53 protein-coding genes and 1 riboswitch are annotated in these 56,057 nt (G+C 38.2%); of the genes, 23 read left to right on the plus strand and 30 right to left on the minus strand.

What is annotated here, in order from left to right; genetic code table 11:
- The coding region (locus tag VGE44_RS15795; RefSeq protein ID WP_331080918.1) for a TonB-dependent receptor plug domain-containing protein at positions 1–1,644 on the minus strand (1,644 nt) is incomplete at its 3' end.
- Between the two features lie 103 nt (positions 1,645–1,747).
- A riboswitch (cobalamin riboswitch) is annotated at positions 1,748–1,940 on the minus strand.
- Positions 1,941–2,176: 236 nt separating this feature from the next.
- On the opposite strand from VGE44_RS15795, the gene VGE44_RS15800 reads away from it, so the two are divergent.
- The gene (locus tag VGE44_RS15800) at positions 2,177–3,289 is read left to right on the plus strand and encodes an AI-2E family transporter (RefSeq protein ID WP_331080920.1); all 1,113 of its coding nucleotides are present in this window, start codon (positions 2,177–2,179) and stop codon (positions 3,287–3,289) included.
- A gap of 19 nt (positions 3,290–3,308) precedes the next feature.
- On the opposite strand, the gene VGE44_RS15805 is transcribed toward VGE44_RS15800, so the two are convergent.
- From VGE44_RS15805 to proS, 4 genes are all read right to left on the minus strand, one after another.
- Complete coding sequence (locus VGE44_RS15805) at positions 3,309–4,220, minus strand: TIGR02757 family protein (protein WP_331080922.1); 912 nt, start codon at positions 4,218–4,220, stop codon at positions 3,309–3,311.
- Positions 4,221–4,248: 28 nt separating this feature from the next.
- Positions 4,249–5,388: a cystathionine gamma-synthase gene (locus VGE44_RS15810; protein ID WP_331080924.1), complete on the minus strand. Its 1,140-nt coding sequence runs from the start codon at positions 5,386–5,388 to the stop codon at positions 4,249–4,251.
- A 74-nt stretch (positions 5,389–5,462) separates the two neighbouring features.
- On the minus strand, positions 5,463–6,176 hold the full coding sequence (locus VGE44_RS15815) for a hypothetical protein (RefSeq protein WP_331080926.1): 714 nt from the start codon (positions 6,174–6,176) through the stop codon (positions 5,463–5,465).
- A gap of 8 nt (positions 6,177–6,184) precedes the next feature.
- The gene (gene proS / locus VGE44_RS15820) at positions 6,185–7,657 is read right to left on the minus strand and encodes a proline--tRNA ligase (RefSeq protein WP_331080928.1); all 1,473 of its coding nucleotides are present in this window, start codon (positions 7,655–7,657) and stop codon (positions 6,185–6,187) included.
- A 153-nt stretch (positions 7,658–7,810) separates the two neighbouring features.
- Between proS and VGE44_RS15825 the strand changes: the two genes are divergently transcribed.
- Together VGE44_RS15825 and VGE44_RS15830 are read left to right on the plus strand one after the other, a co-directional pair.
- On the plus strand, positions 7,811–8,746 hold the full coding sequence (locus tag VGE44_RS15825; RefSeq protein WP_331080930.1) for a hypothetical protein: 936 nt from the start codon (positions 7,811–7,813) through the stop codon (positions 8,744–8,746).
- A 12-nt stretch (positions 8,747–8,758) separates the two neighbouring features.
- Complete coding sequence (locus VGE44_RS15830; protein ID WP_331080932.1) at positions 8,759–10,246, plus strand: outer membrane protein transport protein; 1,488 nt, start codon at positions 8,759–8,761, stop codon at positions 10,244–10,246.
- A gap of 35 nt (positions 10,247–10,281) precedes the next feature.
- On the opposite strand, the gene VGE44_RS15835 is transcribed toward VGE44_RS15830, so the two are convergent.
- Positions 10,282–10,761, minus strand: coding sequence for a DNA starvation/stationary phase protection protein (locus tag VGE44_RS15835; RefSeq protein ID WP_331080935.1), 480 nt, complete (start codon positions 10,759–10,761; stop codon positions 10,282–10,284).
- A 116-nt stretch (positions 10,762–10,877) separates the two neighbouring features.
- Between VGE44_RS15835 and VGE44_RS15840 the strand changes: the two genes are divergently transcribed.
- From VGE44_RS15840 to VGE44_RS15850, 3 genes are read left to right on the plus strand one after another with little or no spacing between them, the layout of a single operon-like run.
- The gene (locus tag VGE44_RS15840) at positions 10,878–11,642 is read left to right on the plus strand and encodes a DUF4905 domain-containing protein (RefSeq protein ID WP_331080937.1); all 765 of its coding nucleotides are present in this window, start codon (positions 10,878–10,880) and stop codon (positions 11,640–11,642) included.
- 24 nt (positions 11,643–11,666) lie between these two features.
- Positions 11,667–12,536, plus strand: a complete 870-nt coding sequence (locus tag VGE44_RS15845; protein WP_331080939.1) for a septal ring lytic transglycosylase RlpA family protein — start codon at positions 11,667–11,669, stop codon at positions 12,534–12,536.
- Positions 12,529–13,179: a uridine kinase family protein gene (locus VGE44_RS15850; RefSeq protein ID WP_331080941.1), complete on the plus strand. Its 651-nt coding sequence runs from the start codon at positions 12,529–12,531 to the stop codon at positions 13,177–13,179. Before VGE44_RS15845 ends, VGE44_RS15850 begins: the two co-directional genes overlap by 8 nt.
- On the opposite strand, the gene VGE44_RS15855 is transcribed toward VGE44_RS15850, so the two are convergent.
- The 6 genes from VGE44_RS15855 to VGE44_RS15880 are packed head-to-tail and all read right to left on the minus strand — an operon-like array spanning position 13,176 to position 18,903.
- Positions 13,176–13,832 carry a CoA transferase subunit B gene (locus VGE44_RS15855; protein WP_331080943.1) on the minus strand — a complete coding sequence of 219 codons (657 nt, stop codon included), beginning with the start codon at positions 13,830–13,832 and terminating at the stop codon, positions 13,176–13,178. The two genes, VGE44_RS15850 and VGE44_RS15855, sit on opposite strands and share 4 nt — an antisense overlap.
- A gap of 51 nt (positions 13,833–13,883) precedes the next feature.
- The gene (locus VGE44_RS15860) at positions 13,884–14,234 is read right to left on the minus strand and encodes a four helix bundle protein (RefSeq protein WP_331080945.1); all 351 of its coding nucleotides are present in this window, start codon (positions 14,232–14,234) and stop codon (positions 13,884–13,886) included.
- A gap of 30 nt (positions 14,235–14,264) precedes the next feature.
- Positions 14,265–14,963, minus strand: a complete 699-nt coding sequence (locus VGE44_RS15865; protein WP_331080947.1) for a CoA transferase subunit A — start codon at positions 14,961–14,963, stop codon at positions 14,265–14,267.
- A 53-nt stretch (positions 14,964–15,016) separates the two neighbouring features.
- The gene (locus tag VGE44_RS15870; RefSeq protein WP_331080949.1) at positions 15,017–16,126 is read right to left on the minus strand and encodes a PQQ-dependent sugar dehydrogenase; all 1,110 of its coding nucleotides are present in this window, start codon (positions 16,124–16,126) and stop codon (positions 15,017–15,019) included.
- Positions 16,127–16,168: 42 nt separating this feature from the next.
- Entirely contained in the window at positions 16,169–18,532 is a 2,364-nt protein-coding gene (locus VGE44_RS15875) for an endonuclease MutS2 (RefSeq protein WP_331080951.1), read from the minus strand.
- A complete protein-coding gene (locus tag VGE44_RS15880) occupies positions 18,529–18,903 on the minus strand; it encodes a DUF4296 domain-containing protein (protein WP_331080953.1) in 375 nt (124 codons plus the stop codon). The genes VGE44_RS15875 and VGE44_RS15880 overlap by 4 nt, the downstream gene beginning before the upstream one ends.
- Before the next feature lie 111 nt (positions 18,904–19,014).
- Between VGE44_RS15880 and VGE44_RS15885 the strand changes: the two genes are divergently transcribed.
- The 4 genes from VGE44_RS15885 to VGE44_RS15900 are packed head-to-tail and all read left to right on the plus strand — an operon-like array spanning position 19,015 to position 22,634.
- On the plus strand, positions 19,015–19,695 hold the full coding sequence (locus VGE44_RS15885; protein ID WP_331080955.1) for a YggS family pyridoxal phosphate-dependent enzyme: 681 nt from the start codon (positions 19,015–19,017) through the stop codon (positions 19,693–19,695).
- A gap of 3 nt (positions 19,696–19,698) precedes the next feature.
- Positions 19,699–20,166, plus strand: a complete 468-nt coding sequence (locus VGE44_RS15890) for a GNAT family N-acetyltransferase (RefSeq protein ID WP_331080957.1) — start codon at positions 19,699–19,701, stop codon at positions 20,164–20,166.
- Positions 20,167–20,195: 29 nt separating this feature from the next.
- Positions 20,196–21,452 carry an aspartate kinase gene (locus VGE44_RS15895; protein ID WP_331080959.1) on the plus strand — a complete coding sequence of 419 codons (1,257 nt, stop codon included), beginning with the start codon at positions 20,196–20,198 and terminating at the stop codon, positions 21,450–21,452.
- A gap of 3 nt (positions 21,453–21,455) precedes the next feature.
- Complete coding sequence (locus tag VGE44_RS15900) at positions 21,456–22,634, plus strand: THUMP-like domain-containing protein (RefSeq protein WP_331080961.1); 1,179 nt, start codon at positions 21,456–21,458, stop codon at positions 22,632–22,634.
- Positions 22,635–23,015: 381 nt separating this feature from the next.
- Here VGE44_RS15900 and VGE44_RS15905 read toward each other — a convergent pair whose 3' ends face one another.
- The 6 genes from VGE44_RS15905 to VGE44_RS15930 all read right to left on the minus strand — a co-directional run bounded on the left by VGE44_RS15905 (position 23,016) and on the right by VGE44_RS15930 (position 27,412).
- Positions 23,016–23,213 carry a cold-shock protein gene (locus VGE44_RS15905; RefSeq protein WP_331080963.1) on the minus strand — a complete coding sequence of 66 codons (198 nt, stop codon included), beginning with the start codon at positions 23,211–23,213 and terminating at the stop codon, positions 23,016–23,018.
- Positions 23,214–23,285: 72 nt separating this feature from the next.
- Positions 23,286–23,921, minus strand: coding sequence for a peroxiredoxin (locus VGE44_RS15910; RefSeq protein WP_331080965.1), 636 nt, complete (start codon positions 23,919–23,921; stop codon positions 23,286–23,288).
- A gap of 140 nt (positions 23,922–24,061) precedes the next feature.
- Positions 24,062–25,555 (minus strand): S41 family peptidase, encoded by a 1,494-nt coding sequence (locus tag VGE44_RS15915; RefSeq protein WP_331080967.1) that lies wholly within the window; start codon positions 25,553–25,555, stop codon positions 24,062–24,064.
- Positions 25,556–25,657: 102 nt separating this feature from the next.
- Positions 25,658–26,272, minus strand: a complete 615-nt coding sequence (locus tag VGE44_RS15920; protein ID WP_331080969.1) for an HAD family hydrolase — start codon at positions 26,270–26,272, stop codon at positions 25,658–25,660.
- A gap of 173 nt (positions 26,273–26,445) precedes the next feature.
- On the minus strand, positions 26,446–26,754 hold the full coding sequence (locus VGE44_RS15925) for a hypothetical protein (RefSeq protein ID WP_331080971.1): 309 nt from the start codon (positions 26,752–26,754) through the stop codon (positions 26,446–26,448).
- A 1-nt stretch (position 26,755) separates the two neighbouring features.
- Positions 26,756–27,412, minus strand: coding sequence for an ABC transporter ATP-binding protein (locus tag VGE44_RS15930; protein ID WP_331080973.1), 657 nt, complete (start codon positions 27,410–27,412; stop codon positions 26,756–26,758).
- 148 nt (positions 27,413–27,560) lie between these two features.
- Between VGE44_RS15930 and sucC the strand changes: the two genes are divergently transcribed.
- Positions 27,561–28,754, plus strand: coding sequence for an ADP-forming succinate--CoA ligase subunit beta (gene sucC / locus VGE44_RS15935; protein ID WP_331080975.1), 1,194 nt, complete (start codon positions 27,561–27,563; stop codon positions 28,752–28,754).
- A gap of 88 nt (positions 28,755–28,842) precedes the next feature.
- On the opposite strand, the gene VGE44_RS15940 is transcribed toward sucC, so the two are convergent.
- The 6 genes from VGE44_RS15940 to thrS all read right to left on the minus strand — a co-directional run bounded on the left by VGE44_RS15940 (position 28,843) and on the right by thrS (position 33,945).
- Positions 28,843–29,757, minus strand: a complete 915-nt coding sequence (locus VGE44_RS15940; protein WP_331080977.1) for a DUF72 domain-containing protein — start codon at positions 29,755–29,757, stop codon at positions 28,843–28,845.
- A 59-nt stretch (positions 29,758–29,816) separates the two neighbouring features.
- A complete protein-coding gene (locus VGE44_RS15945; RefSeq protein ID WP_331080979.1) occupies positions 29,817–30,455 on the minus strand; it encodes a DUF6266 family protein in 639 nt (212 codons plus the stop codon).
- 217 nt (positions 30,456–30,672) lie between these two features.
- Positions 30,673–31,017: a 50S ribosomal protein L20 gene (gene rplT / locus VGE44_RS15950; RefSeq protein ID WP_324487025.1), complete on the minus strand. Its 345-nt coding sequence runs from the start codon at positions 31,015–31,017 to the stop codon at positions 30,673–30,675.
- Between the two features lie 77 nt (positions 31,018–31,094).
- Positions 31,095–31,295, minus strand: coding sequence for a 50S ribosomal protein L35 (rpmI, locus tag VGE44_RS15955; RefSeq protein WP_305364589.1), 201 nt, complete (start codon positions 31,293–31,295; stop codon positions 31,095–31,097).
- A 140-nt stretch (positions 31,296–31,435) separates the two neighbouring features.
- A complete protein-coding gene (gene infC / locus VGE44_RS15960) occupies positions 31,436–32,008 on the minus strand; it encodes a translation initiation factor IF-3 (RefSeq protein ID WP_305364590.1) in 573 nt (190 codons plus the stop codon).
- A gap of 11 nt (positions 32,009–32,019) precedes the next feature.
- Positions 32,020–33,945, minus strand: coding sequence for a threonine--tRNA ligase (thrS, locus tag VGE44_RS15965; RefSeq protein WP_331080982.1), 1,926 nt, complete (start codon positions 33,943–33,945; stop codon positions 32,020–32,022).
- 241 nt (positions 33,946–34,186) lie between these two features.
- Between thrS and VGE44_RS15970 the strand changes: the two genes are divergently transcribed.
- The 11 genes from VGE44_RS15970 (at position 34,187) to VGE44_RS16020 (ending at position 43,060) form a co-directional block, all read left to right on the plus strand.
- The gene (locus VGE44_RS15970; RefSeq protein ID WP_331080984.1) at positions 34,187–34,699 is read left to right on the plus strand and encodes an Rrf2 family transcriptional regulator; all 513 of its coding nucleotides are present in this window, start codon (positions 34,187–34,189) and stop codon (positions 34,697–34,699) included.
- Between the two features lie 48 nt (positions 34,700–34,747).
- Positions 34,748–36,496 (plus strand): cbb3-type cytochrome c oxidase subunit I, encoded by a 1,749-nt coding sequence (locus tag VGE44_RS15975; RefSeq protein WP_331080986.1) that lies wholly within the window; start codon positions 34,748–34,750, stop codon positions 36,494–36,496.
- Between the two features lie 11 nt (positions 36,497–36,507).
- On the plus strand, positions 36,508–37,515 hold the full coding sequence (locus tag VGE44_RS15980; RefSeq protein WP_331080988.1) for a cbb3-type cytochrome c oxidase subunit II: 1,008 nt from the start codon (positions 36,508–36,510) through the stop codon (positions 37,513–37,515).
- Between the two features lie 63 nt (positions 37,516–37,578).
- Positions 37,579–37,866: a hypothetical protein gene (locus VGE44_RS15985; RefSeq protein ID WP_331080990.1), complete on the plus strand. Its 288-nt coding sequence runs from the start codon at positions 37,579–37,581 to the stop codon at positions 37,864–37,866.
- A complete protein-coding gene (locus VGE44_RS15990; protein ID WP_331080992.1) occupies positions 37,853–38,257 on the plus strand; it encodes a cytochrome C in 405 nt (134 codons plus the stop codon). Before VGE44_RS15985 ends, VGE44_RS15990 begins: the two co-directional genes overlap by 14 nt.
- A 422-nt stretch (positions 38,258–38,679) precedes the next feature.
- Positions 38,680–39,621, plus strand: coding sequence for an iron-sulfur cluster repair di-iron protein (gene ric, locus VGE44_RS15995; RefSeq protein ID WP_331080994.1), 942 nt, complete (start codon positions 38,680–38,682; stop codon positions 39,619–39,621).
- Between the two features lie 126 nt (positions 39,622–39,747).
- Positions 39,748–40,212, plus strand: coding sequence for a hypothetical protein (locus VGE44_RS16000; RefSeq protein WP_331080997.1), 465 nt, complete (start codon positions 39,748–39,750; stop codon positions 40,210–40,212).
- Positions 40,209–41,021 carry a DUF2249 domain-containing protein gene (locus VGE44_RS16005; protein WP_331080999.1) on the plus strand — a complete coding sequence of 271 codons (813 nt, stop codon included), beginning with the start codon at positions 40,209–40,211 and terminating at the stop codon, positions 41,019–41,021. The genes VGE44_RS16000 and VGE44_RS16005 overlap by 4 nt, the downstream gene beginning before the upstream one ends.
- A gap of 1 nt (position 41,022) precedes the next feature.
- Positions 41,023–42,303 carry a cytochrome C oxidase subunit I gene (locus tag VGE44_RS16010; protein WP_331081001.1) on the plus strand — a complete coding sequence of 427 codons (1,281 nt, stop codon included), beginning with the start codon at positions 41,023–41,025 and terminating at the stop codon, positions 42,301–42,303.
- On the plus strand, positions 42,303–42,626 hold the full coding sequence (locus VGE44_RS16015) for a metal-sulfur cluster assembly factor (protein WP_331081003.1): 324 nt from the start codon (positions 42,303–42,305) through the stop codon (positions 42,624–42,626). The genes VGE44_RS16010 and VGE44_RS16015 overlap by 1 nt, the downstream gene beginning before the upstream one ends.
- A gap of 2 nt (positions 42,627–42,628) precedes the next feature.
- Positions 42,629–43,060, plus strand: a complete 432-nt coding sequence (locus tag VGE44_RS16020) for an Rrf2 family transcriptional regulator (RefSeq protein ID WP_331081005.1) — start codon at positions 42,629–42,631, stop codon at positions 43,058–43,060.
- A gap of 404 nt (positions 43,061–43,464) precedes the next feature.
- On the opposite strand, the gene VGE44_RS16025 is transcribed toward VGE44_RS16020, so the two are convergent.
- From VGE44_RS16025 to VGE44_RS16040, 4 genes are all read right to left on the minus strand, one after another.
- Positions 43,465–44,193, minus strand: a complete 729-nt coding sequence (locus VGE44_RS16025; protein WP_331081007.1) for a (Fe-S)-binding protein — start codon at positions 44,191–44,193, stop codon at positions 43,465–43,467.
- Positions 44,194–44,250: 57 nt separating this feature from the next.
- Positions 44,251–45,561, minus strand: coding sequence for an MFS transporter (locus VGE44_RS16030; protein WP_414649344.1), 1,311 nt, complete (start codon positions 45,559–45,561; stop codon positions 44,251–44,253).
- 123 nt (positions 45,562–45,684) lie between these two features.
- Positions 45,685–46,407 carry a head GIN domain-containing protein gene (locus tag VGE44_RS16035; RefSeq protein WP_331081009.1) on the minus strand — a complete coding sequence of 241 codons (723 nt, stop codon included), beginning with the start codon at positions 46,405–46,407 and terminating at the stop codon, positions 45,685–45,687.
- A gap of 248 nt (positions 46,408–46,655) precedes the next feature.
- A complete protein-coding gene (locus tag VGE44_RS16040; protein ID WP_331081011.1) occupies positions 46,656–48,554 on the minus strand; it encodes an ATP-dependent DNA helicase RecQ in 1,899 nt (632 codons plus the stop codon).
- Between the two features lie 117 nt (positions 48,555–48,671).
- Between VGE44_RS16040 and VGE44_RS16045 the strand changes: the two genes are divergently transcribed.
- A complete protein-coding gene (locus VGE44_RS16045; RefSeq protein ID WP_331081013.1) occupies positions 48,672–51,908 on the plus strand; it encodes an amidohydrolase family protein in 3,237 nt (1,078 codons plus the stop codon).
- A 45-nt stretch (positions 51,909–51,953) separates the two neighbouring features.
- On the opposite strand, the gene VGE44_RS16050 is transcribed toward VGE44_RS16045, so the two are convergent.
- Entirely contained in the window at positions 51,954–53,153 is a 1,200-nt protein-coding gene (locus VGE44_RS16050) for an NAD(P)/FAD-dependent oxidoreductase (RefSeq protein WP_331081015.1), read from the minus strand.
- A gap of 33 nt (positions 53,154–53,186) precedes the next feature.
- Positions 53,187–55,463 carry a Tex family protein gene (locus VGE44_RS16055; protein WP_331081017.1) on the minus strand — a complete coding sequence of 759 codons (2,277 nt, stop codon included), beginning with the start codon at positions 55,461–55,463 and terminating at the stop codon, positions 53,187–53,189.
- Positions 55,464–56,057: the final 594 nt, after the last annotated feature.

The raw sequence follows: 56,057 nt of genomic DNA on the forward strand, positions 1-56,057 counted from the left end.
GGATTTACTTAAATCAAGACCGGCATTCAGTCCGAAAGAGTTCTTTGGCCTTCTGAAAAGATTAAATGATGAACCTGCCGGAGTGGTCACTTCTCCATCAACATAAGCGTAAAAAGCATTCAGATTAAGTACACCGGTCGGTTTGTAGCTTAGTTCAACTTCATACCCCTTATCATTCTGCTTATTTTGATTTATATAACCAAATTTACCAGCAGAAACCTGACCAAAATCAATTACGTTTTCAATATCCCTCTTAAAATAAGAAAGAGAGAGATTGATCTGGGACGTAAAATTCAGATCAAATCCTGCCTCATAAGTACGGGATGTTTCAGGACTTAGTGATAAGTTACCATATTCTGAAAACAACTGGTACAAGGATGGCACTCTATAAGCCGATGAAAGGTTTGCATAGAGTTTATATCGCCCTGCAATAAGATATGATGGGTTTAAAGTATAGGTAAAATTACTGCCGTAAGTGCTGTGGTCATTAAATCGACCGCCTATTTCAGCCTGAAATCCCATTTTAGATTTAACAAAAACAGAAGTAAATAAGCTCTTTATATTATTATCAGCAAACAATCTGCTACTATATGGGTTTCTCTGATCGGTACTCAGATTTCTGTATGATATACCACTAGCCACATCAATAAAATCAGTGAAAGCATAGTTAAGATTGCTCTCCAGATGGGTAATATTACCTGCATTATTGGTAAGTGAACCCTGATTATTATATTTATTTTTGAGATTATTCTGACTTAGATTGAAATTTAGTACAGCTTTGTTTAGATCCAGTTTGCCACCAATTCCGGCCAGAAATGAAGATTTGCTATAGGTATAGTCCTTTGCATCAGCAAATGCACCATTATCGAGGTCGGCAGCATTATTATTAGCCTGAAAGTTTCCTCTTAGCAGAAAGTTTTTACTAACCTGTTGTCCGATATTAAACATCATGGATTTCTGATGGAATCCATCCTTGTCAAAACCGGATTCAGCATTAGCAGGCAGTGCAGAAGAGAAATTCTCTGAATCCAGATTAGAGGCATTGAAGGTCAGAGAAGTATTTTCGATTTGTCCGCTCAAACCTAAAACCTGCTTATAAGTTCCGTAGCTTCCACCGGTGGCCAGAAGATTTGCCGCTAATTTCCCGCTGCCTTTTCTGGTGATCACATTAATAACACCTGCTACTGCGTCAGAACCATATAAAGTAGAATTCCCTCCCTTTAAGATTTCAATGCGCTCAATATTTTCAATTGGAATGGATGAAATATTGTATTCACCTGATATTTCTGACGCATCATTAACAGGAATACCATCAATCAGTATCAGGGTATTAGCAGCACTTGCTCCACGGAGATATACAGCCTTAATATCAGCAGGATTGCCTCCATTTCCTCCTATAGTCAAACCTGCCACATTGTTTAACAGTTCGGGCAAAGTTCTGCCCTGGCTTTTTGCAATGGTTTCTGCAGTAATTACCCTTACTACTTTACCAATTTCCGACAATTTTTTAGGCGAACGGCTGGCAACTACCACTACTTCATCGAGATTTGACGCAGGTCTTTCCTGTGCCAGGGCACTGCTGTTTAGCAATACCAGTTGTGCAAGTCCCAGACTTACCCCAACGTAAAGTTTTTTTGTTTTCATTTTGTTGTGAGTTTTTGTCCCACAGCAAACAGATAATGAAGGAATACCAGAAATGGATCCATTCTTGCGAATAGTCCTCTCCAAGCTTCAATCCCCGAAAGCTATGAATTATTGTGCTGAGGCAGGTCTTCTGACTTACTCCCGGTTTATCCAGCCTTCCCATCCGCCTATGGCGAAAAGTGGCTTTATTTTGGATACCGTTATGGAGAACACAGCAGCGGGACTGTCCGGGATTCTAACCCGGTTCCCTTTTAATTCCGAATATGATTTCGGAAACCTAAAGCATCGCAAATTTAGCATAAGCTTTAACAAATTCAAATGAATTTGAGAATAGGTTGTTCTGATTTTAGGCTTAATAATTATCTTTAGAAAGAAAGGTAAGATGTATTGTATTGAGTACCAAAGACTGACGAGTAGACATATCAATAAAATCTATAGCCTGAGAAGTTCCAAAAGTTGATTTGAGTATTTATTAATAGTTAATGGTTTTACTGGCCTTAAAATTGTAAGAAAAAAGATTAACAAGAAATTTATGAAGGAATTACCACTAACCGTTAAACGATCAATAGAATTAATGGGCCTTTGCCTAATTGGGGTAATATTTGCCTATGGTCAGCAAATCATCATGCCAGTTATTTTGGCTTTTTTTTTAAGTATAGTCCTGCTTCCGGTTTACCGATTCCTGAGGTCGAAGAAAGTACCCGAATTTCTGGCGATATTTTTGCCCATTTTACTGGGTGCCGTTTTAATTGCACTTGTAATCTGGTTCTTTACCGGACAGATCAACAGTCTCCTGGCTGAATTTCCAATGATTAAGAAGAATATATCTATGCATTTGGCTGAACTGAGTGGATGGATTAACCAAAAAACTAATTTTTCAACTGAGGAACAGCTAAAATTTATAAATGAGCAAAGTAATAAAATGCTATCAAATGCCGGAGCAATACTCGGGGGGGCTGCAAACTCAATCACTTCTATTCTCATTTACATAGGACTTGTACCAATTTATATTTATCTGTTTCTGTCTTATAAAGGTTTACTGATACGCTTTGTATTTGTTTGGTTTGATAAATCAGAGCATAAAAAAGTTGAGGAGGTAATGAAAGAGACCGAGGGTATCATAAAGGGTTACCTGATCGGACTTATGATACAAATCAGTTATATCATTGTCCTCTTAGGCGGATTGTTACTTCTTTTTGGCATAAAGCACGCACTTTTAATAGGTGTGATCTTTGCAATATTAAACCTGATTCCCTACATAGGTGCTTTGATCGGAAATATCATAGGCGTTCTTCTCACACTAACCAATTCGCAGGAAATATTACCGGTATTTATAGTATTAGGAGTTATTGCAGCAGTTCAGTTTCTTGATAATAACATCTTAATGCCAAGAATTGTAGGCTCAAAAGTCAGAATAAATGCTTTTGCAGCGATATTAGGTGTATTTATTTCAGGAAGCCTTGCAGGTTTTACCGGTATGTTCCTTGCTCTGCCAATGATTGCTATTTTGAAAGTAATTTTTGACCGTTCTGAAATGTTCAAGCCCTGGGGAATTCTTCTTGGAGATGAGGTAATCCTAAAAAAACCACTCAAATTTCCCAAATTAATTGTTCGAAAAAAGAAAACAAATAAGGAAGAAGTTTAGACTAAATAAAACAAGCCTTTCAGATAATTCTGTTTTGGAAGTGTTCCTCGATACCCAGACCAAATAAAGCAAAATCATACTTGACTGGATCGAGAGGATCAAATTTGCGAAGATTTTCAGTTAGCTCAGTTGCTGTTTGCCAATCAACCTGCTTTCGGCTGATGAGTTTTAATTTTCTGGCTACACGTTCAACATGCAGATCTGTCGGACAAATCAGATCTGAAGGTTTAATGCTGTTCCATAGTCCGAAATCCACACCACGATCATCCTTGCGAACCATCCAGCGCAGAAACATATTCAGTCTTTTACATGTTGATTTTTGAGAAGGAGAACTGATATGCTTTTTTGTACGCGTCGGAAAATCCGGCAGAGAGAAAAAATAGGTTCTGAACGAATTTAAAGCATTTTCTGTAACAGATTCCGGATTTCTGTTTTTCAATTCGCCCAGGTAACATGGTGCGGAAGCAGTCTCAGTATGCTCCAAAGATTGCGTTCCTTCTTCAAGAAATTCTTCACGGAAAATATTCGGTCTTAAAGTATTAAAGGCTGTTTCAAATGTATCAGACCTTAAATAATGCTGTCTGAAAAATTCAATGAAATATAAAGTATCTGTATCGTTAAAGGTACGGTGCTTAAAATTGGCAAATCGTTTCAAGTCAGTATCCCTATGATTTTTAATAAAATCATAGGGAGCACCATCCATCATAGTAATGAGTTCCCTACACTTATTTATTATCGTTTTCCTTTGACCCCAGGCCAAAATTGATGCCCAGAAACCCATGATTTCGATATCCTGTTTCTTAGTAAACAGATGAGGAATACAGATCGGATCATTTTCTATAAAACCTGGCCGATTATACTGATCGAATTTAATATCAAGAAATTCTTTCAGGTCCTGAAAAGTGTTAAAGGAAGACGGGTAATCTGCCATTTGAAGTATTCCTTAAAGGATAAGCGTATCAGGAAAGTGCTTGTTTCAAATCATCAAGCAAATCCTCTATATCCTCTACTCCCACACTTAAACGTAAAAGGTTATCTGTAACTCCAACTTTATCACGTTCAGCTTTTGGAATAGAGCCATGAGTCATCGAAACAGGGTGATTAATCAGAGATTCAACACCACCAAGTGATTCGGCTAATGAAAACACTTTAAAAGAGGAAGCCACTCTGAAAGTCTCCTGCAAGTCAGCACCCTTCAATGTAATAGAAATCATCCCACCAAAATCACGCATCTGCTTTTTTGCGATATTATGGTTTGGGTGATCTGTAAATCCTGGCCAGTATATTTTATCAACTTTAGGATGTGTTTTCAAATATGCGGCGATCTGCCGGCCATTCTCACAATGCGCTTTCATCCGAAGGTGAAGGGTTTTTAGTCCTCTTAAAACAAGGAAACTATCCATCGGGCCAGGTGTTGCACCACAGGCATTGTAAATAAACCAAAGACGTTTATACAGATCATCATCATTTAACATTAATGCGCCCATAACAACATCCGAGTGGCCACCAAGGTATTTAGTAACCGAATGCATGACGATATCAGCTCCCAGATCAATCGGATTCTGAAGGTACGGGGATGCAAAGGTGTTATCGACAGCCAGTAAAATATTATTTGCCTTTGCAATCGCAGAAACAGCCTCAATATCAACAATTTGCATAGTTGGATTTGTAGGCGTTTCAATCCAGATTAATTTGGTATTCTGGTTTACATATTGCTTCACATTCTGAGCATCATTCATATTTATAAAATGAAATTTGATGCCATAATTGGAAAATATCTTTGTGAAAATACGGTAAGAACCTCCATAAAGATCATCGCCAGTAATCACCTCATCTCCAGGACTTAAAAGTTTCATGACAGCATCTGTAGCTCCCATCCCACTTGAAAAAGCCAGTCCGTGTTTTGCGTTCTCAAGCGCTGCGAGACATGATTCCAATGCTTTTCGTGTTGGGTTTGTTCCCCTGGAATATTCAAATCCCTTATTGTCGCCCGGCGACTTCTGCCAGTAGGTTGAGGTTTGATAGATTGGGGTCATTATTGCCCCGGTGCTTGGATCTGGTTCCTGACCAGCATGTATTGCTTTGGTTCCGAATTTCATAGAGATTTTATTAAAAATTGCAGCGTATTACAAAGCTATGGATATAGTTCTGAATAAATTGAGTTTAGGATAGGCTATTTCCTCTTATTTACCGGTGTTAACTGAGTATCGAGTTCCTGTTTAAACTTATATCCCATACGCTTGCCAGTAGGATATCCGGAATTTGAGCCCATGTATTGTTTTTCCTCAAGTGATATTTGCCTGACTGTTTCAAAAGGTGGCGTAAGCAGGTCAAAATCCATACAATATATAATTGCAAGTTCGAGAATCTTCCTTATTTGGTCTTTTTTAAGTTTCCCTTTCCAGAATGAGTTAAAAAGAAAACCAAGCTGGCTCTGACCGTCTACAAAGAAATGTTCTTCTTTGTTTATGAATATCCTGCCTATCAGATAACCTATATCTGAACTTCTGTTATATTTTAAAGAGTCGGCAAGGAAATTATGAAGGTGAATAATCCCGCAGTACTTTCTGGAAGGATCCTCCTGCACGTACTTTAGTTTATTAATCTCATGTTCAGGAGGAAAACTGAACACATTGCTGTGCATGGATAAAACAAGCACATCACCAGAAAATTTAAGCTGTGCTTCAAAATCACCTCTGTCTGAATAGCTGATCTCAACATTCTGATCTATTTTGGAAAAGTCGCTCTGCATATCCTGACAAATCTCCTGAAGCACGACTTTAAACTGATTAAAAACAGTAGAGGTGGTATTAAAAATTTGCTGTTTTACTGAAGCTTTGTTCTCCAGCAGCCTTAAAACATGTTCATAGGATTCTGCTTCTTCCATTTCTTTTCTTAATATGCTCTGGCAAATAATACCCTTTGAGTTGAAGGTTTTCCGGTCACTATACAAGTTCCGTCTTCGGGTTTATTATTCAAAGGAATACAACGTATGGTTGCCTTAGTTTCGTCTTTTATTCGCTTTTCCGTTTCTGAGGTACCATCCCAATGAGCAGAGATAAATCCTGCTTTAGTATCCAGAAGTTCTTTAAATTCCTCGTATGAGTTGGCCTCTCTGGTATTCTCCTCCCTGAATTTAAGTGCTTTATTATAAATGCTCTGCTGAATATCAGTTAATAAATTTTCTATATGTTCAAGAATGCCTTCCCTTGAAATAGTTTGTTTCTCTTTAGTATCTCTTCTTGCGATCTCTATGGTTCCATTTTCAAGATCACGACCTCCAATTGCCAAACGAACCGGAACACCTTTCATTTCATACTCTGCAAATTTAAAACCAGGACGTAATGTATCACGGTCGTCGTATTTAACTGATATGTTTTTTTGCTTGAGTTCTTTTGAAAGCGCTTTAGCAAGCTCAGATATTTTTTCTAGCTCTTCATCTGAACGATAGATTGGAACGATAACTACCTGTATTGGCGCTAGTTTTGGAGGTAAAACCAATCCTGAATCATCAGAATGAGCCATAATCAAAGCCCCGATCAGACGGGTTGAAACACCCCATGAGGTAGCCCATACATAATCGAGTTTTCCTTCTTTACTTGTAAACTTCACATCAAAAGCTTTGGCAAAATTCTGACCCAAAAAATGAGAAGTACCTGCCTGCAGTGCTTTTCCATCCTGCATCAATGCTTCAATGCAATAAGTATCCAATGCTCCGGCGAAACGTTCATTCGCTGTTTTTTTACCCCTGATTACAGGAACAGCCATCCAGTTTTCTGCAAAATCTGCATAAACATCCAGCATGCGCTCTGTTTCTTCGATAGCTTCCTGCGATGTAGCATGGGCGGTATGGCCTTCCTGCCACAGGAATTCAGCTGTACGTAGAAATAGCCTGGTACGCATTTCCCATCGAACAACATTAGCCCACTGATTTACCAGAATAGGTAAATCCCTGTAGGACTGTATCCATCCTTTATAGGTATTCCATATTATAGTCTCGGAAGTTGGTCTGACGATCAGTTCTTCTTCCAGTTTTGCATCCTCATCAACAATAATGTTTCCATTACCATCATTTTTCAAGCGGTAATGAGTAACTACGGCACATTCAGTCGCAAACCCTTCAACATGTGAGGCTTCTTTCGAAAAAAATGACTTTGGGATGAACAATGGAAAATAGGCATTGCTGTGGCCTGTATCCTTAAACATTTTGTCCAGAGCAGCCTGCATATTTTCCCAAATCGCATAGCCATAGGGTTTTATGACCATACAACCCCGCACTGCAGAATGTTCGGCCATGTCTGCCTTCCCCACTAACTCATTATACCACTGTGAATAATCCTCTTCTCTACTGGTTAAACCCTTACTCATCTTATTTAGCTGTCAAAAAATTTCGTATATTTATATAATTTAAACTTTAGGCAAAGTTATAAAACTAGACGATGTATTATAATATTTTGAAATGCAACCATTAGGGATATAATCTCGTCTATATATCAAGCGTTAACATTAAATACTACGGTCATGATAAAGAAAATCATCTATTTTTCAGCACTGCATGCTTTTATTGGTATTGCGGTAGGTCTTTCTTCATGTATGAGCACCAAGACTGCTCAAACTACAGTTCCTGAAGATGACGTTTACTACTCTAATGCTAAAGCTAAGGAGATAGTTGTTGCTGAACGGGTTATACGTGAAGAGAAGCCGGCCTCTGATTATGTTACAGAAGAAGAATTATATGGTGATACCTACAGTAATTATGGTTATACGGATTATACATCCCGCATTTACCGATTCAGGGGGTATTATCCTTCTTTAGGGTATTATAACAGCATTTATGGTTATAATTATGATCCTTTTTTCAGTCCATCCTATTTTCCATATAGTTATTATGGTTCACCGGGTATAAATATTGGTATAGGAATAAATAGCGGATTTTACAGCTATAATCCTTGGAGATATTATGGATATAACTATGGATCTAGTTTCATGGGACCATATTCCTATTATAATCCGTACAATTATTATGGATTTGGAGCTGGTAATTTTTATGGTGGCAACTACAATCGTGGGTATTACAGTGGTATTTACAGTAGTCCGGCCTTTACCAGTCCTAACTACCGGGCCCGTCCAAGCCGTGCAGGAGATAATATCCCTATGGAGAGAGGTGCTGTTATTGGTGCGCCAGGATCAATTATCAGAGATAACAGCGGAAACATTATCCAGTCACGTGGAAGAGCGGAACGTTATGGTACAGGTAGTACTCCTACCAGAACCCAGCCTACCACACGTCCTGACCGTGTAAGCCAGAGTCCACCAGCCAGAACAACCCAGCCGGAGCGAATTTATACTGCTCCACGTCAGGACAATGGTTCAGGTTCAAGAAGTTCACAACCATCCAATAATAACGGAGGCGGAGGTGGCAGCAGCAGCGGGCCGCGTCCTTCAAGAGGAAACTAAGAAAGATACTTTATGAAATTAAGAGTTTTATTCTCTTTAGCAGTCATAGTGGCTGCTACAGGGGAGTTACATGCCCAGTATTCGGAAGATGCATTACGATTTTCAAGATCACAATGGGGAGGCACAGCAAGATTTAAAGCTATAGGGGCACAAACAGGCGTTGGGGGTGATTTAAGTTCTGTTGGAGGTAATCCTGCAGGAATAGGTTTTTTTACACGTTCTGAATTAAGTTTTACCCCGGAATTTAGTGGCTACAATAACAGTTCCAACTACCTTGGCCAGCAAACGATTGCAAGAGGAGATAAACTTGGACTGGCAAATGCTGCTGTTGTTTTTCATACCCGTGCTGCAAAGCCTAAAGGTGCAAAGCTGGATCAGGGATGGCTAAGTTTTAATTTCGGTTTGGCATATAATCAAACTCAGGGATTTGACAATAGTATAGGCTACTCAGGTACAAATCCTAAAAATTCAATAGCTGATTATTTTGCAGAATCTGCAAGCAATATTTACGGAGCACCAAATACTCTGACTTCAGGCTCATTGGAAAGAATGGCTTATGATAATTATTTGATAGGATATGACAATCCAGGTGGATATTATTTCCCTGAAACAGAAGTTAATAATGTCCAGACAAAAAATGATCTGAGATTCGGTCGTCAGTCTGAAGTGAATTTCAGTTTCGGAGCAAACTACAGTAACCAGTTCTATATCGGCGCGAGTATTGGAATTGCAAATATAAATTACAATACCAGTGATACATATAAAGAAAAAGGATTTAATGTGACCGAAAACAATGATTATGAACTTTCCTACCGTCAATCACAATTAACTCAAGGATCAGGAATTAATGGCAAGATCGGTGCAATTTACAGACCTATACCAAATATCCGTTTAGGTGCTACAATAGAAAGTCCAACCTGGTATACCATCGATGATAGCTATTCTGAAGGACTGGATACAAAATATGGCAAAAACAGAGTTGATTCTCAATTTGTTAATGATGATGAGTTCTATGATTTTACCTATAAATTACGAACTCCGCTAAAAGTCAGCACGGGTATTGCGTACTTCTTTGAGGATAAGGGATTTATCTCGGCTGACCTTGATTATGTAGATTATTCAACTATCAATTTTGCACAAGCAAACTCTGGTGACATTCAGGTTATTTCTGACAATAATAAAGCAGTGATATCAAAATATACTGATGCGATTAACTTCAGGATAGGCGCTGAATACAAAATTGATAAACTGATGCTCAGAGCGGGATATGGCTCGCAGGGTGATCCTTATATTCCTACTGACAGTAAAAGCTTTAAGATAAGTACCTATAGCGGCGGACTAGGGTATCGAATTAATAATTATTATATTGATTTGACCTACCAAAAAGTAAGCTCTAATTCTGAGAGGTGGCCATATGCTTTAAATAATATTCCCACTTCAATTGCAAATGTTAAAAATACCAGGAATAATGTATTCCTAACTATAGGGAGTAGATTCTAACAAAAAGAGCCGCCAGCAGGCGGCTCTTTTTGTTATTAGTTCTTTCCGACAAATGAACGGAGCATCCAGTTGTTCTTTTCTTTGAACTGCATGAACTTATTGATGAGATCACTTGTTCCCTCATCCCCCGCTTTGGAAGCCAGAGTCATAATCTCCCGCTCCATTTCAATCAACTTGCTGAAATCATCCATAATCGCCAATACCATATCCGTATCCTTCATTCCTATGGTATCGACCTCTTTAAGTTTAGAGATTTTTATATAATCTGTAAAGGTACTGTAGGGCGATTTACCGATTGTTAATATACGCTCTGCAAGTTCATCAATGGTTAGCTGAGCGTTAGTATAGAGCTCTTCAAACTTTACATGAAGCGTGAAGAAATGCGATCCCTTTACGTTCCAGTGACAGCCTCTTAACTTTTGGTAGTGAATATGATAATTTGCAAGTAGATCATTTAAATGATCTACAATAGGCTTTAATTCCTTTTCTTCCAGACTTATTTCTTTTGCGTTCATATGATATTGTTTTAATGGTTAATACTAAAAACTTTACAATTTTCATGCCTGAATGTTTTAGCGTACTTTAGGACCTTCTTTACCACTCTGGTTCAGAATAAATAATTTTATTTGCCTTGACCCTGAATAAAAACATATTAAGTCCTATTTTTTCAATAAAGTTCGGTGGTATTATCTGGAAAATTGAGGTTAACGATAAATATGGCCTGATTGCGATTGAAAGCCGGTCATTAGAATCAAAAAAAACATCATTTAGTGTAATAAATTACAAAACCGGTGATATTCTGATCAAAGAAAAGATCTTTAAGGAAACATGGAACCTCAATCTTGCCTATATTGCTGAGAAAAACCTGATTTTAACAGCCTATGGCCAACCAGGAAGTCCGGAGAGTAAAGGTATAATATCAGTAAACAACAAGGATGCTGAAGTATTATGGGAACATTATAATTTGTCATTGAACAAGGCCACCGATGAGGGTTTGCAAGTGTTTGATCCCAGAATAAATCCACGAAGGCTCTCATGGATAAACCATATCAAAGGTGAGGATATGGCAGAAAGTGGTAAAATAGAGCATAACAATAAAACTTTAATACACCCGGAATTTAGAACTCAATTTTCAATTCCTGATTTTATTTTAAGGGGGGAAATAACTGGAGATCTATCTGTATTATGTGTTCGGGACCTTACAATCATTAGTTTTCATGAAAAAATTCAAAATTATATTCAACAGAGACTACTTGTTTATCAGGATGATACCATTTTACTTGATGAAATATTGATCAGTGGTATACAAAAACTGCAACCTGAATCGTTCTTTATGCAAAAAAACCACTTGTTCTACATCCGGAACAAGAATGAAATAGTTTCATATTTAGTATAATTGCACAATTTTAAATTTTGATTAATGCTGAGACGATTAGTTTTGTCAATTTCTATCGCCATTATGTCATTCACTGCGAGCGCATCAATAGATTCAATCAATGTTGAAGAATTAAATGGCTACAAGAATATTGTACATAAAGTAGAGGCAAAAGAGAGCTATTATTCCATTGCCAGAAAATATAATGTAAGTCCGCAAACCGTTATCCAATTTAACAGTAACCGGTCTTTACAGATAGGAACGATTATACGGGTACCTACTGAAAGACCATTTAATGAGGTAAATTCAACCAAACCCAGGGTTGCATCTCAATCTAAACTTGCGGTAATTGATTATAAAGTTGGTCCCCGCGAATATTTGGGGTTGATAGCCCGGAAATTTAATACAACAATAGAAGATCTGAAGACTTTAAATAATTTAACCAGTAACACTTTAGCAATTGGTCAGATTATTAAAGTCCCGTATGGTACCGCTACTCAGGAACAGCTAGCCCCTCCTCCACCCGCTCCCATTGATACTCCGGTTGCTAATTCAGGGAGCCATCCAACCCAGATCGATAGCAGCAGGAATGCCAGTGATCGCCTTAAACTCCCACCTTCCAGGTATGGCTTAAGAGAAGTGAACGAACGCGGGCCTGCAATCTGGATAGCCGATGAAAACCTTGATGGAACCAAAATGCTGGCATTGCATCAAACTGCACCGATTGGGACCGTAGTAAAAATTACAAATCCAATGACAGGCAAAAGCACTTTTGCAAAGATTGTTGGAAAATTTACACAGAATGAATCAACCAAAGATGCTATTATTGTAATTACAAAAGCAGCCGCTGATTTAATCGGGGTAATGGACAAACGATTCCAGGCAATCTTAGTATACGGTGTTCCTAATGAGTAAGAAACCATTTGTAATTGGTGTAGCAGGTGGCAGCGGTTCAGGGAAAACATTTTTTTTAAAATGTTTCTTAAAGCATTTTAAAGAGAATGAGGTCTGCTTGCTGTCGCAGGATGATTATTATTTCAGAATCGCACATACCATGACGGCGGAAGAAAATAAATTCTATAATTTCGACCTGCCCTCAACTATTGATAATCAGCATTTTATAAGTGACATCAAAAAATTAATTAATGGAGAAACAGTACATCAAAAGGAGTATACCTTCAACAATCCGGATGCTGAGCCAAAACTACTTGAAATAAAACCTGCTCCAATCATCATGGTTGAAGGATTATTTATTTTACATTTTAAAGAAATAGCTGACCTCCTTGACCTCAAAATATTTATTGATACCCATGAAGAAATTGCCTTACAACGGCGTTTAAAAAGAGATCTTATTGAGCGGGGTTATCCTGAGAGCGATGTACTTTATAAATGGAAAAATCATGTTGTACCGGCATTTAAGGATTATCTATTGCCTCACAAGGAACTTTGCGATATCATCATAACAAATAATTCACATGTAGCTGATGACATCGTCAACATTACCAGTGAAATATCGGATAAATTAAGAAAGAGCGTACTGGCAGAACAATTAAGCTAGATCTGCATTTCAGGGATTTCACCCTCTATAATTAACTTTCCGGCTGTTGCATTGCGAATATCTTCGATGCTTACTCCCGGTGCACGTTCCAACAATCTGAATCCACCTTCTGCTGCCACTTCAAGAACTGCAAGTTCGGTAACGATCTTTTTAACACATTTTACCCCTGTTAGAGGTAATGAGCATTCAGGCAATAATTTACTCTCCCCTGCTTTATTAACATGCTGCATGGCAACAATAATGTTCTTGGCAGATGCCACCAGATCCATTGCCCCTCCCATTCCCTTTACCATTTTACCCGGAATTTTCCAATTGGCTATATCGCCATTCTCAGAAACTTCCATGGCACCCAGTATAGTAAGATCAACTTTCTGTGATCTGATCATACCAAAACTCATAGCCGAATCGAAAATAGCAGATCCAGGTAAGGTAGTTATAGTCTGTTTTCCTGCATTAATCAAATCCGGATCCTCTTCTCCATCATATGGAAAAGGACCCATACCTAATAAACCATTTTCAGACTGCAATACAACATTTATCCCTTCTGGGATATAGTTAGCCACAAGGGTAGGAATCCCGATACCAAGATTCACATAATAACCATCTTTAATTTCCTTAGCGATACGCTTTGCTATTCCGGTTTTATCTAACATGTTTGATTTGATGATTTGAAGAGTTGGAGATTTGAAGATGATAGGTATTCATTAATTTGATTTTGAAGATGAAATAATCTTGGATATTATTTTGATTATGGATTGAATTTGGGCTAATGGTAAATCTATCGTAGGTAAATCTTCTGAATGCTGTATTAAACTTAGGTAATATTCCACTTCATCTGCCTCTTTGGCTGCGATTTTCATTTTATGTATAAAGTCAGCCTTGCTTTCAGCATTTTGAGCTTCTCTTACATTCGCACCTATTGAAATACCTGCACGTAAGAGTTGATTTGAAAGGGCGTAATCATGACTTTGCTGTAAGATTTTTGAACACTTTATGATTTCTATAGCAAAATCAAATGTCAGATTCACAATTAGATTGTCTTTATCACTCCTCATACATCATCAAATCTTCAAATTGCCAAATCATCAAATCGATCTCACCGTCCTCTGCTCAATCCTTTTCTCATAATCCCTGCCCTGAAATATCCTGTGCACATAAATACCAGGGGTATGAATCTGATCGGGATCGAGCTCACCAATCTCAACAAGCTGTTCTACTTCGGCAATAGTAATTTTTCCTGCCATAGCCATCACAGGGTTAAAGTTCCGGGCTGTTGAACGAAAAATCAGATTACCGGCTGTATCACCTTTCCATGCCTTAACAATTGCAAAATCAGCATCAAAAGCCATTTCCATAAGATAGTCCTTGCCATTAAAATTACGTACTTCCTTACCTGCAGCAACCTCAGTACCGACCCCCGCAGGAGTGAAAATAGCCGGCATTCCATAACCAGCTGCCATACATCGAGTCGCAAGAGTACCCTGTGGTATCAATTCCACTTCAAGTTCACCGCTGAGAAGCTGTCTTTCAAATTCAGCATTCTCTCCAACATAAGAAGATACCATTTTCTTGACCTGTCTTTTCTGTAGCATTAACCCGATTCCGAAATCATCAACACCGGCATTATTTGAAATACAGGTAAGTTGGTTTACCCCCTTCTTCACCAGTGCATTAATACAATTTTCAGGTATGCCGCAAAGTCCAAATCCACCCAGCATCAGTGTCATCCCACTTTCAATGTCTCTAATTGCCTCGTCGGCATTTGCCACTACTTTGTTGATCATATTTTAATTTTGGAAGGCTGAAATTAACAAATCAGTATTGAAATACCACAGTTTTACTTCTTTTTAAGCACAATAATTTTATCATTTGAACCATTACTTGTAGCTACAAATACCCTGCCATCCAGAGCTACACAAACATCCCTTAAACGACCATAGGTATTTCTGAACAACTCTTTTGTCTCTTCAATTTTATCTATCCCGGCATTAAATTTTAACTGGTAAAGGGTCTGATCCTTTAATGTAGCGAGGATCAAAGAATTCTTCCATTGAGGAATTGCATCATGATTATAGTAATCCATTCCGGATACAGCGAGCGTTGGGGTCCAGCTCTTAAGCGGGACTGCCACATTATTAGTGGTACAAAATGATTGCTCTCCACTTTCATTACAAAAACCATTGACAGCAGGCCATCCGAAATTTCTGTTCTTCAGAATCAGATTTATTTCATCATCCATATTTGGACCATGCTCTGAACTGAAAAGACTTTCTTTTACAAAAACCAGCCCTTGCGGATTACGATGACCAAAGGTCCATACAGGATTCGAATTCACAGGGTTATCTGAAGGAATAGAGCCGTCCAGATTTAAACGAAGAATCTTTCCGCTTAAATAATTAATATTCTGAGCCGAAGCCTGGTTCGAGGCATCACCGGTACTGATAAACAATTTAAGATCCGAACTTATTACTAAACGGCAGCCATTATGAATACTTGATGCAGGTATATTATCAAGAATGATTAGCGGATTTACCAATGTGGAACCGTTATATGTGTACCTGACTATTTTTTCAGTATAGGTTCCGGCTTTATCATAATTATATGCAATAAATACGTGAGGATTTAAAGAAAAGGATGGGTGCAGAACCATTCCCAATAATCCGCCCTCTCCGATTGATTTAACATCAGGTACTGTAAAAACAGTATTTACAGTTCCATTATCAGGGTTAACCCGACTAATCTTACCTCCTCGCTCAGTCATCCAGATAAAGTTATCAGGACCCCATAATAATTCCCAGGGATAAGTTAAATTCTGTGAAAGAATCTGAATATCAATATTTGCATCCTGCGTGATCTCAGGTATGATAACCGGATTTTTAGATGATTTTTTGCAGGCTGTCCCTGCAAAAATTAATGCGGAAATAAAAAAGATCAATGATGTTTTCATGCTCCTTATTTGATATATAACGCATTAATTCTAATAAATTATCTATTTCAGATAAACATAAGTTATGCCATCTCCGCCCCTGTCGGCATGTTCGTCCTCAATTCTGCTAACCTGAGAATATTTACGTAAATACTCACGAATAAGTTTGCGTAAAATTCCATCACCCTTGCCATGAATGATCTTCAAAGAGGTTAGACCAAGCATTACAGCTCTGTCGAGATACTTTTCAATCTCATAGATCGCCTCTTCCCCTCTCCTTCCGCGCAGGTCAAGTTCTGTATTAAAGGTTGAAAAACTCTCGGTAAGATCAGTCCCATGTGATCTTCTGATATCCTTGGGTACAGAACGGTTTGAGACCTTTTCGACACGGTTTAATTTTACAACCGAACGAAGATCGCCCATTGCCAGAATGACATTATCACGCGCAATTTCCAGCACCTGGCCAAGGGTTTCAGAATCAGTAAGCTTCACCCAGTCTCCTGGTTTTATTTCAACAACCTCCCTGATCTTTTGAGTTTTCTTTTCATGAACATCATGCTTCTTCAATTCCTGCTGCAGATTTTGTCTCAGATTTTGGGTTTTCACCTTTTCTGCCTTGCTTTCCCTGATTTCTGAAATCGTGTTTTCGATCAGCTTGTTTGCATTTTTAATAATATTCTGTGCCTCAATTTTGGCCTCTTTGAGAATTAATTTCTTATTTTCTTCCAGATATGCCTTTAATTGCTCGTTTTCAGCAAGCAAGGTCTTTACTCTTTCTTCTTTCTTTTCTACTGATCTTTTCGCTTCAATCAGTTCTTTTTTATCCCGTTCGAGATCAACAAGCAGGGTATCAACTTTTTTCTGGTAATTACCGACTTTTCGTTTGGCAGATTCAATTACATCGGCTCCAAGGCCAATTTTCTGAGCAATTTCAAAGGCATATGAACTTCCGGGCTTACCCAATGAAAGTATATAGAGTGGAAGCATCTTTGCATTATCAAATAACATGGATGCATTTTCAAGTCCGGGAGTAGAATTAGCAAAGGTTTTCAGGTTTGAATAATGGGTGGTGACCACCCCCCTGACATTCTTTCTGTTCAATGATTCCAAAACTGATTCAGCAATCGGTCCTCCAAATTGAGGATCTGTACCAGTACCAAATTCATCAATCAGAATCAGGGTTTTCGCATTGGCCCATTCCATGAAATATTTCATTTTAGAAAGATGGGCACTATAGGTACTCAAATCACTCTCAATAGATTGATCATCACCAATATCCGCGAAGATCTGTTTAAAAATGCCCATTTTTGAGTGCTCATCAGCAGGAATAAGCAGACCTGCCTGAATCATGATCTGAAGAAGACCAACGGTCTTCATACATACCGATTTACCTCCGGCATTTGGCCCCGATACTACAATGACCCGATCATGTTCATCAATTTTAATATTCAGAGGAACAACCGATTGATTTTCTTTTTTCAAACTGATCATTAATAGAGGGTGTCTTGCATTAATCAGATTAATTTCTGACTCCCTGACCAATACAGGCATTTCGGCCTCAATACTTATTGCAAAGAGGGCTTTGGCGCGAACAAAATCAAGTTTTGTCAGTAAGCCATGGTAAGATAACAACAAGGGTACATATGGCCTTAATTCGTTAGTCAGAGCAATGAGCAATTTAATAATCTCTCTTTTTCTCTCAAATTCAAGATCCCTAAGCAAATTGTTTAACTGAAATACCTCCTCGGGTTCCATGTATACAGTCTGGCCTGAAGCAGACTCATCGTGAATAAAACCCTTTAATTTTCGTTTATTTTCAGCAAGTACTGGAATACATAATCTACCATCCCGGATTGTCAGATTCCCATCGGCTGTCCAGCCATTATTTTGAGCATTTTTATAGATATGATCTATTTTCTTTCGGGCTTCCTGTTCAGCTTTGGAGATACCTGATGTGATTTCCATTAATGCGGCGGATGCATTTGGTTTTATCTTTCCTTTGGGATCTATAATTTTTTCAATCTTCTGAATGATCGACTTTTCAATCGGGAGATGTTCGAAAAGTGCTTCCAGATTAGGATAAAGCCCCTCACGGTCAGCAAAATACTGGATTATGGAAAATACTGTTGCAAGAGAAGCCGAAACCTTAAAAAATTCATCTTCAGAGAGATAGGTTCCTTCGATCCTGGCCTTCTCAACCATACTTTTAATATCAAAGAAATTTTGAATAGTTAAGGGAGAATCATTTTGGAGAATGTTCTTAAATTCATTGGTTTGGCGCAAAAACTTATTTATATGGTCGTAATTGTGCATTACCTGGATCTTATCGACCATTTCACGTCCCATCGGGCTTAGGCAATACAACTTAATAAGTTCCTTTATATCCTGAAAACCCAGCTTTTCACCGGCATTATTGGGGTAAATCATTTCTGTTTCTGTATCCTGTTCGGTTTTTTAATCTCGGCTCTATTGAGTTTATGTTCCTTTTCATCCAATATAGCCTGAACACTATTATACATTGTATCAAGCAGTGCCGGTTTCATACTGTAATATTTCAAACTTTTTTCATACAAAGCTGGTGTGGTATTATGAGTTTTATAGATTGTAGCATAAAGATTCTTACTATTCTTTCTGATCGTATCATTGTAGATGATGGTTGACATATATCCATCCATTGTATGGAGATCTGCCATAATAAGAATCATCTTCTTTTGATCAATAATGTCCTCAGGTATTTTTTCCTGTTGGCAGGCAAATAAAAGCGGAACAAAAAGAAACAGAAGTTTAATGACTTTCATTTTAATTCAGGTTGCAGACTAAAAATAAGATTTGAATGATAATTCTGTTGCATTTTAGTATTGTATCCCGTAGGTTTAGCAATTAAAAAAATCATTCAAAAATACAGATTAATGAGCATTGCAGATAATTTATCGGCTATAAAGAAAGAGATCGGGGATACCGGAGTGAAATTGATAGCAGTGTCTAAAACAAAACCTTTAGAAAGTATTACTGAAGCGTATAATGCCGGGCAGAGGATATTTGGAGAAAATATGGTACAGGAGCTTGTTGAGAAACATGAAAAGCTCCCTAAAGACATAGAATGGCACCTGATAGGGCATCTTCAAACGAATAAAGTTAAATATATCGCTCCATTTATCAGTCTTATTCATTCTGTTGATAGCATGAAACTATTAAAGGAAATCAACAAGCAGGCTTTGAAGAATGATCGCATCATTGATTGTCTGCTGCAGCTGGAAATTGCTGATGAAGATACAAAGTATGGTATGGATCTCGCAGAAGCAATCGAATTGCTGCGATCTGAGGAGTTTAAACAATTAAAGAATATCAGGATTTGCGGAGTCATGGGAATTGCAACCCTTACTGACAATCCTAGAATGACCAAAGAAGAATTCTATGAGCTAAGTACCTTCTTTAAAGGACTGAAGGATACATTTTTCAGAAAGGATCCGGCATTTACTGAGATCTCTATGGGTATGTCGGGAGATTATAAACTTGCCATTGAACAGGGGAGCACAATGATCCGACTGGGTAGTACAATTTTTGGCAGCAGATCAAAGAAGTCAGTTTAACATATGTCAATAACTATTCGAAAAGCAGTAAAGGCAGACTGCAGCCGATTACTCGAGCTAATAAAAGAACTTGCCGTTTACGAAAAGGCTCCGGATGAGGTCACAGTAAGTCTGGCGGAATTTGAGAATGCCGGTTTTGGAGAAAATCCGGTGTGGAAGGCTTTTGTTGCCGAAGAAAATGGGATTATTCAGGGTTTTGGCCTGTATTACATCCGCTACTCCACCTGGAAAGGATGCCGCATGTATCTTGAAGATTTGTTAGTGACTGAAAAAATGCGTGGAAAAGGCCTCGGAAAAATGATATTCGACCGCCTGATTGAGGAAGCCAAAGAAAAGAATTTTAAAGGAATGACATGGCAGGTTCTCGACTGGAATGATCCGGCGATCAATTTTTACGAGAAGTATAATGCAGAGTTTGATTCAGGATGGATCAATGTGTCTCTTTCAAAGGATCAGATTGATAAGCTTTAGATTCTGTTAACCAATATAAAACAAACTTAGTGAAGGTATTTAAATTTGGAGGGTTTGCTGTTTCTTCTGCTGCAAACATTAAAAATCTGGTCAAGATAATTAACATGAACAGTACAGATCAGCTACTGATCATTGTATCTGCGATGGGGAAAACCACTGATGCACTTGAAAAGCTTTGTGCTGCATATATCAAAAGCAGAGAAGAGGCGATTCCGCTACTTCAGGAAATTAAAGATTTCCATGAACAGATTATAGCCGGACTCTTTGAACTTAAAGAACATCCGGTTTATGACGAAGTTGCCAATACCTTCATTGAAATTGAATGGATGCTTGAGGATGAACCTCATCCTGATTATGATTTCAATTACGATCAGATCGTTTCTATCGGAGAACTGGTTTCCAGCAAAATAATTGCAGCTTATCTAACAGAATGCCACATCAGCACTAAATGGATTGATGCCAGAAGCTATATTCATACAGATAATTCATATAGGGAAGGAATAATCGACTGGGATAAAACTTCAGCTTCGATCCAGTCACTAAAAGATCAGTTCAAGAACCAAATTATTATTAGCCAGGGCTTTATTGGCGGCACAAGCGAAAACTTTACTACCACTCTTGGAAGAGAAGGTTCTGATTATTCTGCTGCTGTTTTTGCATCATGTATTCAGGCTGAATCATTAACCGTCTGGAAAGATGTGCCTGGAATTATGAATGCAGATCCTGCACTATTTAGTTCAGCACAAAAATATGAAGAACTCCCCTACTCTGAAGCTTTGGAACTGGCATATTATGGGGCTAATATTATCCACCCTAAAACAATAAAACCTTTACAAAATGTCGGTATTCCCTTATTTGTAAAGCCATTTTTAAAGCCAGAAGAAATTGGAACAAGAATTGACCAGTCTGCCAAATTAAACACTGATATTCAGGCAATTATTTTAAAAAAGAATCAGATTTTATTAACTATTTCTACCAGGGATTTCTCCTATATGGATGAGATGCACTTAAGTGGATTATTGAAATCCTTTGGTGAAGCTCATATCAAACTGAACATGTTGCAATTATCTGCACTCAGCGTTTCAGTTTGCCTTGATCAGGATGCTGGAAAATTGAAAAGAGTGACTGATATGTTTCAAGACAAATTACTGTTTTCAGCTACCGAAGGTCTTGAATTACTGACGGTGATTTATTTCAAAGAAGATGAGACTAAGAAACTAATAGAGGGGAAAACTGTCGTGATGGAGCAGTTCAGCAAAAAAACAGCGCAATTAGTGATGAAATAGGCTGTGAATAAGGATCTTTTAAATATCGAAGTTCAGAACTTTATTAAGGATAATTTAAATTCAGATATTCCTTCTCTAAGTCTTAAAAAGAGCCCTTTTCCAACGATTAGTTCCAAAGAACTGGCTGAGCAGGTTGATAGTAAAAAAAGATGTGAACACAAACTTCCATTGTGGTTTCAAACACCTGGAATCTATTATCCATCCAAATTAGCTATTGAACAGGCTTCATCAGAACTTGCCGCCATTTACAAATCGAATTTAATATCAGGAGATGATATAATAGACCTTACCGGTGGCTTTGGCGTAGATACCTGTTTTTTTGCGAAGAAAGCAAAGAATGTAACTCATTGTGAATTGAATACAGAGCTTTCTGAAATATCAAAGTACAATTCAGAGGTTCTCGGAGTAAAAATCCAATATCAGCGCATTGATGGCATCGAATATCTTCATTCCACCACTAATAAATACAATACTATTTACATTGATCCATCCAGAAGAGTAAACTCAAAAAAAGTTTTCCTGCTAAAAGATTGTGAACCTGATATTATTATTAATCTGGAGCTTTTACGAAGCCGCTCGGAATTGCTGATGATCAAAACAGCTCCTCTGCTGGATATTCATTCAACAATAAATGAATTGAAAGAAGTCAGCAGTGTACATATTGTAAGTATAAAAAATGAATGTAAAGAGCTACTTTATCTTATTGACAGTAAAAACTGTGGAAATGATCCAATGATTATCTGTGCCCTGATTGCTGTTGATGAAACCATAACTTATTCATTCAGAACAAATGAAGAAAGAAATTTCAGAATCACAGAATATTCAGACCCTTTGGATTTTATATATCTGCCGGATGTTGCCCTGCTAAAAGCCGGTTGTTTTAAACTCATTACGCGTGACTTCGGTGTACATAAAATCCATCAGCACACCCATTTATATACTTCCGACAGACTTAATAGTTCATTTCCAGGGCGTAAATTTAAATTAAAAAAGATCTGGAACTATGGCACATTCATTAAAGAACAGAGTTTTAAAAAGGCGAATATTATTTGCCGTAACTTTCCAGTAAGTCCGGAAAATCTGAAGAAAAAACTAAAAATAAATGATGGTGGAGATGAGTACCTCTTGTTCTGTACAAGTAAGAACAATGAGCTTATTGTTTTGAATTGTTGCAGGAATTAGATTAACCTTAGTTTGAGATAAGAAAGGTTAATTAACCCGGATGTAATTGATAAAACTAGGCTCTGGAGTGAATAGAATTTAATTTATGAAATCAATACCAGTGTGTTATAGGCTGGTTCAGCCTTTTATCCGGAGTATTTCCGGCAAGAAATCACGTTTTATTTCAAATTACCATCAGCCGTATGCTTGATCTGCTTCAAAAATAACAGCAAAACACGGGAAAGCACAACCGAAGAAGCACAGACCTTGCTTTCTCATGTTATATTAAAAAAAAATGGAGCCAATAACAGCTCCATTTTGTATAAAATAGTTTTAGATAATAAAAAGATTTAAGCCTTTAGGGCTTTTCAATTAATTGATTAATCCTATTGGCCTCAATCCTTAAATTTTCTTTACCCTAACTGCCTGCAATCCTTTTCTACCCTCTTCAACTTCAAATTCAACCTCATCATTATCACGGAGGGCATTAGCACCGCCTTCTATATCCTTAAAATGGACAAAAATTTCTTTACCATCTTCCTGAATGATAAATCCATAACCTTTTTGGCTGTTAAACCATTTAACTTTACCTGTTTGCATAGAAAATATATTTATTTATTTCTGAGTCTTTATAAATGAACCATCTACAAATAAATTTGAAGAAATTTAAACTTATTTATCAGGCTGAGGGGTCATTCTTAAATAAGGTTTTATCTCTGTGAATCCTTTCGGGAATTTAGCAGGAATATCAGCAGTTTTAATAGCAGGGATAACAACTACATCTTCACCTTCCTTCCAATCGGCAGGGGTAGCAACGCTATAATTAGCAGTTAACTGAAGAGAATCAATTACTCTCAGGATTTCCTGGAAATTTCTTCCTGTAGATGCAGGATAAGTAATCATCAGTTTTATTTTTTTATCAGGTCCTATAATGAAAAGTGAACGAACTGTAAAGGTCTCAGAAGCATTCGGATGCATCATACCATACATTTCTGCAATTTCCCTGTTCTCATCAGCTATAATCGGAAAGTTTACTTCCACATGCTGAGTTTCGTTGATATCATTGATCCAGCCTTTATGTGATTCAACTGAATCAACACTTAATGCAATAACCTTAACATTGCGTTTATCAAACTCATTCTTCAAGGAAGCCGTTTTTCCTAATTCCGTAGTGCAAACAGGTGTATAATCTGCAGGATGAGAAAAAAGAACGGCCCAGCTATCACCTAAATAATCGTAAAAACTAATATCTCCCTGAGAAGTTTTTGCTTTGAAATTTGGGGCTAAATCGCCCAGTTTTAGATTCATAATTGTAAAATTTAAACAGATGTGATATACAATACTAATTTAAGGGATATTTTGGATTGAATTCAAAAAAAAACACTTCATAAATGTCATGAAGTGTTTTTTTACAAGGATATGTTTAAGTGCAAATCAGCGATTCAATTTTACTGCTTTTTTAGCTTTAGTTTATCGTCGATCATCCCTTTAAACACATTTCTATCAAAGACTTCATTCAATCTTTCAGTTTCAAAAGCAGACATGCCAGATACACTTGCAATTTTAGAGGGAATATTACTGATCGAGAAGGTTCCTTTTTCGGAATAGCTTAAAGCTGCAGCCAGCAATCTTTCTGTTGGGTCACCAAAATCTTTAGTTACATCATCTGAAACACTATAATCAACAGCCATACCATTATAATAACCACCTTCATTTTTTTGGTTTTTAGTTTCAAACTGAGGTACATAGAGTTCCAGTTTATCAATCTTAATTGCGAAAAACCCAACAGGCTTGCCATAAGTTTTCTGCCCAATCAGTTTAACATCACCTGGCATCACTCCTTTCAGACTATTGATCATTAATTCCGATGCAGAAGCAGTTCCGCTTAAAACCAGGAAGTAAATCTTTTTAAACTCTGCACTACCAGTTTTGTCAAAGTTTTCTACATTTCCCGCACTCTTGGTAGGCCTGTAATCAATATCAGCATAAGTAGCATAAACCCCATTTACCCCACCTGTGAAATTTTGTAATTTGCCCTGAGCATCAAGAAGTGGCTGATGAGATAATATCTTTGCATTTCCATCCTGCATCGTTTTAGTCCAGTAAGTGGTATACATTACTTGCCCAGTATATGCTGCAGGGGCAATTAGATTTGTAAACACGTCTGCGGTAGCAACTGAACCACCGCCATTATAACGGAGATCCACAATAAGCTCAGTGACTCCAGCGGTCTGAAATTTACCTATTTCAGTAGTTAGTGCATCTCTTGAATTGGTAGTAAAACTATTGTAAACAATATATCCAACTTTTTTTGATCCTACATTGAGTATTTTAGTCAGAAATATAGGATTGTTTGAGTAAGTCGCCCGACCAATCGTTACATCTTCAGAACTACCATCCGGTTTTAATACGGTCATAGAAACTGTTGCTGCAGAACCAAATACTGCCGAACCTACAAAATCAATATTTGAACTCACTGCTGAACTCAAATCGGTTCTGCCATTTAATTTTGTAATCCGGTAACCTCTTTTTAGAGCTTTAGCTGCCGCGGGTGAATTGGGGGATACATATTTAATCCTAAGATCACTTGAGGGGGATGCATTATAAAAAACAGAAAACCCAAAATCTCCGCTCACACCGCCCAATGAAGTTGAGACTGATCCATCATCCAGAAATGAATATTTATCTGTAGGTTTATTTGTTCCCGGTAAAGCTATTATAGCATTTAATACTGCCTCATTACTTCCGAAACCCCTGGGATTAAAAACCGCATAAGTAGGCATACCTTCATTCCAGTAATAAGTTTCCTTTGCATATAGGTAAATAGAGTCCTTGGTAAGGTCTGACCTTGAAGCCACAACAACGGGTGGCGTGGTAGGTGTCGGCGCAACACTGGCTTTGGGATCTTTCTTACAGGAAGAAGCAAGTACTAATAAACTCAAAGAGAATATTAGAAGCTTATTTAGGGATCTTAAATTCATTTTATTCAACATTTATTTGGTTTGTTATAATATTATAATTGGTTGTTCAAATTTGAACTCAATTTACAGAAATTCATCAACAGCTAAATAATCAACACCAGAGGATATCGCAAATTCCTGATCAGTTTCTGTTGCTCCTATTACCATGATATCTTTTCTTGTTAACTGATGATCTTTCAATATATACGATAATACGTCAGGATTTGGTTTCAGGTTTATCTCTGATGCATAATAAACCCTCAAATATTTCTCCAGTCCATTCCACTCTATCTGTCTGATCTTGTTCAACTGTATTTCAGGTTTTCCATTCGTCACCAAAAACAAATGCTTTCTGTCTACAACAATTTCCTGCATCAGTTCCAGAATCCCTGAAAACAATAGCAATTTCAATGGCAATCTTGCAGTAAAATAGAGTCTTTCAAAATTATCACGATATTTTTCCTCTATACCAAAAGCCTCTTTTGCCCGGTCAAAAATACCTTCATCTCCATGATGAGTATAAGCCGTTTTGAAAAATTCAGTAAGATCCTGAGCAGATGGAAAGCCTTCGGTAAACTCAATAAAATTGGAAAAAAGATAATAGACCTGCAGCAGATAATCTTTCTCAGGATAAATAACATCATCCAATTCAAATACAAAAGCCTTTATGCGTTTATCGAGATCCTTATATTTAAGCATATTCAAATTTATGAAATCAAAATCGATACTTCCATAACTCATTCCCCAGGTAAAAATACCAGATTTCTCATTTTCAGGTAATCCCTACTCTCAGATAATCCATCTGCAAACAATTAACAATTCAAAAGAATACAAATATTAGACCAATCAGCATTCAAATCGTTTAATGCTGTTTACAGAATCCATTCATCTGACGGTATTATGATACTAATTCCATATTCGCTAAAGAGCTGATTTGCCTTAGATAATTCTATACTCTCTGATTTTTTTAAAGGAAATATCTTAACTATTTGATTATCAAGACATAACTTCAATAATTCACTTGTAAAGATTGGTGATGAAGCATCGGGTATGCGAATAAATTTTTTGCCTGGAATTGCAGGCATTTCAATTTGCTCGGCAAAATATACCTCAGCTTCATTGAGGAATCGCTCCAGTTTATATGCAACAGCGAAGGAAGCTGCAGTAATCAGAATTGCCATTTTAATAATTAATTATCAGACCGTCTTTCATCAACACCTTCCGATCTGCCATTTCGGCCAGATTTTCATTATGGGTAACGATGACAAAAGTCTGTTGCAAGCTATCCCGCAGGTCTAGAAACAGGCGATGTAAACTTTCTGCATTGGCAGAATCAAGATTTCCTGATGGTTCATCTGCAAGAATAATCGCCGGACTATTTACCATGGCTCTGGCAACAGCTACCCGCTGCTGCTCACCACCTGAAAGTTCATTAGGTTTATGATTTGCCCTTTCTCTCAACCCAAGAAGATCCAGAAGCTCAAATGCCCTTTTTTCAGCTTCTCTTTTGCCCTTTTTGGCAATAAATGCAGGGATGCAGATATTTTCTAATGCTGTAAACTCAGGCAGCAAATGGTGAAACTGGAAGATAAAACCAATTTGTTCGTTTCTAAAGGCACTTAACTTCTTTGAAGAAAGAGAGTTAACGTCAATATTATTTAATAGAAGAGTCCCCTGATCTGGTTTGTCGAGGGTGCCAATAATATGAAGTAAGGTACTTTTACCAGCACCTGATGCCCCAATAATAGTAACAATTTCAGCCTTTTTAATATCCAGATCAACGCCCTTTAATATCTGTAAGTTACCGTATGATTTCTGAATTCCCCTTGCCTCAAGCATGAATATAGATCTTATGAATATACAAATGTGTGAATTGTTTACTAAACTATCGCTTCCTGTAAAATAATAGCTTAATTTTTGAAAAAAACAGCCTTTACTATTTTCAGGTTAGCAATAAAAACGTAGTTTTACCGCAAATAATAAGTAAATGAATATTCACGAATATCAGGGTAAAGCAATTTTAAAAAGCTTTGGTGTCAGAGTTCAGGAAGGCATTGTTGCTGATACTGCAGAACAGGCTGTTGACGCCGCGAAGAAGCTAAAGGTAGATTATAATTCAGACTGGGTTGTTATAAAGGCTCAAATCCATGCCGGTGGCAGAGGAAAAGGCGGAGGTGTAAAGCTGGCGAAAAACTTAGATGAAGTTAAGGAAAAAGCAGGACAGATCATCGGAATGCAATTAGTGACCCCACAAACTGGTCCTGAAGGCAAGTTGGTAAGTAAAGTTTTAGTTGCTCAGGACGTTTACTATCCGGGAGAGAGTGAAACAAAAGAGTTCTATATCAGTGTATTACTTGATCGTTCAAAAGGCCGTAACATCATTATGTACTCAACCGAAGGAGGCATGGATATTGAAGAGGTTGCAGAACATACCCCTCATCTTATTTTCAAAGAAGAAATTGATCCTAAAGTTGGTCTTCAGGGATTTCAGGCACGTAAAATAGCCTTCAATCTTGGATTAAGCGGTGATGCTTTTAAAGACATGATCAAGTTCATTGCAGCATTGTATAAAGCTTATGAAGCAACTGACTCCTCAATGTTCGAGATCAATCCTGTTTTAAAAACATCTGACAATAAGATACTTGCAGTTGATGCAAAAGTAAATCTTGATGATAATGGTTTATTCCGTCATCCGGATTATGCAGCTATGCGCGACACCAGTGAAGAAGACCCAACTGAAGTTGAAGCAAGTAAATCAAATCTGAACTACGTAAAGTTAGATGGTAATGTTGGCTGTATGGTTAATGGTGCCGGACTAGCGATGGCTACTATGGATATCATTAAGCTTGCAGGTGGTGAGCCGGCAAATTTCCTGGATGTAGGTGGAACTGCCAATGCTGAAACTGTAAAAGCAGGATTTAATATCATACTTTCAGATCCGAATGTAAAAGCAATTCTGATTAATATCTTCGGTGGTATTGTACGCTGCGACCGTGTAGCTCAGGGTGTTATCGATGCTTACAAGGAGATAGGAAATATTCCGGTACCTATTATTGTTCGTTTACAGGGCACTAATGCTGTAGAAGCTAAAAAACTGATTGATGAATCAGGATTAAAGGTTTATTCAGCCATTCTGTTAAAGGAGGCTGCTGCCCTTGTAACTAAGGTATTGGAAGAGTAGAGTAGTAAAGGGAATAGGAAATAGGGAATGGATTGTGATGAGAGATAAAATAAAAGCCGCTGATATTATTATATCAGCGGCTTTGTTGTTAAAAGAGAGTTGAGGTTTTAATCAGACCCGGAGGTTGCAGATCTGTACCCAGCTTTTCATTGAATTTTTTGATTGTATAATCAGCCAGAATCGGGGTGTCCTTTTCATCATGCTGGTGAAGAAAGAAATAGATCTTATTTAAGCCCTGATCTTTCCAGGTGACTAAGCGCTCTATCCATGCATCTATACGACTAAAATCTGCGGGATGCAGGCCATTACCAACAAAACGAATAAATGCATCTGGTGTAGTTAACTCCATGTGAACACAATCCCTCCTGCCGGCTGCATCTGTTATGACTGAGCCTTTTTTAAGTGAATGCATCATATCAAAGAGGTCTTTTCTTGCAGCAGTATCCTGGTACCAGTCTTTATGCCTTACTTCAACAAACACATCAAAGTCTACAGGGAGCTTTTCAAGATAACTTTTAAGAATATCAAAGTTTTTGGGACCAAAATTATCACTCAATTGAAGGAATGCCGGGCCAAGAGTATTTCCAAATTCTGAAATACTTTCCAAATACTGAGAGGTTAGCTCCTCTGCATCCTTCAATCTTTTAATATGACTTATGCTTTGGGTAAACTTAGGAAAAAACTTAAAATCTGAACGGGATGCTTCTGCCTTTTCCCGCCAGGTATTTACCTGTTCTTTTTTCGGCATACCATAGAAAATAGCATTCAATTCAATGCTATTAAAGTGCTTCACATATTCTGCAAGAAAAGCTGCTTCTTTTGTTTTAGGCGGATAGATCAATCCAACCCACTCCTTTCTGCCCCATTTTGCACAACCAACATATAAATCAGGGCTTGCAGGTTTCGTTGCTTCCTTAAGAACCTGTGTTGTCAGGCTTGTATCAGCAGGGAGAGTAAAATCTACCAGGGGGAATTCATTATCGGGCAAGCGACCAAAATCCATAATATTTGAGGGTTAATATGATCAAATATACAGGGTTAAAATCGCAGGTTCTACAGAAACTAAATTATAATTTCACCCAAATATAAGCTGTCAGACTGCCGGCTTCTGTCGGCAGCAATGAAGGCCATATACAAATGAATTACTGATCCGGGCTTAAAATCTTTAGGCAAAGTTAGTTGATCAGAACCTGCTTTTCTGAATTGTCCGATGAGTTTATAATAAGCCCTTTTAGCTTCGATATTGTAGGCAAGCAGCATGACCTGATCATGATCAAATGATTGATCAAATCCTTCCGGATTCCAGGTAAAAATTAACTCCCTGGGAGCGCTTAAATTAAATGCTGCATTGTCAGACATTGGAAGTTCTCCGTAACTAACTTTCATCAATGCAGGATCAATAACAATAATATTATCAACTACCTTCAATACATTTTTTAGCAAATATGATTTGGCAGACACAAAACCTTCGGATCGCTCATTGTATCCTTTAAAGCCTACGCGCACGAAACTCAGCAATGGTTTAAGCCATACCTGAGCGGCTGCAAATTTACGACGGTTCAGTGCTTCTTTCTGACTAATTGCCCTTGTTCGATTTTTGTATGGCCCCTTTAAATAGGGTACACCATTTCTTGAGGATCCAATAACTGTACCTACTTTTCCAATGACAGGACCTAAAAGACCAGCTGTTAATCTTCCCATAACAAAAAGATAATATATTGAATATAAGAAGATTAAGGTAAAAATACAAATGAAAATATAATTAAATACAGGTTAAACTATAATGAATAACAGATTTTACCCCTGTTCTATCCCTGTTTTATCCCTCTTTTATCCCTGTTTGATCCCTGTTTTATACGAAGAAAGAGCAACAAAAAAGGGAGCTCGAGGCTCCCTTTTCTTAATAATTATGATAGATCTATTTTACTGAATCAACGACAGCTTTAAAAGCTTCAGGATGGTTCATAGCCAAATCAGCTAATACCTTACGGTTTAATCCGTTTCCTTTTGCAGTTAATTTACCCATTAAAACAGAATATGATAGTCCGTGCTGACGTGCACCAGCGTTAATACGCTGAATCCACAAAGCTCTGAATTCTCTTTTCTTGGTTTTACGGTCACGGTAAGCATATTGCAAACCTTTCTCGACTGTGTTTTTAGCAACGGTAAAAACCTTGCTTCTTGATCCCCAATAGCCTTTGGCTAAATCTAAGACCTTTTTTCTTCTTCTTCTTGACGCTACTGCGTTAACCGAACGTGGCATGTTGTGTTGTTTTTTGGTAAGCGGTGTTCCTGGTAAGAAACTTTAAAACCTGATACCTGGTTAAATTAATTTGTTAATTATTTGCCGATTGTAAGCATACGTTTTACGTTGCCCATATCTGCGTCAGAAACTAAACTTGTCTGACCTAAAGCGCGCTTACGCTTGTTGCTCATCTTGGTTAAGATGTGGCTCTTGAAAGCGTTCTTTCTTTTGATTTTACCTGTTCCAGTAAGCTTAAAACGCTTTTTTGCACTGGAGCACGTTTTCATTTTTGGCATAACTCTATTATATTTATTTGTCTATTATTTGATTTGTCTATAATTCTATTTGTCTATTTGTCTATGATCCGATTTGTCAGTGGTAGTACGCCATAATTGACAAATCGACAAATCCGATAGCTATCGGATGACAAATTGAATTATTTTTTCCCTGCATGCTTCGGAGCTACGGTAAGGAACATACGCTTACCTTCTAATTTAGGTAATTGTTCTACTTTACCAACATCTTCCAATGCCTGAGCAAATTTTAATAAAAGGATCTCTCCCTGCTCTTTGTAAACAATTGCACGGCCTTTGAAATGAACATAAGCACGTACTTTTTCTCCATTCTCAAGGAAACCAATCGCATGTTTCAGTTTGAACTGAAAATCATGATCATTGGTATTAGGTCCAAAACGAATCTCTTTAATGACCGTTTGTTTTGCATTGGACTTAATTTCCTTCATTTTTTTCTTCTGCTCGTAGATAAACTTGTTGTAATCAACAATCTTACATACAGGCGGAACTGCATTCGGGGAAATCTCAACAAGGTCAAGATCCTGTTCGATAGCCATAGCTAAAGCTTCTCTGAACGGATAAATACCAGTTTCCACGTTATCACCAGTTAAGCGCACTTCAGGCGCTCTAATCAAATCATTGATCTTATGTTCTGCTTCTTTCTTTTTAAACGGAGGTCGTGGTCCTCTGTTAAAGCCTGGTCTTCCTAATGCCAAATTATATTTACTTAAATTGTTATTTCTTTAACTAATTGATTACTAAACTCTTCTATCTTCATGCTGCCCACATCTCCCTGTCCATGTCTTCTAACAGAAACCATGCCTTCATTCATTTCCTTCTCCCCGATTATGAGCATGTAGGGAATCTTTTTTACTTCAGCATCCCTGATTTTACGGCCAATCTTCTCGTCACGGGAGTCAATCAAGCCGCGAATATCGGAATTATTAAGCGATTCTAAAACTTTTTTTGCATAATCCTCATATTTTTCGGAGATAGGAAGGACGATAAATTGCTCGGGGGTTAACCATAAGGGAAATTCTCCGGCACAGTGTTCGATCAATACGGCAACAAAGCGCTCCAATGAGCCGAAAGGTGCTCTGTGAATCATTACCGGACGGTGCTTCTGATTATCGCTTCCAGTATATTCCAGTTCAAAACGTTCAGGTAAATTATAATCAACCTGAATAGTGCCCAACTGCCACTTTCTGCCAAGCGCATCCTTCACCATAAAGTCGAGTTTTGGTCCATAAAATGCGGCTTCTCCAAATTCAATAACAGTTGTTAAGCCCTTTTCTTCAGCTGCTTCAATGATAGCTGATTCCGCCAACTTCCAATTCTCATCTGTACCAATATATTTTGTTTTATTTTCAGGATCACGGAGCGAAATCTGTGCAGTGTAATTATCAAATCCTAATGCCTTGAATACATAAAGAACCAGGTCAATAACCTTCTTAAATTCTTCCTTAACCTGATCAGGGCGGCAGAATAAATGTGCATCATCCTGAGTAAAGCCACGAACACGGGTTAAACCATGTAACTCACCACTCTGTTCGTAACGGTAAACTGTTCCAAACTCTGCATACCTGACCGGAAGATCCTTGTAAGAACGAGGTTTGGTTTTATAGATCTCGCAGTGGTGCGGACAGTTCATCGGTTTTAAAAAGAACTCCTCTCCTTCCTGCGGTGTTTTGATCGGCTGAAATGAATCAGCACCATATTTTTCATAGTGACCTGAAGTAATATAGAGGTTCTTATGGCCTATATGTGGGGTAATTACCTGCTCATATCCGGATTTAACCTGTGCCCGCTGAAGAAAATTTACGAGCTTTTCTCTCAGTGCTGTACCTTTTGGGAGCCATAAGGGCAATCCCATACCCACCTTATCTGAAAATGCAAACAGCTCCAGTTCTTTACCCAATTTACGGTGATCACGCTTTTTTGCCTCTTCGATCATATGAAGATAATCAGTCAGCTCACTTTGCTTTGGATAGGTTACTCCGTAGATACGGGTCAGTTGCTTTCTGCTTTCATCCCCTCTCCAGTATGCACCTGCAACATTCATTAGCTTTACAGCTTTAATAAATCCTGTATTCGGAATATGTGGTCCGCGGCACAGATCAGTAAAATTTCCCTGGGTATAAAAAGTAATTGAACCATCACTAAGATCTTTGATCAGATCCAGCTTATATTCATCATCCTTTTCTGTAAAATATTTAATGGCATCAGCTTTGGAAACTGCCTGCCTTGAGAAATCAGATTTTTGTCTCGCAAGTTCAAGGATCTTATCTTCAATCTGCTTAAAATCATCGGATGAAAATTCCCGGTCACCAAAGTCGACATCATAGTAAAACCCGGTTTCAATTGCCGGACCAATACCAAACTTGGTACCCGGGTATAATGATTCGAGAGCCTCTGCCATTAAGTGCGCAGATGAATGCCAGAAGGTAGCTTTTCCATCCTGATCATTCCAGGTAAGTAATTTCACCGTTGAATCTGATTCTATCGGACGGCTCGAATCCCATACTTGTCCGTTAACCTCTGCTGCTAAGACATTTCTGGCTAATCCTTCAGAAATTGAAAGAGCGATTTGATGTGCTGTGATTCCCTGTTCATATTCACGAACAGAGCCATCAGGAAGGGTAATCTTGATCATCTACAAAATGATTTATATGTTATAATTTAAAATATTCAAATGATCACCTACAAAGTGATCTTCAATTCAATGGCAAAAATACGATAATTTAAGGGATTTATCATGCATAGATTAATGTTATAAGCCTGAAATAAAGTCAACCTAATAAGCCACAATAAACCCTGAACAATCACCTTTTAATCATCTCCCCGTATTCGGGATGGACTTTAGGTTTGGATATTTTAAGTAAGAACGAGCTAATATGCTGGCGCATATTATTAACGGACAAATTAATCCACTATTAAAAAAATACATATATTTGCTGCATAAACAACGACAAATGTTTTCAAAAGCTTGTGAATACGGGATTAGAGCAGCAATTTACATTGCTGAGCAATCGCAGTTAGATAGAAAAGTGGGACTAAAAGAAGTTGCAGAATCAATTGATTCTCCGATAGCTTATACTTCGAAAATTTTACAACAGCTTTCCCGTAGCAAGATCATAAACTCAGAGAAAGGCCCCAACGGCGGCTTTTCTATGGATAAACAAGAGCTTGATAAGGTAAAATTAAGTACAATAGTTATGGCAATTGATGGTGAAGAAATTTATAAAGGTTGCGGATTAGGTTTGAAACAATGTAACGAAAAAATGCCCTGCCCTGTTCACGATCAATTTAAACTGATTAGAGACAAACTAAAAACAATGTTAGAAACTACAAGTGTACAATCATTAGCAGTAGATTTTGAAAAAGGATTAACCTTTTTGAAACGTTAAAAAAAATTTAATCATATAGTGGACAATTTTATCCAATACATATAAGAAATGAAAATAGAGAACATACTTAATGAATGGGGAATTATCATTACCATAATCCTAATTGCTATTCCGGTAATTGTTGCTTCAATAATCGTTATCTCAAGAGCTAATACTGTTGTAAATAATTACTTCAAGAAAAAGGAATTAGAAAAATTCAATGAATACATCAAAGATTTACATCCCGAAGAAATACAAAAGTTGGAGCAACGGAAAAAAGAACTTGAATTTGTTCTTTCTAACAATGAATTAGCAGGTGAAACCGCTCCTATTGATACAAAAGGGCTAATAAATCATGTGAGTCAGGTGGAGACTCTTCGATTTATTGAGCAAAAGAAAAAAAGCCAGCCAAGGCCTTATATTGAACCTCAATTATCCAAACTCATTTTATGGTATTTAGGCTGTGCTACTTTTTGGTTAGTATTGGGAACAACAGTAGGCGAATATCTCGGAATAAAATTCGTAGCACCTGATGTTGACCATTACAGTTGGCTGAGTTTCGGCAGACTCAGGCCAGTTCATACCAATGCTGTTTTTTGGGGCTGGGCGTCTTTAGCAATGATGGGTCTGGCGTATTATGTAATTCCGAGGGTAAGCAATGTCCCAATTGCAAGCGTAAAAACAGGCTATCGTTCACTCATTCTTATCAATGCTTCTATTATTATAGGCAGCATCTGTTTAATGGCTGGAATAAATAATGGCGGTGGAGAATACAGAGAATACATTTGGCCGGTAATGGCATTATTTGGCATTGGTATCATTATTTCATTAAGGAATTTTTTCAAAACCATTGCTAAAAGAACAAGTAAAGAAATATATGTATCTAACTGGTATATAATATCAGCAATGATGTTTTTATTGGTAATTGCCTTTGTTGCTTACTGGCCTGGTTGGCAAAGGGGTTTAGGAGAAACTATTGTACAGGGCTATTATATGCATCAGGGTGTAGGCATGTGGTTTATGCTTTTTAATCTTGGACTGATGTATTATTTCCTGCCACAACAATTAAACAGACCGATCTACTCTTATAGCTTAGGTATTTTAGCGTTTTGGACCCAAATTCTATTTTATACCCTAATCGGAACACATCACTTTATTTTTAGCGCGATTCCGTGGTGGCTACAAACTGTTGCCATCGTTGGGAGCGCAGGAATGATTATACCTGTGGTGGCAGGTACAACAAACTTTTTAATGACCTTTAAAGGCTCCTGGAATAAACTTTCAGATAGTTATACCCTCCCATTTTATTTGATAGGCATTATATTTTATTTCACAGGTTCATTACAGGGAACAGCAGAAGCATTCCGTTTCACCAATTTGGTTTGGCATTTCACAGATTTTACTGTTGCCCATTCACATTTAACCATGTATGGCATTATTTGCTTTATGCTTTGGGGGTTTATTTACACAGTCGTTCCAAGACTAACTGGCAATGAACCTCCACAAATTACAGTTGGAGCACATTTCTGGTTGGCATTAATCGGATTGTTGTTTTACTCATTTCCTTTAATGTATGGAGCAACACTCCGGGGCTTAATGTGGATGGATGGAAAACCATTTATTGAAAGTGTGGAACTGATGGCTCCTTACTGGATGTGGCGTGCCATTGGAGGTTCGTTGATGTGGCTATCACACATTTTGTTTGCATATAATTTTTATGTAATGGTAAGACGAAAAGAAGAAATAGAGATACCTAAATCACCAACAGACATCTTAAAAGCCAAACTGGAATTAGACAAACAAACTATTAAAAATTAATAATCAAAGAAATGGAATTTTTCGATAATCATAAAAAACTATTCAGATCAGCACTCGGTTTATTCCTTCTGTTAACACTGTTTGTTGTTATTATTCCTGCTCTAAATAACCAGGAAAACAATGCCCCATTGCCGAATTATGTACCCTTAAGTGAAGAAGCAAACCTGGGAAAGAAAAGTTTTATTGCCAATGGTTGTGTAGCTTGTCATACACAACAGGTACGGAATGTTGATATGGATAAAGTGTGGGGTAAGCGACCCGGAGTTGCTGCTGATTATGCAGGGATCATCCGGACAGATTTCTGGCGAAATACTGCAACCTTAATGGGAACAGAAAGAACAGGTCCTGATTTAACTAATATTGGCACACGACAACCTGGTTTAGCATGGAATTTATTGCACCTCTATCAACCGAGAACTGTGGTTGAAAAATCTATAATGCCGGCCTATCCCTGGCTCTTTGAAATTAAAAATGAAGTTGGTAAAGATGAAGTTGAAGTCATCGTTCCGGATGAATTCAGAAAAGGCATAAATGGCAAAATTATAGCTAAAAAGGAAGCGCTGCATTTAGTTGCTTATTTACAAAGTCTGAAACAAACACCATTACCTGTGGGGAAAAAACCAATAGATTTTTTATACAAGAAAAAAGAATCTCCGGTAATGTCTGATGGTAATAATATGAATCTTCCTGATGGTCAAACACTATACACGCAAAACTGCGCAAGTTGTCATCAGGCTAATGGGGAAGGTTTGAAGGGAGCTTTTCCTCCATTAAAAGGAAGCTCAATTGTACTGGACGATAATCTTGAATTGTTTGTAGATATAATTATGAGAGGCTATGATGCCAGAGAAGAATTTGCAGTAATGAATGCAGTAGGGACCGACAATAATTTAAGTCCTGAAGAGGTCACTGCAATCATTAATCATGAAAAAACCAGTTGGGGTAATAATGCCAAAACAGTAACTGTTGGGGATGTTAAAAAAATAATAGATTATATCAAGGCGGCATCAAAAAAATAGTTCATGGATTTATTGCATTATAAAAACCGATGCAAAAAAAAATAAATAATAATTTTTAAAGAAATGAAAAATAAAATAAAGAGTATTATCATCCTTTTTCTTGCGTTTTTCGCATATAATACAGCAATTTCCTGTCCGGTTTGCGAAAAACAACAACCCGAAATAACTCAGGGATTAACACATGGTACAGGACCTGAGAGTAACTGGGACTGGGCAATCGTTGCTGTAATTGGTCTTATTACTTTACTGACACTTATTTTTTCTATAAAATATCTTATCAAACCAGGTGAAAAGAACATTGACCATATAAAACAATTAATCTTATCAATTAATGAAGATGAAAGAAGATAAAAGTAAAATAATGTTATTTATTGATGATAATGTTCAACCTATAGCAGAGTTATTAACCCCTGTACAATTTGAATTGGATACCAGAAAGCTAACTGACGGTGAACACATTTTAAAACTTGTCAGCAAATCGCCAACAGGCAGAGAAGGTATTCGAAAAATAAAATTTATAGTTCGTAACGGTCCGGCTATTGCGGTTGAAGGATTAAGCGAAAACGGTGAAGTTGATGGTGTCATCCCTTTGATGATAAATGCTTACGACAAAGGGAATCAAAATAAATTTATTATAGAAGGAAGCGAAACTCCACAAAGCGTTCCGAATTGGTTGTGGATTTTATTGATTGTCTTTTTCGCCTGGGCAGTATTTTACCTGATTACTAATTTTAGTCTTTAAACTTTGACGAACACATCCCAATACTAAGGAGACTAAAATAATGGCAGTTTACCTTTGACGATACCATGGTAAAACTATTGAAACTCTATTCATCAATTAATGCCTGAGATGACACTGGATAATTTAAATGATTAAATAAAAAGTACTGAGGCTTGAGATAGCCCTATTGCTCAATAGCCCGGTGCTTTAGCTCCAGGTAAGTATCAGGTTTCCGGATCGGGCCAGTCCGAACGGAGTTTATCCGGGCGGGCTTCAGCCCATAACTTATAGCCATAGCAAAAAATCATTGATTACGCTATACTTAATTTAACGCTGGCCTCTCTTAAAAGGACAAATTACATAGAATTGTAATTTTATAAGTATAAAAGTACTTTAATACTTTTATTGTATTAAATTTGAATCGTAAACTAATTCAACACAAAATGGAAATCCTTGAAAACAACTTTATTAATGTTACCCTGATCGAACCAAAATTAAAACACCCAACAATATTCAGGGTATTTGATGATCTGAGAGCTGGAGAAAGCTTGACTATACACAATGACCATGATCCTAAGCCAGTCTATTATCAGCTACTTGGTGAGCGTGGAGATATCTTTATCTGGGAATACCTTGAAGAGGGTCCAGAATGGTGGGATGTTAAAGTTACCAAGCGGGAAGATGGACAGGAAACCATTGGAGAGATCGCCGTAAAAGACCTGCGTAAAGTTGAAGTATTCAAAAAATACGGAATTGACTTCTGTTGCGGCGGTAAAAAAACAATAGCGGAGGTCTGTGCCGAGAAAAATATTGATGCAACGAAAGTTCAAACAGAATTAAGACAGATCGAAACTGAGAACAAGGCAAGCAATATTTCCTATAATGACTGGGGCTTAGATTTTTTGGCTGATTATATTGTCAATACACATCACCATTATGTCAGGAAGTATTTACCTGAACTAATGACCTATGCTTCAAAAGTGGCACAGGTACATGGTGCACAGCATCCAGAGCTTATACCGATTCAAAAGCTGGTTGCTGAGATCAATAAAGAACTTACTGAGCACCTGGAAGAGGAAGAGAATGTATTGTTTACTTATATTAAAAAGATTGTTGAAGCCAGAAAGGGTAGCCTACCCTTAGTTAAACAGGAAAAAGATTTACCCGGTTTAATAGATGAGCTTGAAAAAGAGCATGACCAGGTTGGACGTGCTTTTGATCAGATTCGCGAACTGAGTAAAGAATATACATTACCTGCAGATGCCTGTGCAAGTTATAAATTGTTGTTTAAAATGATACAGGAGTTTGAAGATGATCTGCACCTGCATATTCATTTGGAAAATAACATCTTATTTCCAAAGGCTATTGAAATGGAAAAGGTTTAAGATAAGGGATTTAAATTATGAGATCCGAATTATTTGTTAAAATTCGGATCTCTGAAACGATCGGCTGATAGTCTACAACCAATTAATTAATGTATTTTTTGACTTACTTAAATTTCACTAGAACCCATGAAATTCAAAAACATAGTATTCTTATTGTTCGTTTTCATATTCTTTGCCTGCAACAATACAGGCTCACCGGGTAATGAAATTAAAGACACTGCTGCTGAAAAAAAGGAACTTAAAGAACCGGCACAAGCTTTAACTCTGAACAATGGAGAGAAATGGCAGGGCGATGAAAGCACCCGCAATCATGTAATGAAACTTTCAAATATATTCAGGGAATTTAAGGCTAAGAGCAGATCGGGAATTTCTGATTACCAATTGCTGGCTTCAGAAGCCAGGGAAGAATTGGACGGACTAATCAGGGACTGTAAAATGAGCGGACCGGATCATGATGCGCTGCATCTGTGGCTTGAGCCTGTATTAAAATCAACTGCTGATCTTAAAAATGCTAAGTCGATGGAAGAAGCCGAAGTGATAAGCGGAGCAATTATTGAGGATATTGATAAATTCAACACTTATTTCAAATGATACAAATCAATTCCCAGACTAAAATTGCTGCCTTAATAAAAGGCCATCCGGATGCATTGGAAGCAATTGTTACCTTAAGCGCGGATTTCAAGAAATTGCGTAATCCGGTTCTCAGGAAACTTATGGCCGGCAGGACCAGCATAGCTATGGCTTCAAAGATTGGCGGATGCAAACCGGAGGATTTCTTTGAAATATTGAAACCTCTCGGCTTTGTTTCCGACAATTCAGTTCAGGAACAGGATCTTGCATTGCAAAAATCTCTGAAAGAATTTGTAAAGGACATTGAAACCGCCCATATTATCCCTTTGGATGTCAGGGCGATGCTTGCAGAAGGCAATGACCCGCTAAAACTAATTCAGACAAAAATCAAAGAGCTGAAGGAAGGCCAGGTATTGAAGATAATTAACACCTTCGAACCTACTCCACTGATTAAATTATTGGAAAAGCAAGGTTTTGAATCCTACGTTGATTTAATTGAAAAGAACCTGATTGAAACCTATTTCTACAGAAACAAGGTGGCAAATACCATACATCAAGCTAGCCCTGAAGGAGTCGATGCTGACTGGAACCAGCTTCTAAAACAGTATGAAAACAGAATGATTGAAGTTGATGTACGGCATCTGGAAATGCCCGCCCCAATGATGACTATTCTGAATGAACTTGAAAAACTGGAACATGACCAAGCATTATACGTTCATCATAAACGCATTCCGGTATTTCTATTGAGTGAACTTAAAGACAGAAACTTCGAATATCGAATCAATGAAATCAGTGCGAATGAAGTGTTTCTGTTGATATTTAAGAAATAATATGTTAGCAGGCGATTCAGCTTCGGGATTACAGCAAACAACTTCTCATAAGGTCGTGCTCCCCTTCTATGTTTTTGCGGCAGCTTCTTTTTTAATATCATGCGCCCTGCTACTGCTAAATACGGATATTATCACACAGCATTATTTTAATCCTAAAACCCTGGCTATAACACATCTTATGGCATTAGGATGGGGAACAATGATCATTCTTGGCGCCAGTCACCAGTTGCTCCCTGTACTGATTGAAGGAAAGCTTGACAGTTATTTACTTGCCATATTATCCTTTATTTTTGCTGCAACCGGCATTCCGCTTCTTGTATGCGGATTTTATCTGTTCAATACCGGACTGATTCTGCAAACAGGTGCTATTCTGGTCAATGCTTCTGTGATTTGCTATTTTCTGAATGTTATCGGAAGTATCATAGAAAGCAAAAAATACAATATACATGCCTTTTTTATTGCCACAGCCTCACTTTGGTTATTCACAACGACCTTTTTCGGGCTATTGCTAGTTTTTAATTTCAGCCGTTCATGGCTGCCTGAGAATTCGATTGAATACCTGTCAATCCATGCCCATATGGGCCTTGCAGGATGGTTTTTATTGTTGATTATTGGGGTTGCTTCGCGGCTGATTCCTATGTTCCTGATCTCCAAATATTCAAGTCCTGTAACCTTGTGGTGGATTTTTGCCCTGATCAATATCGCCCTTTTTGCTTTTATAATTTTAAAAACCTCCGGGGCTTATCCCAACTTATACTACAGCCCGTTTTTGCTTGTGCTTACGGCATTGGTTTTATTCGGGAATTATAACTACAGAGCTTATAAAGCAAGGATCAGAAAGCATGTAGATGAGCAAATGAAAATTTCGCTGTTATCAGTTGCCATGTTGCTCCTGCCCTTACTATGTTTAATGGTGGTTATATATTTCATCAGGGAAGATTCAAAACCGAACATTGTATTGTTATATGGATTTTGTATTTTCTTTGGCTGGATAACTGCATTAATTATAGGTATGACCTTTAAAACATTACCTTTTATAATATGGAATAAGGTTTATCATTCCAGATCAATCGGAAAAACCCCTGCACCAAAAGAATTATTCAGCGAAAATCTTTTCAAAGTCATGGGCTTGCTTTATCTTACAGGCTTTATACTGTTCGTGGCGGGCATCCTTATATTAAATGATCTGTTTTTGAAAGCCGGTGCGGCAATATTACTGACATCAGCTATTTTCTATGTAATCAATGTACTAAAAACGGTATTTCATCGGGTCAAAGAATAATGGAGGTATTAAGTAATAATAATCTTTACTGCAGTGCAGCACTTGCCGGACTTTACGATGTGTTTGATCCGGAAATTGGATTAAATGTGGTTGATCTCGGACTGATCTACCGGATAGATTTTAATGATGAAGATAAAACAATACTCGTTACAATGACCCTGACTACACAATTTTGCCCGATGGGAGAAAGTATCACTGCTGATGTAAAGCAATCGCTTAGCAATGCTTTTAAGGACTATCAGATCAGTATTAACCTTGTATTTGACCCTGCCTGGAGTCCGGATAAGATCTCACCTGAAGGCAAAGAATATTTAGACCGTTAGAAATGTTAAGTTATACCTGTAAAACAGCGATAAAAGCCGTTATTTATCTGGCATCCAGGGCTGAGGAGAGTGATAAAGCCGGCATGAAGGAAATTGCGGGGCATATTCAAGCGAGTGAACATACTGTAGGAAAAATTCTCCAGGCATTAGCAAGGCAGGGTTTGATAAATAGTACCAAAGGCCCATCAGGCGGTTTTTTTATCAGTAAAGCACAACGTGAACAGCCAATAAGCAGAATCGTAGAATCTATTGAAGGAGATCAGGTTTTTAAAGAATGTGGCCTCGGTTTAAGTAAGTGTTCAGCCTCACACCCATGCCCTATTCATGACGATTATAAGGTTGCACGGGATCTGATAGAAAAATTATTCAGGGAGAAAAAAGTAAAAGATCTTTGCGACCCTGTAAGTAATGGGCTGGCGTTCCTGATTGGATAATATGTCAAGCGAATATTAATTTCAATATAATATGCTCCTATATATTTCGTAAAAGTCTTTCCTGGCCAATTTTCAAATGAAGGCCCCTGTTTTAGGGCACGTTAAGGTTGATATCGATGATGGTAATAATAAAATAAAGGGTTTTATTCTAACCTGATAATTGTAATCCCGATTGGACTTTTTTCAAATGACCCAGAATGGGTCAAATGTTTATAGCATACGTTAACACGAAATCCCGACCCTGAAGGGGTCGAATGTATTGGAAGCTCTCACATACGACCCTTTCAGGGTCGAAAAAAGGTAAATTATGGCATTTCTATAAACATACGACCACCTTCGGGGTCGAAGAAAAAAATTTATCCAGACGTTATTAATTGTAGAAAAAGGCTGTTGCCATGCTCAGATTATACATTCCCCCATCCACTGGCCAGAACATCAGCAATATGCATGGTTTTTAGCTTGAGATTATGCTGATCAATATAAGCCTGAAGGTTAATTAAGCAGGATGCATCGGTTGAAATTATGTAATCCGCCTCCATTTCAAGCGCATTATTAATCTTTTGCTCGGCCATAGCACTGGAGATAGAATCAAATTTGACTGCAAATGTTCCTCCAAAACCACAGCAAACATCCGTATCCTTCATCTCAACAAGGTCAAGGCCATGCACCTTACTCAGCAATTGTCTGGGTTCGGCTTTAATATTGCATTCCCTTAATCCTGAACAAGAATCGTGATAGACCGCCCTGCCTTCTAATTCAGCACCGAAATAATCTTTCTTCAGTATATTAACCAGAAAGCCAGAAAGTTCATGAATATTGTTTTGAATTGAGCGGCATTTATTATGTACTGTGGTATTCGTAAAGAGGTCATTAAATGAATTCTTTACCATACCTGTACAGGATGCAGAAGGAGAAACTATATAAGTACTTTCTGAAAAATCATTCAGGAATTTTGCTCCAACCACTTTAGCTTCCTCCCAAAATCCTGCATTATAAGCCGGCTGTCCGCAACAGGTTTGTTCTGCATTATAAATTACCTTGCATCCTGCTTTTTCAAGAATTTTGATCGTATTAAATGCAGTCTGAGGGTACAGCTGATCAATGAAGCAGGGAATAAATAATTCAACATTCATATTCTAAAAATAGATTTTATCCGGAGGAAGGGAATGCTGCTAAATTCCGAAAAAAAACTATACTGAATGCAAACTATCTGTTTTTTTTGACTTTATAAAAAAGATAGAGAAAAGGATCAATAATCCGCATATAAAAAATCCGGCAAGACTAATAGCCGAATATCGCATACTTTCGGTAAACTCTTCAATATAGGCAAAACTGAAAAGGCCAATAACAATCGCAATCTTCTCAGTTACATCATAAAAACTAAAAAAAGATGCAGTATCTGGTGTATTTTCAGGCAAAAACTTAGAATATGTTGATCTGGATAACGATTGTATCCCTCCCATTACCAATCCCACGACAGCTGCAATTACGTAAAATTGGGTCTCATTCTGAATATAATAGGCTGCAACACATACACCAATCCAGATAGTCAGAACTACTATAATAACCTGGATATTACCGTATCTTTTTGCAAAAAATGACATAATCAATGCCCCAATGATTGCCACCAGCTGAATAATGAGAATGATCGCAATCAATTTTGAAGTACCAAGTTTCAATACTTTCTCCCCAAATCCCGCAGCAACAAGCATGATTGTCTGTACTCCCATTGAGTAAAAAAAGAATGCGAACAGAAATCTTTTTAGCAGAGCCATGGATTTTAGCTGATTCCAGACTTTAAGAAGTTCCTGAAAACCATTTTTAACAGTACTTTTTGTAATCTTATCGTAATTGGGACTTCCGGCAGGTAACTTCCTGAATGGTATCTGAGCAAAACCTATCCACCAGATACCTACCAGAAGAAAGGATAAACGAGCAGGCAATGAGGCGTCAGTTATACCAAAAAGTTCAGGTTTTAAAACAAAAATAAAACAGATGATCTGAAGTAAAACACTGCCGATATACCCATAGGCAAAACCTTTGGCACTAACTCTGTCCTGTTGATCAATTGTGGCAATTTCGGGCAAATATGAATTATTAAACATCACTCCACCGATATATCCTATTGCAGCTAATGTGAAACAGATGATACCAAGTTCAAGTGTTTCAAGTTTAAAAAAGAATAATCCTGCACAGGAAATACTTCCTATGTAGGTAAAGACCTTCATAAATATTTTCTTATTTCCTCTAAAATCTGCGATTGAAGATAATACCGGAAGTAACAAGGCCATAATCAGGTAGGCTACCGACAGCGCATAGTTTGAAAGTGCTGTGTTAGTAAAAGTCCTGCCCATGAAAACTACCTTGTCTCCAAATTCCTCAGTGGTAGTGATTATTGTATAATAAGCAGGGAAAATTGTAGATGTAATGACCAGATTATAAGCAGAGTTAGACCAGTCGAACATGGCCCAGGCTTTAATTGTCTCTTTGTTATTTCGCATGGATATGGGCTGTAGCAAATCATCAGAACAAGTCCAATATTGCTTGTATTAATTTAACAAGGAGCTTAAATTAATAATTTATTTAATCTGAGCGAAATTAATAAAAGTGGATAGCAATGAGAATCAATTAATGCTTCTGACTACTGAGGCACCTGAATTATCTTTTTCAATTTTAGAAGGTTTTCCTTTATACTCCACTTCACTGGCACCATGCGAATTAACTTCCAGTGAGTTTAATACGTTAATACGTGATTTGCTTGCTCCTGTACTGTTAATCTGGTATTCTCCGACAACAAAGTCAAGAGCTTCAACAGAACTGGATCCGGTCATATCCAGATCATGACTTCCTGCCTGCCCTTTCAAAACTATTTCAGAAGAACCACTTGAAGATGTCCTTAATGATTTTACGTTCAGATCGAGCATCACTTTTGATGAACCATGAAGTTCCAGATCAAGCTCATTTAAGTTCAACTTTCCTTCACTCAAAACCTCAACAGAACCAGAAGACTCAATTTTTTGATAGTCTTTTGAACTTAAATAAATCGTAACCGGACCTGCATCACAAAAATTTCCATCAATATCAATTTTAAGCGTACTACCACTAAGCCTCGTCTTAATCTCGTCCTGAATATTATCATCAGCTAAAATTCTGACAGAACTTGTTGAATCCTGACTAAGTACTATTTTAAGAGAACCACTGGTCTCAACCTGAGTAAATGCTCCTATGTCTCTGCTCTCAGTAACCTGATTACCTGAGCCATTGATACAGTCAAATCCATTACAGGATGACAATAAAAGTACGGCTGCAGAAAGATAAGCTATTGAATTCAACGAAAAATTTCCCATGGTCTTTATTCTTTTGACAACACATGCAATAATTATGTTACAATATAATTAAATAAGAATTGGAAACTGGGATTTTAACTCAAATTTTGGCGCTAAAGCCCATTTACAAACCATCATACACCTCCAGCTAAAGCTGCTGGCTATTACAAACAGGCGAGAATTTGTAAAATTTCTAAGGGGAATATTGGTAGGTAAATGGTGATTTGCAGGAATGTGGAGATTTTATTCCAATATTTTAGTACAAGCTATCAACCTTTTAAATAATAAAACTCCCCATTTACTTTTATCGTTCCGGCATCAAGGAGTATTCTGATCACTTTGAGTCTTTCATTAGAATTACCCGTATTTATAGCTTCCATTAACTGGTCGAGATGAGAGGGACTTTTGCTTAATTCATTCAAAATTTCCTTTATAATTTCATCAGTCTGGCTATCCTTCTTATTCAGCTTTTTATTTTCGATACAAACATCACACACTCCGCAAACCCTGGCATGAGTTTCGTTGAAATAATTGAGTAATTGCTGACTCCTGCATTTATGATTTTCGGCATAGCCAAGAACTGCCTCAACCTGCGATTTATGAATCTGATAGCGATCAGCATGATATTTTCTGTCAATATACAGATGCTGCGAGTCGGCCCGGGGCTTTATAAAATCAAGATGAGGTTTATCTGTTTGTGGTATATATGTAATTACCTGTAGTTCATGCAGTTTACTTAATATTTTGACTGTTTCGGCTCTGCTTATACCTACCCTTTTGGCGAGGTCGCTTTCCTTTATGCCTACCAACTGCTCAAAAATACCTGCATAAGATCTTAATAAAACCTTAATAAAGTGATCGTATGTTGGTTGACCGACCTGAAATCGATATAGATCCTCATGCGCTAAGAGCACCTGAACTCTTGAGGGTAAAAAGACAGTTTCGCTAAGGGCTATATACTCATCATGCTCAAGAAACTTGAACGCATGTATGGTTCTTACCGGATCCAGCTTAAATCTGTTGCAAAAGTCTGCGAGATCAAATTCTAAAGAAAGTCCTTCCCCTGCCCCGTAGGCGAGCTGGTAATAATTTCCAAGATGATGGTAAATTTGCTTAATCTCATCAATTGAAGGATATTGCTGATCCAGTCTTTTTGTAATTAGTGCTTTGTCTGCGTTATTATACAATAAAACTGCATAAGCCTTTTTCTCATCACGACCACACCTGCCTGCTTCCTGATAATAGGCTTCAAGGCTTTCTGGCAGATCCAGATGGATTACAAAACGGACATCTGCTTTATCGATCCCCATACCAAATGCGTTGGTGGCAACCATTATCCTGATCTCAGAATTCTTCCAGGCAGACTGCTTTTTCATTCTTAATGGAGTATCAAGTCCGGCATGATAAAAATCACTGCTAATGCCTTCAAGATTAAGCTGTCTCGAAACTTCCTGAGTTTCACGTCTGTTTCTGACGTAAATAATGCCAGAGCCCTTTACATTCCTTACAATTGAAATAAGCTTTCTAAACTTATTTTCCTCATTATAAACCAGATAACTCAGATTTAAGCGTTCAAACGATTTCCTGAATACCTGCCCGTTCTTAAAATTGAGTTTTATTTGAATATCTGCAGCAACACGCTCTGTAGCAGTTGCAGTAAGTGCAAGCACCGGAATCGCGGGATGAAGTTCCCTTAATTCGGTTAAATGAAGGTAAGGTGGTCTGAAATCATAACCCCATTGTGATATACAATGCGCTTCGTCTATTGCGATCAGATTGACCTTCATATACCTGATACGCTCTCTGACAAGGTCTGATAAAAGTCTTTCAGGTGAAAGATAGAGAAACTTAATATCCCCATAAATACAATTATCCAGGGCAATATCAACCTCCCTTTTTCCCATACCTGAAATAATTGCAATTGCCTTTATACCCTTGTCTTTAAGATTCTCGACCTGATCCTTCATTAGGGCAATGAGTGGCGAAACGACTATGCAAATACCAGGCTTTAAAAGTGCCGGAACCTGAAAACACAGCGACTTACCCCCACCTGTTGGCATAAGGGCAAGTGTATCTTTACCCTCAAGAACTGACTGAATAATATCCTCCTGCAATGGCCGGAATGTTGAAAAACCCCAGTATTTAGAAAGGATAGATTGAATTGTCATTATTGTTCTTCGGGTTTAGATCATTTATCACAATAAAATCAAGAAATCTTCATTTAATAGGTGATAAACTCAAAACTATGAATATTTACTAAATTGCGAATCCAATTGAACAATTACATGAAGAGAGCACTTATACTTACTTTTATAGCTTTGCTGGCTTCCCAGCTATCTGCACAGCAAAATCCAAAATGGAATGTTGAAAAACCTACAGGACCGTCGAAATCATTAAGCTTTCAGACTAATGAGGGTACCTGGATGAACCTTGATCTTAGTCCGGACGGACAAGTGATCGTTTTTGACCTACTGGGCGACATATATAAAATGCCGGTAACGGGGGGAAAAGCAACATTGCTTGCAGGGGGTATGGCCTCAGAAGTACAACCCCGATTTAGTCCTAATGGTAAATATATTTCCTATACCAGCGATAAAGATGGTGGAGATAATATCTGGATCATGAACACGGACGGTTCAGGTAAGCGGGCAATAACCAAAGAAACATTTCGATTATTGAATAATGCGGTCTGGACTCCTGACAGTGAATATTTAATAGCCAGAAAACATTTCACAAGCGGTCGTTCATTAGGTGCAGGTGAAATGTGGATGTACCATATTGCCGGAGGTGGTGAAGGGGTTCAGTTAACAAAAAGAAAAAATGACCAGCAGGATGCCGGTGAACCTGAAATTTCACCTGATGGAAAATACGTCTATTTCTCTGAGGATGTCAGTCCGGGTCCTTTATTTCAGTATAACAAAGACCCGAATGGTGAAATTTACAATATCCGAAGACTTAATCGTGAAACAGGCATCATTGAAACTGTTGCCGGAGGCAGCGGGGGTGCTATGCGTCCTCAGATTTCACCCGACGGTAAGTTTCTTGCATTTGTCAGAAGAGTGAGGCTGAATACAGAATTATTTATACAGGACCTGCAAACAGGTGAAGAATGGTCGGTTTATGATGATCTTACACATGATCAGCAGGAAGCCTGGGCCATTTTCGGACTTTATCCCAATTTCGCCTGGACCCCCGACAGCAGAGAAATCATTTTTTACGCAGAAGGAAAGATCAGAAAACTTGAGGTATTGACTCAATATCTGTCTGAAATTCCATTTGAAGTGAGTGTTAATCAAACAATCACTGATGCCCTTCATTTTGAACAGAAAGTATTTAATGAAGAATTTTTAGTTAAGATGATTCGTCAGTTAAGTACATCTCCCGATGGAAAAAAAATTGCATTCAATGCAGCCGGATATATCTATTTAAAAGATCTTCCAAACGGAAAACCAATTCGTATCTCAACTGGAAATGAATTTGAATTTGAACCTGAATTCAGTCCAGATGGCAAATCCCTGGTTTATGTAAGCTGGTCAGATGATAACCGCGGGTCAATCATGAAATATAGTATCCCCGACTCTTCGTTTATGAAGCTCAGTACTGAAAAGGGTTATTATTACAGTCCGAAATTCTCAAACAAGGGGGATAAAATTGTTTATAGAAAAGGGGTAGGAAATGATGTATTAGGGTATGCATTCGGGAAAAATCCGGGAATCTACATTATGCCGGCTAATGGAGGAACAGCTACCTTAGTTCTTAATAATGGTATTCGTCCTTCTTTTAATTCAAATGACAGCCGTATATTTTTTCAGAGTTCTGAAGCTGAAAAAAAAGCACTGAAAAGCATGGATTTGAATGGCGGAAATATCAGAACCCATTATACTTCCACCTATGCAAATGCTTTTAGTCCGAGCCCAGATGGCAAATGGATAGCATTTACTGAACTTTTCAATGTTTACATTACTCCCTTTGCAAATACAGGAACGGCATTGGATCTGTCATCCACTAATAAATCTCTGCCACTTACTAAAGTGAGTAAAGATGCCGGAACCTATATTCACTGGAGTAAAGACTCACAACGATTAAACTGGACCCTTGGTCCTAAATATTTTTCAAAGGATATCAATAGTTCTTTCGGTTTCCTGGCAGGCACTGAGAAGGCAGCAAAATCTGACACTTTGGGATTAGATATTGATCTGCGTTTAAAATCTGATCTTCCTGAGGGCAAAATTGCCATTACCAACGCCCGGATTATTACGATGAAGGGTGATGAGGTTATAGAAAATGGTACGATTGTGATCGACAAAAACAAAATAACAGCCGTAGGAACGAATTTAAATATTCCCGAAGGTGCCAAAGTCATCAATGCGAGCGGAAAAACCATTATGCCAGGTATTATTGATGTTCATAGCCACCTGAGAGCCAGCTCTGATGGGGTTAGTCCTCAGCAGGACTGGAGTTATTATGCTAATCTTGCCTTTGGAGTTACCACTTCCCATGATCCATCTGCGAATACAGAAATGGTATTCAGCCAGGCAGATATGGTAAGAACGGGCGCAATGGTCGGACCGAGGGTTTATTCAACAGGAACGATACTTTATGGTGCTGATGGTGATTTTAAAACAGTGGTAAATAGTCTTGATGATGCCCGATCAGCACTGAGAAGAATGAAAGCTGTTGGGGCCTTTTCTGTAAAGTCCTACAATCAGCCAAGGCGGGATCAACGTCAGCAAATAATACAGGCTGCAAGGGAATTACAGTTAGAGGTTGTTCCTGAAGGCGGATCTACCTTTTTTCATAATCTGACTCATATCCAGGATGGACATACCAGTTTAGAACACAATATTCCTCAGGTTCCTTTATTTAAAGACGTAAAGGCATTATGGAATAAAAGTACAACTTCATATACCCCTACTCTAATTGTAAGTTATGGTTCTCAATCGGGTGAGAACTACTGGTACGACCGTACCAATGTCTGGGAAAATGAACGACTCTTAAGTTATACACCAAGATATATTGTTGACTCAAGGTCAAGAAGAAGAACCACATCCGAATTTGCAGATTATGGGCATATCAAAGTTGCCAGAGCTGCGAAAGAACTGTCAGATGGCGGAACTAAAATAAACCTGGGAGCACACGGACAACTTCAGGGACTTGGAGCCCACTGGGAGTTATGGATGTTTGCACAGGGGGGCATGTCGTCTCTGCAAGCCATCAGAAGTGCCACATTGAATGGTGCTGAGCATTTAGGCATGGCAAAGGAGATCGGCTCACTGGAGACCGGAAAACTGGCTGATATGCTTATTCTGGATGCAAATCCTCTTGATGATATCAGAAATACCGAAAAAATCAAGTATGTAATCATCAATGGCCGCGTTTATGATACCGAAACGATGAATGAAACCATCAGCAGGGAAAAAGCACGCAATCTGTTTTGGTGGCAAATGAGCAGATCAGAAAGTTTTAGCATTCCAATGGGAGATGTTGAAACTTATACTTTCACGCATCCGGAATGTGATTAAAAAACTGATTAAACGCAGACAGGGTTTAAAACCCTGTCTGCGTTTTTAAATATTCTGCGCAATAACAAAACCGCCTGACCAGGCCCATTGAAAATTATAACCACCAAGCCATCCGGTCACATCTACACATTCCCCTCCAAAGAATAAACCGGGCACCTTTTTAGACTCCAGTGTTTTGGAGGATAATTCATCGGTAGCCACTCCTCCCCTCATTACTTCGGCCTTATCGTAGCCTTTATCACCAGCAGGTTTAACATCGAAATGATGGATATACTGATCAATTTTCTGAATATCTTCTTTTGTTAATGATGCCAGATTCTTCTCAACAGGTAAGAATTTTGAAAGTGCATCCGAAAATTTCTTTGTGAACAGGTCGGATAATAATCCTGAAAGGGTTTTACGGCCATTGATCAGCTTCTGGGTCTGAATAAGTTCTATAATCTTATCGTTGGGCAACAGATCGATCGAAATATGTTCTCCGCGCCGCCAATAAGATGAAATCTGAAGGATAGCCGGACCACTTAGGCCCCAATGAGTAAACAATATATTTTCTTCAAAACTGATCCGGTCATTGGAAACCCTGCTGAATATCGAATTACCCGAAAGCTGGGCATACCATTCAGCATCTTTACCGGTAATTGTTAGTGGCACGAGTGCAGGCGCTGTTTCGGTAACCTTTAGCCCGAATTGCCGTGCTACCCTGAGGCCGAAATCAGTAGCGCCCATTTTCTGAACAGGAAGTCCGCCTGATGCAATTACTACCTTTGGTACCCTGATCTCCTTTAATTTCCCTGCCCTGGAATAGATGATCTTAAAGTCTCCTTCTTCTGTCTTTAGAACTTCCTTCACTTCTGCATTACAAATGATCTGCTGATCAAGGTCAGCACAAAGTGACTCAAAAACCCGCACTATATCCTTTGCATTATTGCTAAGAGGGAATAACTGTCCAAGTGTTTTTTCTTTCCCCAAAATACCATTGGCCTCAAAAAAAGCAATGGTGTCTTCCACTGTAAATTGAGAAAATGCAGACTTACAGAAATGCGGGTTCTCTGAGATGAAATTTGATTCACCAGAGTATAGATTTGTATAATTGCAGCGGCCACCTCCTGAAATCAGGATCTTGGCTCCAATTTTCTCATTTTTCTCAAGAACAAGGGTTCTTTTACCAAGATATCCTGCCTGAACTGCACACATCAGTCCGCAGGCACCCCCACCAATAATTACAGCATCAAAATTATCTCCCATACTCATTCAGGTGGTAAATATAAAGGCTTATCCTCAGGAAAACTTATTCTTTAATGCTGCAAGCTTAATGGCTATATCGGTTTCAGGAGCAGCTTCCTTCTCCCTGGGCTTTTTAACATAATTTACAGTTGATTGTTTTGGAGCAGGATTATAATTTTGTTTTGGCCTTGGCTCCGGCTTATTTTCTGATTTCATTGAAAGTGCGATACGCTTTCTATTCACATCAACCTCAGTTACCCTGACCATCACTTTCTGGCTTACCTTGACCACTTCATTAGGATCTTTAATGAATTTATCGGCCATCTGACTCAGGTGAACCAGTCCGTCCTGGTGAACACCAATATCAACAAAAGCACCAAAAGCTGTAATATTTGTAATAATTCCGGGCAAAGTCATCCCAACATGAAGGTCGGTAATTGCATTGATGCCATCAGAAAAACTAAATGCTTCAAATTGCTCCCTTGGGTCAAGCCCCGGCTTTGCAAGTTCCTTTAAAATATCATTCAGGGTGGGCAGACCAACAGTTTCGCTGACGTAATTCTGCAATTTAATTCTTTGACGAAGCTGATCATCTTTCATCAGGTCTTCCACTTTGCAGTTCAGATCTTTAGCCATTTGTTCAACAAGCGCATAGCGTTCGGGATGCACCGCACTGCTATCTAGCGGATGTTCAGCGTTCCTGATGCGTAAAAATCCTGCTGCCTGCTCAAATGCCTTGTCACCAAGTCGTGGAATTTGCCTTAGTTCGGATCTTCTTTTAAAAGCCCCATTTTTATTGCGGTATTCGACAATATTTTGTGCCAGTTGCGGACCAAGCCCTGAAATATAAGCCAGAATCTGCTTTGAAGCAGTATTCAATTCTACTCCGATCGAATTCACACAACTGATCACGGTATCATCCAGTGAGGCCTGTAATTGATTCTGATCTACATCGTGCTGATATTGTCCGACCCCGATCGATTTTGGATCGATCTTTACGAGCTCTGCCAATGGGTCCATTAAGCGACGGCCAATAGAAACTGCTCCCCTGACAGTGATATCCTTATCCGGAAACTCTTCTCTCGCGACATCAGATGCTGAATAGATAGAAGCACCGCTTTCATTAACCATAACTACAACAATATCAGTTAATTGTAGTGATCTAACAAAAGTTTCAGTTTCTCTGCCGGCAGTACCGTTTCCAATAGCAATAGCCTCAATTCTATACTTTTCGACCAGAAATTTTATAGTTTTTGCGGCTTCCTTAGCGGCCTCAGCTCCGTTATGAGGATAAATATTGGTATTCTCAATTAACTGTCCCTGATCATCGAGGCAAACAAGCTTACAACCTGTCCTGAAGCCTGGATCGATAGCCATTATACGTTTCTGGCCAACCGGTGCTGCTAACAGCAATTGACGGGCGTTTTCCGCAAAAACCCGAATTGCCTCTGTATCCGCCTGTTTTTTGGTCATTAAACGGATCTCTGTTTCCATAGAAGGTTTGATCAGACGCTTAAATGCATCGGCAGCAGCTTGGCGTACCTGTTCTGAACAAGGGTTTGATCCTTTTATATATAAGTCCTCCAGGATTCTGATCGCATCGTCTTCAGGTACTTCTATATCAAGTGTGAGAATAATTTCCTTCTCGGCCCTTCTTAAAGCTAATACCCGATGGGAAGGTGCGGTTTTTACAGGTTCTGTCCAATCGAAATAGTCTTTGTACTTCTGCCCTTCAATTTCCTTCCCTTTAATCAATTTAGAATGAAAAGTACCCGCCTGTATGAACAATTCACGCATTCTGCTTCGAAGTTCAGGCTGCTCTGCCATAAACTCCGCCAGAATATCCCTTGCCCCGCTCAGTGCGTCCTCAGTATTCAATACTCCTACCTCCTCATTGATGTATTTTGAGGCTTCTGTATCCAGTTCTGTGCTATTCTGACTCATTATGAAATCTGCCAAACCTTGCAATCCCTTTTCTCTTGCAACCGAAGCTTTGGTCTTACGTTTTGGCTTAAACGGCAGATAAATATCCTCCAGGATAGTCATGGTTTCAGCTTCCATTATTTGTTTCTCAAGTTCCGGAGTTAGTTTCTCAAGTTCTTTCATCGATTTCAGAATCGCTTCCCTCCGCTTATCAAGCTCCTCGAGCTGCTGCTTTCTATCGCGGATAGCCGCAATCTGAACCTCGTCAAGGCTCCCGGTTGCTTCTTTCCGGTACCTTGCTATAAATGGCACCGTTCCCCCCTCATCAAGTAGTTCAATGGTTACTTTAACCTGCTTCTCAGTCACTGACAGTTCATCAGCTATCTTTTTATATTTATTCAAAGTCATATTCAATCAGATATTCCCTGCGAATTTGATGCTATCTATTCTCATTTCAAAAAAAGCTTATCCACAATTTTGAATTATTAATCACTATTTTCCAATAAAAAAAATATGATTGATATCAAAATTAGTCCGCCTTTGCGGCGGAAGGGCACTTACTTTTCCCTGCAGCTGGAAAAGTAAGCAAAAGAGCCGCGGCTTCCCGGTATTTGTTGTAAATCCACACTTTTTCACTATCGGAGCAATCCAAGCCGTGTTTTTGGCAGTCTAAGTGATGAATGAAACTGCAACACTTCTCCGGATTGCTTAAGGGCAGTGATCTATGATTGTCAATGCTGGGAAAAAGTGTGCCTTTCCTGCCAAATCCCGGAATGCCGGTCCCTGCAATCGGCAATACCAGTAATTCATGAACGGTTGCATGCCAACGCACTATTCCAAAGACCGTTCATATCAAATTGGATGAACCGAAGAACGATTCAATCCTCAGTGCCAGCAAATTCATAAAACAGTTTCCCTTTCTTTTAAAAAGCATTACCGAGCATAGGGATTGCGGATCATATCTGGAATGCATTCATATTGCACAAGCCGCAAGACCAGCGA

Origin of the sequence: Daejeonella sp. (assembly GCF_036405355.1) — a bacterium.
Classification (GTDB): Bacteria; Bacteroidota; Bacteroidia; order Sphingobacteriales; family Sphingobacteriaceae; genus Daejeonella.

Excerpts from the sequence above, each read along its gene's own strand:
- proS (WP_331080928.1), bottom strand. The coding sequence starts at position 7,657 with ATGAGTAAGGGTTTAACCAGTAGAGAAGAGGATTATTCACAGTGGTAT.
- VGE44_RS16015 (WP_331081003.1), top strand. The coding sequence starts at position 42,303 with ATGGAGGTATTAAGTAATAATAATCTTTACTGCAGTGCAGCACTTGCC.
- VGE44_RS15800 (WP_331080920.1), top strand. The coding sequence starts at position 2,177 with ATGAAGGAATTACCACTAACCGTTAAACGATCAATAGAATTAATGGGC.
- VGE44_RS16055 (WP_331081017.1), bottom strand. The coding sequence starts at position 55,463 with ATGACTTTGAATAAATATAAAAAGATAGCTGATGAACTGTCAGTGACT.
- VGE44_RS15970 (WP_331080984.1), top strand. The coding sequence starts at position 34,187 with ATGCTGGCGCATATTATTAACGGACAAATTAATCCACTATTAAAAAAA.
- VGE44_RS15845 (WP_331080939.1), top strand. The coding sequence starts at position 11,667 with ATGCTGAGACGATTAGTTTTGTCAATTTCTATCGCCATTATGTCATTC.
- VGE44_RS16050 (WP_331081015.1), bottom strand. The coding sequence starts at position 53,153 with ATGGGAGATAATTTTGATGCTGTAATTATTGGTGGGGGTGCCTGCGGA.
- VGE44_RS15825 (WP_331080930.1), top strand. The coding sequence starts at position 7,811 with ATGATAAAGAAAATCATCTATTTTTCAGCACTGCATGCTTTTATTGGT.
- VGE44_RS15855 (WP_331080943.1), bottom strand. The coding sequence starts at position 13,832 with ATGTTAGATAAAACCGGAATAGCAAAGCGTATCGCTAAGGAAATTAAA.
- VGE44_RS15805 (WP_331080922.1), bottom strand. The coding sequence starts at position 4,220 with ATGGCAGATTACCCGTCTTCCTTTAACACTTTTCAGGACCTGAAAGAA.
- VGE44_RS15990 (WP_331080992.1), top strand. The coding sequence starts at position 37,853 with ATGAAAGAAGATAAAAGTAAAATAATGTTATTTATTGATGATAATGTT.
- VGE44_RS15945 (WP_331080979.1), bottom strand. The coding sequence starts at position 30,455 with ATGGGAAGATTAACAGCTGGTCTTTTAGGTCCTGTCATTGGAAAAGTA.
- VGE44_RS15860 (WP_331080945.1), bottom strand. The coding sequence starts at position 14,234 with ATGAGGAGTGATAAAGACAATCTAATTGTGAATCTGACATTTGATTTT.
- VGE44_RS16040 (WP_331081011.1), bottom strand. The coding sequence starts at position 48,554 with ATGACAATTCAATCTATCCTTTCTAAATACTGGGGTTTTTCAACATTC.
- ric (WP_331080994.1), top strand. The coding sequence starts at position 38,680 with ATGGAAATCCTTGAAAACAACTTTATTAATGTTACCCTGATCGAACCA.
- VGE44_RS15975 (WP_331080986.1), top strand. The coding sequence starts at position 34,748 with ATGAAAATAGAGAACATACTTAATGAATGGGGAATTATCATTACCATA.
- VGE44_RS15850 (WP_331080941.1), top strand. The coding sequence starts at position 12,529 with ATGAGTAAGAAACCATTTGTAATTGGTGTAGCAGGTGGCAGCGGTTCA.
- VGE44_RS16025 (WP_331081007.1), bottom strand. The coding sequence starts at position 44,193 with ATGAATGTTGAATTATTTATTCCCTGCTTCATTGATCAGCTGTACCCT.
- VGE44_RS15875 (WP_331080951.1), bottom strand. The coding sequence starts at position 18,532 with ATGATTTACCCCAATAATGCCGGTGAAAAGCTGGGTTTTCAGGATATA.
- VGE44_RS15985 (WP_331080990.1), top strand. The coding sequence starts at position 37,579 with ATGAAAAATAAAATAAAGAGTATTATCATCCTTTTTCTTGCGTTTTTC.
- VGE44_RS16005 (WP_331080999.1), top strand. The coding sequence starts at position 40,209 with ATGATACAAATCAATTCCCAGACTAAAATTGCTGCCTTAATAAAAGGC.
- VGE44_RS15870 (WP_331080949.1), bottom strand. The coding sequence starts at position 16,126 with ATGAAAACATCATTGATCTTTTTTATTTCCGCATTAATTTTTGCAGGG.
- sucC (WP_331080975.1), top strand. The coding sequence starts at position 27,561 with ATGAATATTCACGAATATCAGGGTAAAGCAATTTTAAAAAGCTTTGGT.
- VGE44_RS15905 (WP_331080963.1), bottom strand. The coding sequence starts at position 23,213 with ATGCAAACAGGTAAAGTTAAATGGTTTAACAGCCAAAAAGGTTATGGA.
- VGE44_RS16030 (WP_414649344.1), bottom strand. The coding sequence starts at position 45,561 with ATGCGAAATAACAAAGAGACAATTAAAGCCTGGGCCATGTTCGACTGG.
- VGE44_RS15890 (WP_331080957.1), top strand. The coding sequence starts at position 19,699 with ATGTCAATAACTATTCGAAAAGCAGTAAAGGCAGACTGCAGCCGATTA.
- VGE44_RS15810 (WP_331080924.1), bottom strand. The coding sequence starts at position 5,388 with ATGAAATTCGGAACCAAAGCAATACATGCTGGTCAGGAACCAGATCCA.
- VGE44_RS15910 (WP_331080965.1), bottom strand. The coding sequence starts at position 23,921 with ATGAATCTAAAACTGGGCGATTTAGCCCCAAATTTCAAAGCAAAAACT.
- VGE44_RS15940 (WP_331080977.1), bottom strand. The coding sequence starts at position 29,757 with ATGGATTTTGGTCGCTTGCCCGATAATGAATTCCCCCTGGTAGATTTT.
- VGE44_RS15815 (WP_331080926.1), bottom strand. The coding sequence starts at position 6,176 with ATGGAAGAAGCAGAATCCTATGAACATGTTTTAAGGCTGCTGGAGAAC.
- VGE44_RS15920 (WP_331080969.1), bottom strand. The coding sequence starts at position 26,272 with ATGCTTAAATATAAGGATCTCGATAAACGCATAAAGGCTTTTGTATTT.
- rplT (WP_324487025.1), bottom strand. The coding sequence starts at position 31,017 with ATGCCACGTTCGGTTAACGCAGTAGCGTCAAGAAGAAGAAGAAAAAAG.
- VGE44_RS15885 (WP_331080955.1), top strand. The coding sequence starts at position 19,015 with ATGAGCATTGCAGATAATTTATCGGCTATAAAGAAAGAGATCGGGGAT.
- VGE44_RS16045 (WP_331081013.1), top strand. The coding sequence starts at position 48,672 with ATGAAGAGAGCACTTATACTTACTTTTATAGCTTTGCTGGCTTCCCAG.
- rpmI (WP_305364589.1), bottom strand. The coding sequence starts at position 31,295 with ATGCCAAAAATGAAAACGTGCTCCAGTGCAAAAAAGCGTTTTAAGCTT.
- VGE44_RS16035 (WP_331081009.1), bottom strand. The coding sequence starts at position 46,407 with ATGGGAAATTTTTCGTTGAATTCAATAGCTTATCTTTCTGCAGCCGTA.
- VGE44_RS15835 (WP_331080935.1), bottom strand. The coding sequence starts at position 10,761 with ATGAACGCAAAAGAAATAAGTCTGGAAGAAAAGGAATTAAAGCCTATT.
- VGE44_RS15880 (WP_331080953.1), bottom strand. The coding sequence starts at position 18,903 with ATGAAAGTCATTAAACTTCTGTTTCTTTTTGTTCCGCTTTTATTTGCC.
- VGE44_RS16000 (WP_331080997.1), top strand. The coding sequence starts at position 39,748 with ATGAAATTCAAAAACATAGTATTCTTATTGTTCGTTTTCATATTCTTT.
- VGE44_RS16020 (WP_331081005.1), top strand. The coding sequence starts at position 42,629 with ATGTTAAGTTATACCTGTAAAACAGCGATAAAAGCCGTTATTTATCTG.
- VGE44_RS15930 (WP_331080973.1), bottom strand. The coding sequence starts at position 27,412 with ATGCTTGAGGCAAGGGGAATTCAGAAATCATACGGTAACTTACAGATA.
- VGE44_RS15865 (WP_331080947.1), bottom strand. The coding sequence starts at position 14,963 with ATGATCAACAAAGTAGTGGCAAATGCCGACGAGGCAATTAGAGACATT.
- VGE44_RS15980 (WP_331080988.1), top strand. The coding sequence starts at position 36,508 with ATGGAATTTTTCGATAATCATAAAAAACTATTCAGATCAGCACTCGGT.
- thrS (WP_331080982.1), bottom strand. The coding sequence starts at position 33,945 with ATGATCAAGATTACCCTTCCTGATGGCTCTGTTCGTGAATATGAACAG.
- VGE44_RS15830 (WP_331080932.1), top strand. The coding sequence starts at position 8,759 with ATGAAATTAAGAGTTTTATTCTCTTTAGCAGTCATAGTGGCTGCTACA.
- VGE44_RS15925 (WP_331080971.1), bottom strand. The coding sequence starts at position 26,754 with ATGGCAATTCTGATTACTGCAGCTTCCTTCGCTGTTGCATATAAACTG.
- VGE44_RS16010 (WP_331081001.1), top strand. The coding sequence starts at position 41,023 with ATGTTAGCAGGCGATTCAGCTTCGGGATTACAGCAAACAACTTCTCAT.